The sequence below is a fragment of the Microbulbifer maximicatervae (SeqCode) genome (assembly GCF_052467825.1).
This window is the reverse complement of sequence record NZ_CP174327.1, coordinates 1,865,221-1,922,891: the sequence shown is the minus strand read 5'-3', so window position 1 is coordinate 1,922,891 and position 57,671 is coordinate 1,865,221. Positions and strand designations below refer to the sequence as shown.

At 49.4% G+C, this 57,671-nt stretch carries 49 protein-coding genes and 1 tRNA gene (2 of these 50 only partly in view); 20 read left to right on the top strand and 30 right to left on the bottom strand.

All coding sequences use genetic code 11. The annotated features are described in order from the left end of the window. A protein-coding gene (galE, locus tag ACJJII_RS08490; protein ID WP_444914865.1) for a UDP-glucose 4-epimerase GalE crosses the window boundary here: on the bottom strand, nucleotides 1–880 show its 5' portion. It extends 149 nt beyond the left edge of the window; the window shows 880 of its 1,029 coding nt (coding positions 1–880); its start codon is at nucleotides 878–880; its stop codon lies off the left edge, out of view. Nucleotides 881–1,219: 339 nt separating this feature from the next. Here galE and ACJJII_RS08485 point away from each other — a divergent pair, with 339 nt between their 5' ends. The 3 genes from ACJJII_RS08485 to ACJJII_RS08475 all read left to right on the top strand — a co-directional run bounded on the left by ACJJII_RS08485 (nucleotide 1,220) and on the right by ACJJII_RS08475 (nucleotide 6,247). After that, the gene (locus tag ACJJII_RS08485) at nucleotides 1,220–3,142 is read left to right on the top strand and encodes a PrkA family serine protein kinase (protein WP_413664238.1); all 1,923 of its coding nucleotides are present in this window, start codon (nucleotides 1,220–1,222) and stop codon (nucleotides 3,140–3,142) included. Between the two features lie 238 nt (nucleotides 3,143–3,380). Beyond that, nucleotides 3,381–4,658 (top strand): YeaH/YhbH family protein, encoded by a 1,278-nt coding sequence (locus tag ACJJII_RS08480; protein ID WP_444918896.1) that lies wholly within the window; start codon nucleotides 3,381–3,383, stop codon nucleotides 4,656–4,658. Next, entirely contained in the window at nucleotides 4,658–6,247 is a 1,590-nt protein-coding gene (locus tag ACJJII_RS08475) for a SpoVR family protein (RefSeq protein ID WP_444912041.1), read from the top strand. The genes ACJJII_RS08480 and ACJJII_RS08475 overlap by 1 nt, the downstream gene beginning before the upstream one ends. A 76-nt stretch (nucleotides 6,248–6,323) precedes the next feature. On the opposite strand, the gene ACJJII_RS08470 is transcribed toward ACJJII_RS08475, so the two are convergent. Continuing rightward, nucleotides 6,324–6,896 carry a helix-turn-helix domain-containing protein gene (locus ACJJII_RS08470; protein WP_413664235.1) on the bottom strand — a complete coding sequence of 191 codons (573 nt, stop codon included), beginning with the start codon at nucleotides 6,894–6,896 and terminating at the stop codon, nucleotides 6,324–6,326. Between the two features lie 531 nt (nucleotides 6,897–7,427). Between ACJJII_RS08470 and ACJJII_RS08465 the strand changes: the two genes are divergently transcribed. The 5 genes from ACJJII_RS08465 (at nucleotide 7,428) to ACJJII_RS08445 (ending at nucleotide 12,665) form a co-directional block, all read left to right on the top strand. Continuing rightward, nucleotides 7,428–8,648 (top strand): multifunctional CCA addition/repair protein, encoded by a 1,221-nt coding sequence (locus ACJJII_RS08465; RefSeq protein WP_444912040.1) that lies wholly within the window; start codon nucleotides 7,428–7,430, stop codon nucleotides 8,646–8,648. Next, nucleotides 8,632–9,369, top strand: a complete 738-nt coding sequence (locus tag ACJJII_RS08460) for a pteridine reductase (protein WP_444912039.1) — start codon at nucleotides 8,632–8,634, stop codon at nucleotides 9,367–9,369. The genes ACJJII_RS08465 and ACJJII_RS08460 overlap by 17 nt, the downstream gene beginning before the upstream one ends. Before the next feature lie 108 nt (nucleotides 9,370–9,477). Continuing rightward, complete coding sequence (locus ACJJII_RS08455) at nucleotides 9,478–10,173, top strand: response regulator transcription factor (protein WP_444906520.1); 696 nt, start codon at nucleotides 9,478–9,480, stop codon at nucleotides 10,171–10,173. Beyond that, nucleotides 10,157–11,404 (top strand): sensor histidine kinase, encoded by a 1,248-nt coding sequence (locus tag ACJJII_RS08450; RefSeq protein WP_444912038.1) that lies wholly within the window; start codon nucleotides 10,157–10,159, stop codon nucleotides 11,402–11,404. The genes ACJJII_RS08455 and ACJJII_RS08450 overlap by 17 nt, the downstream gene beginning before the upstream one ends. 202 nt (nucleotides 11,405–11,606) lie before the next feature. After that, nucleotides 11,607–12,665 (top strand): type 1 glutamine amidotransferase domain-containing protein, encoded by a 1,059-nt coding sequence (locus ACJJII_RS08445; RefSeq protein ID WP_444912037.1) that lies wholly within the window; start codon nucleotides 11,607–11,609, stop codon nucleotides 12,663–12,665. 20 nt (nucleotides 12,666–12,685) lie between these two features. Here ACJJII_RS08445 and ACJJII_RS08440 read toward each other — a convergent pair whose 3' ends face one another. Beyond that, complete coding sequence (locus ACJJII_RS08440; protein WP_444912036.1) at nucleotides 12,686–13,147, bottom strand: winged helix-turn-helix transcriptional regulator; 462 nt, start codon at nucleotides 13,145–13,147, stop codon at nucleotides 12,686–12,688. Between the two features lie 148 nt (nucleotides 13,148–13,295). Here ACJJII_RS08440 and ACJJII_RS08435 point away from each other — a divergent pair, with 148 nt between their 5' ends. Next, on the top strand, nucleotides 13,296–14,408 hold the full coding sequence (locus ACJJII_RS08435; protein WP_444912035.1) for an NADH:flavin oxidoreductase: 1,113 nt from the start codon (nucleotides 13,296–13,298) through the stop codon (nucleotides 14,406–14,408). 68 nt (nucleotides 14,409–14,476) lie between these two features. Here the strand turns inward: ACJJII_RS08435 and folK are convergent, their stop codons facing one another. From folK to tsaD, 3 genes are read right to left on the bottom strand one after another with little or no spacing between them, the layout of a single operon-like run. Beyond that, a complete protein-coding gene (gene folK, locus ACJJII_RS08430; protein WP_444912034.1) occupies nucleotides 14,477–14,968 on the bottom strand; it encodes a 2-amino-4-hydroxy-6-hydroxymethyldihydropteridine diphosphokinase in 492 nt (163 codons plus the stop codon). A gap of 2 nt (nucleotides 14,969–14,970) precedes the next feature. Next, a complete protein-coding gene (gene folB / locus ACJJII_RS08425; protein WP_444912033.1) occupies nucleotides 14,971–15,360 on the bottom strand; it encodes a dihydroneopterin aldolase in 390 nt (129 codons plus the stop codon). Nucleotides 15,361–15,404: 44 nt separating this feature from the next. After that, nucleotides 15,405–16,439, bottom strand: a complete 1,035-nt coding sequence (gene tsaD, locus ACJJII_RS08420) for a tRNA (adenosine(37)-N6)-threonylcarbamoyltransferase complex transferase subunit TsaD (protein ID WP_444912032.1) — start codon at nucleotides 16,437–16,439, stop codon at nucleotides 15,405–15,407. Nucleotides 16,440–16,612: 173 nt separating this feature from the next. Between tsaD and rpsU the strand changes: the two genes are divergently transcribed. The 6 genes from rpsU (at nucleotide 16,613) to ACJJII_RS08390 (ending at nucleotide 22,385) form a co-directional block, all read left to right on the top strand. Further along, a complete protein-coding gene (rpsU, locus tag ACJJII_RS08415) occupies nucleotides 16,613–16,828 on the top strand; it encodes a 30S ribosomal protein S21 (RefSeq protein WP_020411530.1) in 216 nt (71 codons plus the stop codon). 197 nt (nucleotides 16,829–17,025) lie between these two features. After that, nucleotides 17,026–17,472: a GatB/YqeY domain-containing protein gene (locus tag ACJJII_RS08410; RefSeq protein WP_108731584.1), complete on the top strand. Its 447-nt coding sequence runs from the start codon at nucleotides 17,026–17,028 to the stop codon at nucleotides 17,470–17,472. 15 nt (nucleotides 17,473–17,487) lie between these two features. Next, on the top strand, nucleotides 17,488–19,452 hold the full coding sequence (dnaG, locus tag ACJJII_RS08405) for a DNA primase (protein ID WP_444918895.1): 1,965 nt from the start codon (nucleotides 17,488–17,490) through the stop codon (nucleotides 19,450–19,452). Between the two features lie 196 nt (nucleotides 19,453–19,648). Next, nucleotides 19,649–21,514 carry an RNA polymerase sigma factor RpoD gene (gene rpoD / locus ACJJII_RS08400; RefSeq protein WP_444918894.1) on the top strand — a complete coding sequence of 622 codons (1,866 nt, stop codon included), beginning with the start codon at nucleotides 19,649–19,651 and terminating at the stop codon, nucleotides 21,512–21,514. A 90-nt stretch (nucleotides 21,515–21,604) separates the two neighbouring features. Then, entirely contained in the window at nucleotides 21,605–22,024 is a 420-nt protein-coding gene (locus ACJJII_RS08395; RefSeq protein WP_282934471.1) for a diacylglycerol kinase, read from the top strand. A 284-nt stretch (nucleotides 22,025–22,308) separates the two neighbouring features. Continuing rightward, a tRNA-Ile gene (locus ACJJII_RS08390) sits at nucleotides 22,309–22,385 on the top strand. 374 nt (nucleotides 22,386–22,759) lie between these two features. Here ACJJII_RS08390 and ACJJII_RS08385 read toward each other — a convergent pair. Next, on the bottom strand, nucleotides 22,760–23,938 hold the full coding sequence (locus ACJJII_RS08385; protein ID WP_444918893.1) for a DUF4268 domain-containing protein: 1,179 nt from the start codon (nucleotides 23,936–23,938) through the stop codon (nucleotides 22,760–22,762). Between the two features lie 259 nt (nucleotides 23,939–24,197). Between ACJJII_RS08385 and ACJJII_RS08380 the strand changes: the two genes are divergently transcribed. After that, nucleotides 24,198–25,211, top strand: coding sequence for a zinc-dependent alcohol dehydrogenase family protein (locus tag ACJJII_RS08380; RefSeq protein WP_444918892.1), 1,014 nt, complete (start codon nucleotides 24,198–24,200; stop codon nucleotides 25,209–25,211). 58 nt (nucleotides 25,212–25,269) lie between these two features. On the opposite strand, the gene ACJJII_RS08375 is transcribed toward ACJJII_RS08380, so the two are convergent. Continuing rightward, nucleotides 25,270–26,214, bottom strand: coding sequence for a GlxA family transcriptional regulator (locus ACJJII_RS08375; RefSeq protein ID WP_444918891.1), 945 nt, complete (start codon nucleotides 26,212–26,214; stop codon nucleotides 25,270–25,272). Nucleotides 26,215–26,723: 509 nt separating this feature from the next. Between ACJJII_RS08375 and ACJJII_RS08370 the strand changes: the two genes are divergently transcribed. Both ACJJII_RS08370 and ACJJII_RS08365 read left to right on the top strand, forming a co-directional pair. Beyond that, nucleotides 26,724–27,812 carry a hypothetical protein gene (locus ACJJII_RS08370; protein ID WP_444918890.1) on the top strand — a complete coding sequence of 363 codons (1,089 nt, stop codon included), beginning with the start codon at nucleotides 26,724–26,726 and terminating at the stop codon, nucleotides 27,810–27,812. Nucleotides 27,813–27,940: 128 nt separating this feature from the next. Then, complete coding sequence (locus ACJJII_RS08365) at nucleotides 27,941–28,216, top strand: hypothetical protein (protein ID WP_444892674.1); 276 nt, start codon at nucleotides 27,941–27,943, stop codon at nucleotides 28,214–28,216. A 62-nt stretch (nucleotides 28,217–28,278) separates the two neighbouring features. On the opposite strand, the gene ACJJII_RS08360 is transcribed toward ACJJII_RS08365, so the two are convergent. The 5 genes from ACJJII_RS08360 to pepB all read right to left on the bottom strand — a co-directional run bounded on the left by ACJJII_RS08360 (nucleotide 28,279) and on the right by pepB (nucleotide 34,463). After that, on the bottom strand, nucleotides 28,279–28,995 hold the full coding sequence (locus ACJJII_RS08360) for a CARDB domain-containing protein (protein WP_444918889.1): 717 nt from the start codon (nucleotides 28,993–28,995) through the stop codon (nucleotides 28,279–28,281). Between the two features lie 290 nt (nucleotides 28,996–29,285). Further along, a complete protein-coding gene (locus ACJJII_RS08355) occupies nucleotides 29,286–30,332 on the bottom strand; it encodes a DUF3667 domain-containing protein (protein ID WP_444918888.1) in 1,047 nt (348 codons plus the stop codon). Between the two features lie 67 nt (nucleotides 30,333–30,399). After that, nucleotides 30,400–31,554 (bottom strand): DUF3667 domain-containing protein, encoded by a 1,155-nt coding sequence (locus ACJJII_RS08350; protein WP_444918887.1) that lies wholly within the window; start codon nucleotides 31,552–31,554, stop codon nucleotides 30,400–30,402. Between the two features lie 233 nt (nucleotides 31,555–31,787). Continuing rightward, complete coding sequence (locus ACJJII_RS08345; protein WP_444918886.1) at nucleotides 31,788–32,942, bottom strand: DUF3667 domain-containing protein; 1,155 nt, start codon at nucleotides 32,940–32,942, stop codon at nucleotides 31,788–31,790. Between the two features lie 231 nt (nucleotides 32,943–33,173). Next, nucleotides 33,174–34,463: an aminopeptidase PepB gene (pepB, locus tag ACJJII_RS08340; protein ID WP_444892670.1), complete on the bottom strand. Its 1,290-nt coding sequence runs from the start codon at nucleotides 34,461–34,463 to the stop codon at nucleotides 33,174–33,176. Nucleotides 34,464–34,628: 165 nt separating this feature from the next. On the opposite strand from pepB, the gene ACJJII_RS08335 reads away from it, so the two are divergent. Beyond that, nucleotides 34,629–36,047, top strand: a complete 1,419-nt coding sequence (locus tag ACJJII_RS08335) for a hypothetical protein (RefSeq protein WP_444918885.1) — start codon at nucleotides 34,629–34,631, stop codon at nucleotides 36,045–36,047. Nucleotides 36,048–36,104: 57 nt separating this feature from the next. Here ACJJII_RS08335 and ACJJII_RS08330 read toward each other — a convergent pair whose 3' ends face one another. From ACJJII_RS08330 to ACJJII_RS08280, 11 genes are all read right to left on the bottom strand, one after another. Beyond that, the gene (locus ACJJII_RS08330) at nucleotides 36,105–36,470 is read right to left on the bottom strand and encodes a thiol-disulfide oxidoreductase DCC family protein (protein WP_444918884.1); all 366 of its coding nucleotides are present in this window, start codon (nucleotides 36,468–36,470) and stop codon (nucleotides 36,105–36,107) included. 35 nt (nucleotides 36,471–36,505) lie between these two features. Continuing rightward, a complete protein-coding gene (locus ACJJII_RS08325; RefSeq protein ID WP_444906539.1) occupies nucleotides 36,506–36,973 on the bottom strand; it encodes a cupin domain-containing protein in 468 nt (155 codons plus the stop codon). Nucleotides 36,974–37,026: 53 nt separating this feature from the next. Beyond that, nucleotides 37,027–38,430 (bottom strand): rhomboid family intramembrane serine protease, encoded by a 1,404-nt coding sequence (locus tag ACJJII_RS08320; protein WP_444918883.1) that lies wholly within the window; start codon nucleotides 38,428–38,430, stop codon nucleotides 37,027–37,029. A gap of 138 nt (nucleotides 38,431–38,568) precedes the next feature. Then, complete coding sequence (locus ACJJII_RS08315) at nucleotides 38,569–40,731, bottom strand: mechanosensitive ion channel family protein (protein WP_444912014.1); 2,163 nt, start codon at nucleotides 40,729–40,731, stop codon at nucleotides 38,569–38,571. Nucleotides 40,732–40,830: 99 nt separating this feature from the next. Further along, nucleotides 40,831–41,415: a DUF6515 family protein gene (locus ACJJII_RS08310; protein ID WP_444919267.1), complete on the bottom strand. Its 585-nt coding sequence runs from the start codon at nucleotides 41,413–41,415 to the stop codon at nucleotides 40,831–40,833. Between the two features lie 116 nt (nucleotides 41,416–41,531). Beyond that, the gene (locus tag ACJJII_RS08305) at nucleotides 41,532–42,788 is read right to left on the bottom strand and encodes a PepSY-associated TM helix domain-containing protein (RefSeq protein ID WP_444918882.1); all 1,257 of its coding nucleotides are present in this window, start codon (nucleotides 42,786–42,788) and stop codon (nucleotides 41,532–41,534) included. A gap of 77 nt (nucleotides 42,789–42,865) precedes the next feature. Next, nucleotides 42,866–44,965 carry a TonB-dependent siderophore receptor gene (locus ACJJII_RS08300; RefSeq protein ID WP_444918881.1) on the bottom strand — a complete coding sequence of 700 codons (2,100 nt, stop codon included), beginning with the start codon at nucleotides 44,963–44,965 and terminating at the stop codon, nucleotides 42,866–42,868. A gap of 238 nt (nucleotides 44,966–45,203) precedes the next feature. Further along, entirely contained in the window at nucleotides 45,204–46,322 is a 1,119-nt protein-coding gene (locus ACJJII_RS08295) for an efflux RND transporter periplasmic adaptor subunit (protein ID WP_444918880.1), read from the bottom strand. Then, the gene (locus ACJJII_RS08290; RefSeq protein ID WP_444918879.1) at nucleotides 46,319–49,414 is read right to left on the bottom strand and encodes an efflux RND transporter permease subunit; all 3,096 of its coding nucleotides are present in this window, start codon (nucleotides 49,412–49,414) and stop codon (nucleotides 46,319–46,321) included. The genes ACJJII_RS08295 and ACJJII_RS08290 overlap by 4 nt, the downstream gene beginning before the upstream one ends. A gap of 231 nt (nucleotides 49,415–49,645) precedes the next feature. Beyond that, nucleotides 49,646–50,461 (bottom strand): LytR/AlgR family response regulator transcription factor, encoded by an 816-nt coding sequence (locus ACJJII_RS08285; RefSeq protein ID WP_444912010.1) that lies wholly within the window; start codon nucleotides 50,459–50,461, stop codon nucleotides 49,646–49,648. A gap of 4 nt (nucleotides 50,462–50,465) precedes the next feature. Further along, nucleotides 50,466–51,554 carry a sensor histidine kinase gene (locus ACJJII_RS08280; RefSeq protein ID WP_444912009.1) on the bottom strand — a complete coding sequence of 363 codons (1,089 nt, stop codon included), beginning with the start codon at nucleotides 51,552–51,554 and terminating at the stop codon, nucleotides 50,466–50,468. A 121-nt stretch (nucleotides 51,555–51,675) separates the two neighbouring features. Here ACJJII_RS08280 and ACJJII_RS08275 point away from each other — a divergent pair, with 121 nt between their 5' ends. After that, entirely contained in the window at nucleotides 51,676–52,146 is a 471-nt protein-coding gene (locus ACJJII_RS08275) for an EVE domain-containing protein (protein WP_444912008.1), read from the top strand. Here the strand turns inward: ACJJII_RS08275 and ACJJII_RS08270 are convergent. The 6 genes from ACJJII_RS08270 to ACJJII_RS08245 form a co-directional block, all read right to left on the bottom strand. Then, a complete protein-coding gene (locus ACJJII_RS08270; RefSeq protein ID WP_413664201.1) occupies nucleotides 52,143–52,334 on the bottom strand; it encodes a DUF3094 family protein in 192 nt (63 codons plus the stop codon). The genes ACJJII_RS08275 and ACJJII_RS08270 overlap by 4 nt on opposite strands. A 109-nt stretch (nucleotides 52,335–52,443) precedes the next feature. Then, nucleotides 52,444–54,225: an acyl-CoA dehydrogenase C-terminal domain-containing protein gene (locus ACJJII_RS08265; RefSeq protein WP_444912007.1), complete on the bottom strand. Its 1,782-nt coding sequence runs from the start codon at nucleotides 54,223–54,225 to the stop codon at nucleotides 52,444–52,446. A 175-nt stretch (nucleotides 54,226–54,400) separates the two neighbouring features. Continuing rightward, nucleotides 54,401–54,766, bottom strand: coding sequence for an HIT family protein (locus ACJJII_RS08260; protein WP_444912006.1), 366 nt, complete (start codon nucleotides 54,764–54,766; stop codon nucleotides 54,401–54,403). A 575-nt stretch (nucleotides 54,767–55,341) separates the two neighbouring features. Continuing rightward, nucleotides 55,342–56,349 carry a S66 family peptidase gene (locus tag ACJJII_RS08255; RefSeq protein WP_444918878.1) on the bottom strand — a complete coding sequence of 336 codons (1,008 nt, stop codon included), beginning with the start codon at nucleotides 56,347–56,349 and terminating at the stop codon, nucleotides 55,342–55,344. A gap of 83 nt (nucleotides 56,350–56,432) precedes the next feature. Beyond that, nucleotides 56,433–57,323 (bottom strand): hypothetical protein, encoded by an 891-nt coding sequence (locus ACJJII_RS08250; protein WP_444912005.1) that lies wholly within the window; start codon nucleotides 57,321–57,323, stop codon nucleotides 56,433–56,435. Then, nucleotides 57,320–57,671, bottom strand: the final stretch of a protein-coding gene (locus ACJJII_RS08245) for an amino acid--tRNA ligase-related protein (protein ID WP_413664195.1). The gene runs 680 nt beyond the window's last position; 352 of the gene's 1,032 nt are visible here — the last part of the coding sequence; its start codon lies off the right edge, out of view — the gene reads right to left on this strand; its stop codon occupies nucleotides 57,320–57,322. Before ACJJII_RS08245 ends, ACJJII_RS08250 begins: the two co-directional genes overlap by 4 nt.

Here is a 57,671-nt window from a genome sequence, read left to right as displayed (position 1 = left end):
GCGGAGCAATGTTATAGGGAATTTCCTTCCCGCTGACACTCTCGAAAGCACGAACGACTTGTAAAACAGAACTGCCCTGTCCCGTCCCCAGATTATGGGTATAACAACCCTCAGAAATTTCTTCTTTACATATTAAGTTTAGCGCCGCCAAGTGTCCGCGAGCCAGATCAACTACATGTATATAATCTCGAACCCCAGTACCATCGACGGTATCATAATCACCACCAAAAACCTGTAGCTGCTCCAATCTACCTACTGCCACTTGGGAAACATAGGGTAGTAAGTTATTGGGGATACCACTGGGATCTTCACCAATAGTCCCACTTTCATGGGCCCCAATCGGATTGAAATAACGCAACAAGCTCACTTTCCACTGGCTGTTCGGCGCAGCACAAAGATCTCGCAACATGTTTTCCACAATCAACTTACTTGAGCCATACGGGTTGGTTGCGCCAGTAGGAAAATCTTCTTTAATTGGTACTGTTTCAGGATCACCATAGACCGTTGCCGACGAACTGAAGATCAGGCGGTGAACTCCAAACTCCTCCATCACCTCACATAAAGTTAAGGTCCCAGCTACATTATTCTGGTAATAGCGCAGAGGCTGCGCAACAGATTCACCAACTGCTTTCAACCCCGCGAAGTGAATTACGGCGTCAATCTTATGATCAGAGAATACTTTGCGTAAACCTTCCTTATCACTAATATCCAGATGGTGAAAAGGGATATTTTTGCCAGCAATTAACTCGACCCTCCGTAGGGCTTCCTCACTGCTATTCGATAGGTTATCCACAACTACAGGCTCAAAGCCGGCAGCAAGCAACTCGATACAGGTATGACTGCCAATATATCCGGCACCTCCAGTCACCAAAATCGCCATTTATGTTCCTCAATATTTCTCTAATACCCAATATGGGCTGTAGTAAAGCGTAAAACAGCCGCCCAATTCAACCTATATAAGTGACATTCCACTGTCTCATTCAAAGGGAAAGCTATGCTGGAAAAGCTGGAGAGCATTCAACACTTACTCCAGCAAAGAACAAGGTTCACAACGGCAATAACGATAGTGCTTCACGCCAAGCGTATCCCAAACACGATCTGGACTTTACAGCTCATACATCGCTCGTCCCATTTGGGCAAGAGAAGCCAAGGGCGTACGACATCCTAACCAAAGCAGGGAACTGAGCTAATTCCAGTAGGCTACAGGGAGGTAGACACCATGACAATTTTCAATCACTACTTGGAAAGATACGAATCTATCCAGGACGAGGAACTCAGTATTCAGGAATACCTGGAGCTGTGTAAGACAGACCGCAGTGCCTATGCGTCACCAGCTGAGAGGATGCTGATGGCCATTGGCGAGGCCGAACTGGTAGACACCTCACGGGACCCGCGCCTGTCACGTATTTTCTGTAATAAGGTTATTAAGCGATACAAGGCCTTCAGTGAATTCTATGGTATGGAGGAAGCCATAGAGCAAATTGTCTCTTTCTTCCGACATGCCGCACAGGGTCTGGAAGAGAAGAAGCAAATCCTGTACTTGCTAGGTCCTGTTGGTGGCGGAAAGTCATCCCTTGCAGAGCGGTTAAAAGCCTTGATGGAGCAGGTGCCCATCTATGCAATTAAGGGATCGCCAGTATTTGAATCTCCCTTGAGCCTTTTCTCTCCTACTGAGGATGGCCGCATCCTTGAAGAGGACTACGGAATTGCACGTCGATACGTAAACACTATTATGTCTCCCTGGTCTGTTAAGCGATTGCATGAATTTAAAGGGGACATCAGTAAATTCCGTGTCGTAAAAATTCGTCCATCTATTCTCGATCAAGTTGCCATCTCAAAAACAGAGCCCGGTGATGAAAATAACCAGGATATTTCATCACTGGTTGGCAAGATCGACATTCGTAAGCTTGAGGATTTCCCCCAGAATGACCCTGATGCCTATAGTTTTTCTGGTAGTTTATGTAGGGCCAACCAGGGACTGATGGAGTTTGTCGAGATGTTCAAAGCGCCTATCAAGGTGCTTCACCCCCTACTAACTGCAACACAAGAAGGAAATTACAACAGTACAGAGGGATTGGGGTCAATTCCGTTCAACGGTACAATCCTCGCTCATTCCAATGAATCAGAATGGCAATCCTTCCGCAATAATCGCAACAATGAGGCTTTCCTGGATCGTATTTATATCGTCAAGGTACCCTACTGTGTAAGAGTGCAGGAAGAAATACGAATCTATCAAAAACTGCTAGAAAATAGCTCCTTGTCAAAAGCGCCCTGTGCACCAGACACCCTGCGGATGTTGGCGCAATTCTCTGTATTGTCGAGAGTTAAAAACCCTGAGAACTCCAGCCTTTATTCAAAGATGCGTATCTATGACGGTGAAAACCTAAAGGATACCGACCCCAAAGCAAAAACCATTCAGGAATACAGAGATAATGCAGGGGTAGATGAAGGCATGAACGGACTATCCACCCGTTTCTCCTTTAAGATCCTTTCAAAAGTTTTCAATTTCGATGCTACTGAGGTGGCGGCAAATCCAGTCCACCTACTCTATGTTCTGGAACAGCAAATAGAGCAGGAGCAATTTCCACCAGAAGTGCAAGAGACTTACCTCGGGTTTATCAAGGAATATTTAGCTCCAAGATATGTAGAATTTATCGGTAAGGAAATCCAAACGGCTTACCTGGAATCCTACGCTGAATACGGCCAAAACTTGTTTGATCGCTATGTCACTTACGCTGATTTTTGGATACAGGACCAGGAGTATCGCGACCCAGAAACCGGTGAAATACTGGATCGCGGCGCCCTTAATGAAGAGCTTGAAAAGACAGAAAAACCTGCAGGAATTTCCAATCCGAAAGATTTCCGCAATGAAATAGTCAATTTTGTACTCCGCGCCAGGGCTAACAATCAAGGAAAAAATCCCGACTGGAGATCTTACGAAAAATTACGTGCCGTTATCGAGAAAAAAATGTTCTCCAATACGGAAGATCTTCTGCCAGTTATATCCTTTAATACCAAGGCGTCAGCAGATGATAAACGCAAGCATGCAGACTTCGTTGCGCGTATGGTTGAACGCGGCTATACCGAGAAGCAGGTTAGATTGTTATCCGAATGGTATCTACGCGTGAGAAAATCTCAATAGTAAGGTTTTCCTCCATTAAGGTCACTGGAAAAACACGAGGAAGCCAAACCCGGATACTGATTAGATCATTAACTTTTAGTGAGCACTTGAATGATTTCACAGCACCTTATCGGGACCCTCAATGGCTCACTATAGTGAAGATACCAATAATTGTGTTTGGTGGATTCAGCAGGAAATATTCTGAATAGATTTATGGCGACGGATGCCTGTGAGCTTTATTCAGAACAAAGGCAGAAATATGAGCTATATCATCGACCGCCGCTTGAATGGAAAGAAAAAGAGTACCGTTAATCGGCAGCGATTCTTAAGGCGCTACAAGGCTCACATTAAGAAAGCTGTCGGCGACGCCATGAATAGCCGCTCTATTATGGACATGGATAAGGGAGAGCAAATCAGTATCCCTACTCGGGATATCAGCGAACCCTTATTTTCTCACGGTAGCGGTGGGCACGTAGAGCGAGTTTTACCCGGAAACAAGCAATTTACTGCTGGTGATCGTATCCCTCGTCAAGGTCAGCGAGGCGGTGATGGAAATGGTGGTGGTGCCAGTGATAGCGGGGAAGGGGTTGATGAATTTGTCTTCCAGATATCACAAGAAGAGTTTCTGGACTTTATGTTTGAGGGGCTCCAGCTGCCCAATATGATCAAGCAACGCCTGGCCGGCAACGAGTCTTTTCAAATAGTACGTGCCGGAATTAGTAATGAAGGAACTCCAGGTCGTCTCAATGTGATCCGCTCACTCAGGGCTGCCCATGCAAGACGCATAGCCTTGACCAGTAATAAGCGAAGGAACCTGCGCAATTTAGAGGAAGACCTATCCCAAGAAGAAAACAAAGATACTGCTCTGCGAGACCAGCGCAAAATTGAGGCTCTTAAAAACCAAATCGCCGAACTTCGCAGCCGTATCAATCGAGTCCCTTTCCTTGATGATTTCGACCTGAAATATAACCTGCTGATTCGACAACCAAAACCTCGATCTAGGGCGGTGATGTTTTGCCTGATGGATGTATCCGGCTCGATGAACCAAGCCACAAAGGATATGGCCAAACGCTTCTTCTTACTTTTATATTTGTTCCTACAGCGCAGTTATGAATATACAGAAGTCGTTTTTATTCGACACCACACTAGCGCCAAAGAAGTTGATGAAGAGGAGTTTTTCTATTCACGGGAAACTGGCGGCACCATTGTCTCAAGCGCGCTCAAATTAATGCGACGTATTATAAGAGATCGCTACCCCGCCAGCGAATGGAATATCTATGGAGCCCAGGCCTCAGATGGTGATAACTGGAACGACGACTCCAGTACCTGCCACCGAATCCTTATCGACGATATTATGCCCCATGTGCAGCATTACTCTTATGTGGAAATTACTCCCAGAGATCACCAGGCCCTGTGGGAAGAGTATGAAAGTGTCCGCACTTTATTCCCCGATCACTTTGCTATGGAGCAGATTGTCGATGTACAGGATATTTATCCGGTGTTCCGACAACTGTTCCGCCAAAAGGTGACTGCCTGATGCTCGACAAATTTGCCAGTGGCGCTGAAGCATCTGAATCTGAGTCGCGTCAGCCCATATCAACAAGCTCAGAATGGACTTTTGAATTAATTCAGGAATATGATCGCGCCATCGGCGCACTGGCAGAAGAGTTTGGGTTAGATACCTACCCAAATCAGATTGAAGTTATCTGCTCAGAGCAGATGATGGATGCCTACTCCTCGGTAGGAATGCCAGTGGGTTATCACCACTGGTCTTTTGGCAAGCAATTTATCAGCGTGGAAAATAATTACCAGCGCGGATTGATGGGGCTGGCTTATGAAATAGTCATTAATTCTAATCCCTGCATCGCTTACCTCATGGAAGAAAATACCATGACAATGCAGGCTTTGGTGATTGCTCACGCCTCCTATGGGCACAATTCTTTCTTTAAAGGGAATTACCTGTTTCGCTCCTGGACAGATGCCAGCAGTATTATTGACTATCTGATCTTTGCCAAAAATTATATTTCCCGCTGTGAAGAGCGCTACGGGCTTGATGAAGTCGAGGCCATTCTCGACTCCTGTCATGCCCTAATGAACTACGGTGTAGACCGCTATAAACGCCCTTACCCAATCTCGGCTATTGAAGAAGAACGCCAACAGCAAGAGCGAGAAGAGTACCGCCAGAGGCAGCTCAATGATTTATGGAGGACCATCCCAAAACTCGGTGACGGTATAGAGGAGACAAAGGAGAAACGTTTCCCCGAAGAGCCTCAGGAGAATATCCTGTACTTTGTTGAGAAAAATGCCCCTCTCCTGGAAAACTGGCAACGGGAGCTGGTGCGTATTGTACGTAAGCTGGCCCAATATTTTTATCCACAGCGGCAAACCCAAGTAATGAATGAGGGCTGGGCTACCTTCTGGCATTACACTCTCTTAACCGAGCTGTACAAGCGCGGGCGGGTGACTGAAGGCTTTATGATGGAGTTTCTTCAAAGCCACACCAATGTTATCTACCAACCCTCTTTTGACAGCCCTCACTACAGCGGTATCAATCCCTATACCCTGGGCTTTAGTATTTTTACTGACTTACGGCGTATCTGTGAAAGCCCCACTGAAGAGGATCGCCGCTGGTTCCCAGACATTGCTGGAAGTAATTGGCGTGAAACCCTTCAATTCGCCATGCGCGACTTCAAAGATGAAAGTTTTATTTTACAATTCCTGTCTCCCAAGGTTATGCGAGACATGAAACTGTTTTGTATCAGCGACAACGATAAAGAGAACGATATCATTGTCAGCGCAATTCACGATGAGAGCGGTTATCGCCAGTTAAGAGAGAACCTTGCGGGACAGTACAACCTGGGCAATCGGGAACCGAACATCCAGGTATATTCAGTAGATACCCGTGGTGACCGTTCACTGACCCTGCACCACACACAGCACCGCCGTCGCCCTCTTGGTAAAGATACAGCAGAGGTATTAAGGCATCTTCACCGGCTATGGGGCTTCGATGTTCACCTGAACAGTTTGAACGGGGATCAAATAACGGCCAGTTGTCACTGCCCGGAGCAAGGTCGGGACCGACCGGAGGGTGAAGAAGAGTCTATGTTAATACCAAAACCCATTTAGGTTTCAGCGCGGGAACTGTTGAAATACCAGCCCCGCACAGAATGGGGAAATAATACCCACTAGCGAATCGCGCTACTTAGGCATCAGCTTCCAACAAAAGCTTGGCCTTTGCAGAAAGTTCACCGTGCTCAGAACGGTGAGTTAAAAGAGCATCAGCTCCAGCATCCAGCCAACGGGCTTTCTCGCCATCGTCATCAGAAGGCACAACCAGAATGCTCAAATTTGAATACTCACTGCGGGATCTGAGGTAGTCCAGCACCTGAAACCCACTCTCCCCAAGCAATCCAGTGTCAACCACTAACAACGCCGGCTTGGCACTCGCCATCAAGATACCAGCGGAAAAACTATCACTGGCTACTTCTACTTCACACCCCATCTGCTGAAGCGCCTGGCGTCCACCTGAAGTCAGCTCAGGATCAGTCGTTAACAAAAGCACTTTTCGACTGGGAACTGCCAGGTCGTTCGGAACTGGCATTGAGTTGTCCCGCAGGAAGCCCACGAAATCCTCAACACAGATACGGTGGTCACCACGCCCTGGAAGTTTGTATGCCTTGAGCTGGCCACGCTCAATCCAGCGAATCACCGTTCGGAAGTTAACACCGCAGTACCTGGCTGCTTCCCCGGTGGTTAGCACATGTAATTCGCTCATCTTTATTCTCCCCAACAACTGCGATTAAAAAGAAGAACAGTCAACTTCCCGAAAGTATCCTCTGCCCCACAGAGTTACACGTGAAATTATCCTGCCCAGCTGAACCGCCCCTATAAATTATGCTGTTTAATGCTGCAAACCCAGCCCGAAATTCGGTCCATGTAATTTATTAACGAACAGCGGAACAACCCCCTCAAAAAATACTAATAGATATAGTTGACAGGTAAGACAGGTTTCTTAGAATGACACTAGATTCGTGACTTGGGACTTGTCACGCGATCCTTTCCAGTGGTGTGGCCGTTAAGTCAGAGCCCCACAGTTGGCAAAGAAATGTTTGCTAAGCGAATACCCTAAGACCCTGGGCCCCCTTGTTTTTTCGGGGCCTTTTTTTTATCTTGCCGAAGCTTCTTACACTCCTACCGCTCATCCTCCGTCCAGCAGACAAACCTGGAACAACGCCGGAACAAATGGACTTATGGCAGTACAATCACCTATCAGATCAGTGGTCCCTCCAGCTCTGGAGCAAATGCTTTGAAGATCTACCTTGTTGGCGGCGCAGTGCGCGACAGACTTTTGAATCGCCCAGTCACCGAGCGTGACTGGGTGGTGGTTGGGGCAGATGCAGATAGAATGCAGGACCTCGGATACAGCCCAGTCGGCAAAGATTTTCCAGTATTCCTACACCCTGAGACCGGTGAAGAATACGCGCTCGCTCGCACCGAAAGAAAGAGCGGACACGGCTATGGCGGTTTTACCGTTAACGCTGATGCCAATATCACCCTGGAAGAGGATCTTCTGAGGCGAGATCTCACTATTAATGCCATTGCAGAAGATAGCGACGGCAATCTAATTGACCCCTACGGAGGGCAGGAAGATCTTGGAGCTCGGCTTTTGCGCCATGTTTCCCCTGCTTTTGCAGAAGACCCGCTAAGAGTTCTACGAGTCGCCCGCTTTGCCGCCCGCTACCATCACCTTGGCTTTAGCGTTGCCCCTGAAACCATGATACTCATGCGCCAGATGGTAGAAGCGGGTGAAGTGGAATATCTGGTGGCCGAGAGAGTCTGGAAAGAGGTAAGCCGGGCGCTTACCGAGCCAGACCCCGATATTTTTATTCGGGTACTGCGAGACTGCGGTGCCCTCTCGGTACTGTTACCAGAACTAGAGAATTTGTTTGGTGTTCCCCAACCGCCCAAACACCACCCCGAAGTGGACACTGGAGAACACGTACTACTAGCCCTGCGCGCCGCCCCGGTAGAGCTCCCCTTGCGTTTTGCAGTACTGCTACACGACCTGGGCAAAGGACTGACTCCCGAGGAGATTCTCCCCAGCCACCACGGCCACGAGGCCGCAGGCGTGCCCCTGGTAAAGGCCGTCTGTGAGCGCTGGCGTACCCCAAAAGACCTGACTGCACTAGCTGTCGGGGTCTGCGAATATCACCTGCACTGCCACAGAGCCTTCGAATTGCGCCCACAGACCATTATGAAAATGATCCGCAGTCTGGATGCCTTGCGACGTCCCGAGCGATTTGAAAACTTTCTTCGCGCCTGCGAGGCAGATGCCCGAGGTCGTGAGGGGCTGGAGAATCGAGATTATCCACAGGTGGACTTTTTACGCGCCGCTCGAGATGGGGCAGCGGCAGTAACTGCCGAGGAGTTGATTAAACAGGGCTACCAGGGTGCGAAACTGGGGCAAGCACTGGACCGGGAGCGCATCAAGGCAATCGCCAGAGTAAAGGATGACTACATTGCGTAATGTGTTGATTACCGGTGCCGCCGCACGCCTGGGCCGTGCTATTGCTGAAGAGCTGCATAGAGATCACAGAGTTGTTATTCACTATCGCAACTCGGCTGATGCTGCCAAGGCCCTGGCAAACGAGCTGAACCAACGTCGCCCCAACTCTGCCATAGCGTTGCACAGTGAGTTGAATAGCGCCGAAGCCTGTTCCAATCTGGCCCAACGTGCACAAGAGGCCTGGGGCGGTATTGATGTTCTGGTCAACAATGCCTCAGCATTTCACCCCACACCTGTGGGAAGTGCAACCGAGGAGGACTGGGATCGGCTGGTAGGCAGCAACCTCAAAGCCCCCTTCTTTCTCACTCAGGCCCTGAAAGAAACACTCAGCCAACAGCTGGGTTGCGTTGTTAATATGGCGGATATTCACGCCGAGCGCCCGATGCCCAAGCATACTATCTACTGCGCCGCCAAGGCTGGGCTGGTAATGCTGACAAAAAGCCTCGCTCTGGAGCTATCCCCCCAGATTCGGGTCAATGCAGTCGCCCCCGGTGCCATTCTTTGGCCAGAACAAGAGGCAACTAACGAAGCCAAGAAAGCAAAAATCACCCAGCGCATTCCTTTGGCCCGAACCGGTGACCCCAGTGATATCGCCAAGACCGTGCGCTTCCTTGCCTGTGATGCCCCCTATATCAACGGTCAGGTTATTGCCGTTGACGGCGGCCGCAACCTCAATATCTAGAGCACTCCAACCAATACCTAAAACAGTTCAACAACGGGGCTTCACTTCAATTTCACCGGCACTCTGTCAGAATGTTTTGTAACTTCCTCTGCCACAAGAGATTTTCCGGTGCGCTCACTGAAGATATTGTTGATTGAAGATAACCCCACTATCGCCCGCCAGCTTGCCGAATTCCTACATGCTGAGGACTGGCAGATAGATTATGCCCACCGGGGTCGCCAGGGCTTACAGCTGGCCCTGGAACAAATCTTCGACCTGATCATTCTCGACCTGGGCCTGCCGGATATGGACGGCTTGGAGGTCTGCGAAAAGATCAAGGCACAAGCGCCAGTTAACATGCCAATCCTGATGTTAACTGCCCGAGATGCTCTCGCAGATAAAGAACGCGGATTTGGTATCGGTGCCGATGACTACTTATGTAAGCCCTTCGAACCAAGGGAACTGATACTGAGATGCCGCGCCCTGGCACGTAGACACCAGCTGCATACCAGTGAAGAAATTAAGGTCGGTGATTTACAGATAAACCAGCGCCAGCAAACGGCCTACCGGGATAAACAACCTCTGCCCCTGACAACTATCGGTTTTCGCATTCTCACTATGCTCGCCCAGGCGTCGCCAGCACCAGTAAGCCGCTCGGCAATAATCCACCATATTTGGGGTGATGAACCCCCAGAAACAGACGCCTTAAAATCCCACATTTATAGTCTTCGCCAAACACTGGATAAGCCTTTCCAGGCCCCTATGTTGAAAACCATCACCAATCTCGGTTATCAGTTGGAAACTCCCAATGCGCGAAACCAGTAATTTACAGAGGAAGGTCTTCGCTATTTTTGGCAGTTTTACCCTGCTGCTATGCTTGGTGTTTTTTGCCATTTGTATGATGGTCGCCTATGTAGTTGAAGACCATTTACTCGATAACTTATTGGCCGGAGAAGTCCGCTACCTCGAACAGCAGGCAAGACTGACTAATACGACCCCAGAGCCACGCCTACCCTATTTAACGCTATACACTGAAAGCAAAATAATTCCGGCCGAACTGCGCACTGCCCTACCAAGCTATGCAGAAAAGGCTGAGTGGTTTAGTGATACTGAACATCACTTCCATTTACGCAGAGTACATTTTCCGGACAACCATTCCGCCGTTCTCGTAGCTGAAGTCAGTGAATTGCTCACTGTTACGCGACAATCTTCAAAACTTCTTTGGCTCTTTGCCAGCGCCTGTATCTTGACCCTACTCTTAGCCCTCTATTGTGCTTTTCGTATTTCCCGTAAAACCATCGCTCCTGTAGTAACCCTTGCTAAAGCAGTTCAGCAGCAGAGAAACTGCGATTCTCAAATTTCCCTGCCCTATAACAATGAACAAGATGAAATCGGTTATCTCGCAAGTACGTTGCAAGATACACTTAACCAGCTCAAGCTAACATTGCGCAGGGAAACTGAGTTTACCCGGGATACGAGCCATGAGTTGCGCACCGGGCTAACCATTCTGAAAAGCACACTGGCTCTCAGTCAAAATCGGGAAATGACTTTAGCTGAGAAAAGTGAGCTATTAGAAACTGTTACCGGTATGGAAAAAACCGTTAAGACACTATTAGCCCTCGCCCGCTCTGAGTCTCTACAGTCGGAAGATATCCCATTGCGTGCTTTACTAGAGGAGCGTCTTTTAACTCAACACCAGCTAATTGTACAAAAGAATTTTAATGTTGATTTAAAATTAGGGCACAAAGCCAGAGCCCTGGCTAATCGACACCTGGTAAGTCTGCTATTCGACAACTTGATCAGCAATGCATTACAGCACGCTACCAGCCCTGAGTTGGTTATTACCTATAAGGGGGACACACTCTTTTTTGAGAACGCCACAGATAACCAATTAGATTTAGAAACCTCCCTCTTACCCGGCCAAAAAAGGGAAGGCAGTGACGGTATTGGTCAAGGCCTTTTCCTGGCCAAGAGAATCTGTGAAGCCTTAAATTGGACCATCTCTATCCAATGTCGGAACAATATTTATCAGTGCGCTCTGTCTTTTACACAGTAGCGTTCTAAGATTCAAATTTTTACCGTATGCGCTCGAGATGCACAGTGAATCGGCATCCATACCTTATACGATCTCGAGTGCAGCTTTTTCTTTCTTCCTAAATAGCAATTACAATCTCACCTGAATTTCACCTTCCATCCCTTATTCTCCTACGAACTCACTAGAAGATTTTCCGTCTACTACTGCAATTTTGGAGATTAATATGTTGAAGAAAATTGTTATTTCCCTGGCACTGACTTTGTCTGTATTTTTTGGTTTTATTATTTGGATTAAGGGCCTAATTCCACCCCAAGATCAGGACTTTTCCACTACGACAGTAAGTGACCTGCCGTATTTACAACAATTACCCAGGGAAAGCCGAGGAAAAATCTTAGCTGTTGTCACCAGTACTGAAACGATGGGAGATAGTGGCAAGGCGACTGGTTATGAATTAACTGAACTGGCACGCCCCTATTACATCTTTTCAGCCAACGGATTTATTGTCGATATTGCCAGTCCCAAAGGCGGCAAACCGCCTGCGGTGATCGATAAAGATGATCTGGGGCCTTTCGACTATGCCTTTCTCAATGACCCGGAGGCACAACAAAAGGTCAACAACAGTATTCCTATCGATCAGGTATCAGCAGAGGATTACCAGGCCGTATTTTTTGTCGGCGGTAAAGGCACCATGTTCGATTTCCCCGACAATCCCCATATCCAGTCCCTGGTGCGGGAAATCTATAACAGCGGCAAAATTATCGGAGCGGTATGCCACGGGCCAGCAGCCCTTGCCAATGTCACCCTGGATAATGGCAAGCCCTTAATCGCCGATCGGCAGATCAGTGCTTTTACTAACGCAGAGGAGCTTTTTCTTATCCCTGACGCCGAGCAACGATTTCCATTCCTGCTTGAGGATCGCTTACGTGAGCAAGGCGCGTTTTTTCAGGCTGGGCCCACTTACCTGGAACAAGTCAGCGTGGATGGCCAGCTTATTACCGGGCAAAACCCCTGGTCCACCTGGCTGGCGGCTGAGAGTATGGTAAGCGCGATGGGCTATACCCCTGTTCCACGCCAAGTCACTCCAGCGGAGCAGACCGTCAAATTACTACTCACTTATGAGCAACACGGCTTTACCGAGGCCACGGAGAAATTGCATAAGCTTCAGGAGGAAGGGGAAATAGACAAGCGCCTACTGGCCATGCATGGCGTTGTCTCTGCAATGCGTTGGGAGCCGGGTAGGGCATTGGACATAATCAGACTGCTGTCCAAGAGCCAGGATTGATAGAGCCCCTCAAAAGCCAGCTAGCCAGCCTGATCCAGGGGCTGGCCATTTTCATCCACAAATAATACATCGCGGATACTGAGTTTCTGTCCCTGGACATTCTGCACAGCCACTTCGGAGATTGGTTCGCCACTGATTTTATCGACCAGATGCATCCCATCTTTATTGCCATTCCAACGCAGGTTCCACTGACGCAGGGCGATTACCACCGTAAACAGGTCACGGCCTTTTTCTGTTAAGCGATACTCGTAGCGAGTGCCGTGTTCGCCCGCATCAAAGCGCACTAACACCTCGTTTTCCACCAAACGGGATAACCGATCCACAAGGATATTCTTGGCGATTCCAAGGTTTCTCTGGAAATCCACAAAACGGCGGGTACCCAGCATCGCCTGCTTAATTATCAGCAGGGACCACCAGTCCCCCACCTCATTCAGAGCGCAAGCCAGGGAGCAATTGAGATCATCAAAACGTTTACGTGACATACCCCCAGTATACCGGTAAAAAGGTTGCAATACGAAACCAAATGTTGAACTCAACTTCAAAATAAGGTCTTATAACGCAACCATTTTAGTTGTGACCTAGTGGGACCAGTGAGTCCCAGTGTTGAATCGAGACATTCAGGAGAGAAATATGAGTGGTTCCCTGGACAACCTACTGCGTCCCTTCGAGCATAAATCCCTAAAGCTGCGCAACCGGGTTGCGATGGCTCCCATGACCCGCACTATGTCACCGGGCTATGCAGCCAATGATCAAGTGGCCGGCTATTACCGCCGCCGCGCCGAGGGCGAAGTGGGACTGATTATTACCGAAGGCACCTTCGTTAATCATAAAGCTGCAAACGGCTACGAGAATGTTCCGGCAATCTACGGTGAGGCCGCTCTCGCCGGCTGGAAAAAAGTGGTAGACGAAGTACACGCTGCCGGTGGCCAGATTATCCCGCAGTTATGGCACGTAGGCTCCGTGCGCAAAGAGGGCATAGGCCCGGATAAATCAGTGCCCGGCTACTCCCCCTCAGGCCTGTTCAAACCCGGCAAGCCCAATGGCCAGGCGATGAGCAAAGAGGACATCCAGGAAGTTGTACAAGCTTTTGCGGACGCGGCGAAAGCAGCCAAGGAAATCGGATTCGACGGCGTAGAGATCCACGGCGCCCACGGCTATCTGATCGACCAGTTTTTCTGGGAAGGTACCAACCAACGCGATGACGAGTACGGTGGCTCCATCGAAAATCGCACCCGCTTTGCAGTGGAAATTATCAAAGCGGTACGTGAAGCCGTGGGCGAAGATTTTGCCATAGTGCTGCGCTACTCCCAATGGAAGCAGCAGGATTACGAAGCCAAGTTGGCGCAAAACCCGGAAGAACTGAAACGCTTCCTGACACCGCTGGTTGAAGCCGGCGTTGATATTTTCCACGCCTCTACAAGACGCTTCTGGGTGCCAGAATTTGAGGGTTCTGATCTCAACCTGGCAGGCTGGACCAAGGAATTGACGGGAAAACCGGTAATTTCTGTCGGCAGTGTCGGCCTCGACGATGATTTTATCGGCGGCAATAACCAGGGCATGGGCGGCACTGCCAATCCTACCGATTTAGCCGAACTGACCCGCCGTATGGACAACCAGGAGTTCGACCTGATTGCCGTTGGCCGCGCGCTATTACAAGACCCACATTGGTTCGCCAAGGTGCGTGAAGATCGCGCGGAGGAAATCACTCCGTTCACCAAAGAAGCGCTAATGAGCCTAAGTTAATTATTCCTAACAAAAAAGCAGCCTCAAAGGGCTGCTTTTTTATCTGCATTTTTAAAAATTTATTGGAATCACGGCCAAATAAATTCTACCGGCCACAATTTTTGTGAAGCCTGGTCGTACTCATCCCACAACTGGCGGTATGTTTTCTGCTCGACCGGATGCAATACTTCTGGAGCAATTTCTGCCAAGGGCTGTAAAACAAAGGCATTTTTTACAATCTCACCTCTAGGCAATTTTACCCCATCGACAGTTCCCGTCAGGTGATCATAGGTGAGAATATCAATATCCAGGGTGCGCGCGCTGAACTTGGGACCGGAGCGCAGGCGGCCGTTGGCATCTTCAATACCGCGCAGACACAGGGCCAGCTGCCCTACCGGCAGGTCAGTCTGCAGCCCAACCACCAGGTTGTAAAAGTTATCACCCTGGAAACCTACCGCTTCACTTTCGAAGACCCGGGACACCTGTAATTCGCCAAACCGCCCGGTCAGGGCATCCAGCGCTGCGCGGATATATTGCGCGCGATTGATATTACTGCCGAGGCTGAGATACACCTGAGCCACGTTTACACTCCCGCAGACATCGCTGCTGCACCTTTTGCCGGCCTCTCGCCGCGCTCAATAATGACACCCACATCCCTGGACCCTCTGACCGCACCCGGCTTGGACAACCGCAGTCGCAGCCAGTTTACAGAAAACTCTTCCCTGACAATTGCCGCAGCCTGCTCTGCCATGGTCTCCACCAACAGAAACTCACTGCTTTCAATAAAAGCGATCAAGCGCTTGGCCACCGCTTTATAGTTAAGTGTGTACTCGATATTGTCTGTACGCGCCGCCTCACTAATATCGAAGGCCATCTCCAAATCGAGACTGACCGTCTGGCGCACTTCCCGCTCCCAATCGTAAATACCAATAATGGTATTCACCTTTAAATCCCGTATATAAACAATATCCATTTATCGGCTCTTTTCTTTTTAATGCCAGGCTATCCCTGGGATTTTTAAAGTTCGGTCTTGGGCAATTCTGTCATGGGCCAGCGCGGACGCACATCTACCGCAAGGCTCGTCTGCTCCCCTGCTTTTAAGCGCAAACTACCGGCGTAGGCGATCATGGCCCCGTTATCAGTGCAGAATTCATGGCGGGGATAGTAGACGCTGGCGTTATCCTTTCGCAGGCTCGTTTCCAAACGCTCACGCAATAATTTATTTGCGGAAACTCCACCGGCAATCACCAGGGTTTTATAGCCGGAAGCCTTAATAGCGCGACGGCATTTAATCACCAGGGTGTCCACTACCGCCTCCTGGAAAGCCGCAGCAATATCTGCGCAAGTCTGCTCGTCTGGTAAACCATCCTCGAGGGCGTGCTTGCGCACCGTCGTCAGGGTGAAGGTTTTAAGGCCTGAAAAACTGAAATCCAACCCCGGTCGATCAGTCATAGGACGCGGGAAGGTAAAGCGCCTGGCGTCTCCTTTCTCCGCCAGGGCAGCCAAACGCGGGCCACCGGGATAATCCAAATCGAGCATTTTGGCGGCCTTATCAAAGGCTTCGCCGGCGGCGTCATCCAGGGATTCACCCATCAGTTTGTAATCACCGAGCCCCCGCACCTCCACCAGCTGGGTGTGTCCGCCGGAAACCAGCAGGGCCACAAAAGGAAAGGCGGGCGGATTATCCTCCAGCATTGGGGCCAGTAGGTGGCCTTCCATATGGTGCACCGCCACCGCCGGGATATCCCAGCCATAGGCCAGAGCACGAGCCGCGCAGGCCCCGACCATCAGCGCTCCCACCAGACCGGGGCCTGCGGTATAGGCGATGCCATTGAGGTCTGAAGGGCTGGTCTCGGCCTTCTTCATTACCTGGCGAATCAGCGGCAAGAGCTTGCGCACATGATCACGGCTCGCCAGCTCGGGGACTACACCGCCATAATCGGCATGCAGGTCCACTTGACTGAACAGGGCATGGCTGAGCAAACCGGACTCAGAATCGTAAATAGCGACGCCAGTTTCATCGCAGGAAGTTTCTATACCAAGGACGCGCACTTGATCTCATTCTCGTGACTACTTCGAGGGGTGGTTATCATACTGGAAAATGGGGTTGCGATCCCGTATAGGAGTGTTTAGAATTTGCGCCCTCGCTGTGAACCGGCCACCGGATGCAACTGCGAGAGCATTGCCGGAATGGCCGAGAGAAACGAATTTTAACAGGTATCCTAATGCCCTCTGTACGAATCAAAGACAACGAACCTTTCGATATCGCCCTGCGCCGTTTCAAGCGCTCCTGTGAAAAAGCAGGCGTACTGTCTGAAGTACGTCGTCGCGAGTTCTACGAGAAGCCCACCGCTGTTCGTAAGCGCAAAGCTGCTGCCGCTGTAAAGCGTCACGCTAAAAAGCTTCAGCGCGAAAACCGCAAGTTCCAGCGTCTCTACTAAGAGCCGCAGGCTGCATAAGCCTGTCGCAGCGAGGCGGCCGGACGGGCTTAGCCCGTAGCGGAGCTATAAAGAACGGCGTGCGAGCCATACTCGCGCGCCGTTTTTCGTTTGGGCTAACGCATTTCCCCCGCCCAGCAGACAAGCTATCCTAAGCCCCTGATCCAAAATTCATTGCCAACAATCCCGGAACACTCATTATGAGCACTCTCAAGGAAACCCTGACCCAAGCCACTAAAGACGCAATGAAAGCGCGAGACAAAGAGCGCCTGGCCACCCTGCGCCTGATCAACGCCGAGATCAAACGCGTTGAAGTCGACGAGCGCATCGACCTGGATGACGCCCGTATCCTCGCCCTGCTGGACAAAATGACCAAGCAGCGCCGCGACTCCATTACCCAGTACGAGAAAGCTGGCCGGGCTGAACTGGCAGCAGTAGAGCAGGCTGAAATTGAAGTTATCCAGGAATTCCTGCCGAAGCAGCTGAGCGAAGCTGAGATTACCGATATCGTTGCCTCCGCCGTCAAAGACACCGGTGCCAACAGCATGGCGGATATGGGCAAAGTCATCGCCCAGGTTAAACCCCAGGTGCAGGGCCGTGCAGATATGGGCGCGGTGAGCAAACTGGTGAAGGCCCAACTGGCCTAAGCTGAGCGAATCCCCATGGCCGGCAAGATACCCCAGCACTTTATTGACGATCTGCTCGCAAGGGCAGATATCGTCGAGCTGGTGGACAGCCGGGTCAAGCTGCGTAAAACAGGCAAAAACTACTCTGCCTGCTGCCCCTTCCACGACGAGAAAACCCCATCATTTACCGTGAGTGCGGACAAGCAGTTTTATTACTGCTTCGGCTGCGGCGCCAATGGCAATGCCATCGGCTTCCTCATGGAGTACGACCGCCTGCCCTTCCCAGAAGCGGTGGAAAAACTCGCGGCCACCCGTGGACTGGAAGTTCCCAGGGAACAACTGGCACCGGGGCAAGAAAAGCGCCAGCGGGAGAGTCAATCTCTCTACCAGCTCACAGAGAAAGCCGCCGACTACTACCGTGAACAACTGCGCAACCACCCCGCCGCAGGCAATGCGGTGGCCTACTTGCGCAATCGCGGCCTCTCCGGTGAGATTGCCCGGGACTTTGGTATCGGCCTTGCGCCCCCAGGCTGGGACAACCTGCTCAATGCATTAGCCGATACCCCCGAGAAAGCGGATCAACTGGAACTGGCAGGCCTGGCCATTCGCCGCCAGGACAGTGATGGCAACACCAAGCCCAACGCGCGCCACCACTACGACCGCTTCCGCAGCCGTATTATTTTCCCGATCCGCGACCAGCGCGGGCGCGCCATCGCCTTTGGCGGGCGGGTACTGGGCGACGACAAACCCAAGTACCTGAACTCTCCGGAAACCCCAATTTTCCACAAGAGCCGCGAACTCTACGGCCTGTGGGAAGCGCGCCAGGCCAACCGCAATTTAGAGCGCCTGATTGTGGTTGAAGGCTATATGGATGTGGTGGCCCTGGCCCAGTTCGATATCCGCTGCGCGGTCGCCACCCTGGGCACCGCTTGTGGCGAAGACCACATTCAACTCGCCTTCCGCCACACCTCGGAACTGCTGTTTTGCTTTGACGGCGACCGCGCCGGCCGCGCTGCCGCCCGCCGCGCTCTGGAGTCGGCCCTGCCGCAGATGCAGGACGGGCGCAGCCTGCGCTTCCTGCTGCTGCCGGAAGGCGAGGACCCGGACACCCTGGTACGCCAACTGGGCGGTGAACGTTTCCAGCAGTTAATTAAGGAGCAGTCCCTACCGCTGGAAGATTTTCTCTTCGATCTACTGAGCGAAGATATCAACCTGCAGACCATGGACGGCCGCGCGCGCCTGTCCAAGCTCGCCGCTCCCCTGCTGGACCTGCTGCCCGATGGCGTCTACCGCCAGCTGATGTTCCAACAACTGGCCTCGCGCACCGGGCTCGATAAGGAAACCCTGCAAGAGGTTATCCGTACAGAAAAAGCTCGCACGCCGCAGCAGCCCCACCCGCAACCTATAGCTGCACCGGGAGAGCCACACCAAGCACCCTCCCCTCACGAAGAGCTGGAGCACCGCACACCGCCGGAACCCTGGCAGCGCGACAACAACTTCAGTGAAAGTGCAGCACCGAGTTACGACAGTCCGCGCCGCCAGAGCCAATATCTCCTGCCGCCAGAGCGCATGCTGATCGCCCTGCTATTGCACCATCCGGAGCTGGCAGCACAAATCGAAAATCCACAGCAGTTCCCCATCAAGGGCAATGCAGACCTGGCATTGTTTATCCAGCTGGTAGAGCTGTACAAAAGCCGCCCCCAATTAAATTTCTATCAATTGATCGGCCACTGGCGTGCACACCACAGCGCAGAATCTTGCGATACCCTGGCCAAGCTCGCTATTTCTCCACTGGTATCGGTCGCGCGGCAACTCGCCCAGGATGACAGCAACCTGGAATACGATCCGCACACCGAATTTAACGACTGTCTGCTGCGCCTGAAACAAGCTGCAGACAAACAGCGCAACCGCGATTTACTCGATCAACTTAAGAACAGCGCCCAGTTGAGCCCCGAAGAACAACTGGCTCTATTAGCCAATTGGCGAAAAAAGCAGAATTAATAAGCGCCAACCCCTTGAAAACTGCGGGCTCAGCACTATATTCACTCACCCCCGCCGGGCGGGATCGGGAACCCCAGCACCCTAAACATCGCACCTACGCCGTTACTTGACAGCTAGAGTGGTTATTGCTAGTGCAAATACGCTATAATCCCGCGTCTTTGTCCCGTATTTTCATTCCCAGAATTCAGGGTTGTGCATGACCGACAAAACCCAGCAACAGTCCCGCATTAAGGAACTGATCGCCCGCGGTAAAGAGCAGGGCTATCTGACCTATGCCGAGGTAAATGACCACCTACCGGAAGATATTTCCGATCCCGATCAGGTGGAAGACATTATTGGCATGATCAACGACATGGGCATCAAGGTGTTTGAAACCGCACCGGATGCCGAAGAGTTGTTGATGGCTGAAGGCGACAGCTCCGCTGATGAAATCGCCGCAGCCGAAGCTGCCGCTGCCCTGGCAGCCGTAGAGTCCGACGTAGGCCGAACCACCGATCCAGTACGCATGTATATGCGCGAAATGGGCACCGTAGAGCTGCTCACGCGCGAAGGCGAGATCGCCATTGCCAAGCGTATCGAAGAGGGCCTGCGCGAACTGATGGCCGCCCTGGCCTACTGGCCGGGTGCAGTGCAGCAGATCATCGATGAGTACGCTCTGATCGAGAAAGAAGAGCGCCGCATCCCCGATATTATCTCTGGTTGGCTCGACCCCGCCGACGAGGTTCCGCCCGGAGCCCAGGCTGGCCAAGCCGCCGCTGCCAGCGCGCCGGAGTCATCAGATTCCGATGACGACGCCGAAGACGACGACAGCGATGACGACAGCAGCGAAGATGAAGAGGAAGCTACCGGCGGTATCGACCCCGAAGAGCTCGCCGAGCGCATGAACGCGCTGATCGCCGCACAAAAAGCTGCCGACGAGGCCATCGCCGCCCACGGCCGCGATTCCAAAGAAGCTGGCCAGGCCCTCGAAGCCGTTGGCGATGTATTCCGCTTCTTTAAACTGGCTCCCCGCCAGTTTGACCCGCTGTACGGCGAAGTTCGCTACGTACTCGACAGCGTGCGCGAGCAAGAGCGCGTGGTTATGGCCATGTGTATCAAACGCGCCCGCATGCCGCGCAAGACCTTTATCAAGGAATTCCCCGGCAACGAGACCAATGATGATTGGATTCCCGCAATCATCAAGAAAAAGCGCGATTACTCCGATGCCCTGCGCCACGTCGTAGACGAAGTTGTTCGCGCCCAGCGCAAACTGGCTCAGTTCCAGGAGCGCGCCAAGCTGGACGTAGGCCAGATCAAAGAGATCAACCGCCGCATGTCCATTGGTGAGGCCCGTTCACGCCGCGCCAAGAAAGAGATGGTCGAAGCCAACCTGCGTCTGGTTATCTCTATCGCCAAGAAGTACACCAACCGCGGCCTGCAGTTCCTGGACCTGATCCAGGAGGGCAACATCGGCTTGATGAAGGCTGTGGATAAGTTCGAATACCGCCGCGGTTACAAGTTCTCCACTTATGCCACCTGGTGGATTCGCCAGGCCATTACCCGCTCTATTGCGGACCAGGCCCGCACCATCCGTATCCCGGTACATATGATTGAGACTATTAATAAGCTCAACCGTATCAGCCGCCAGATGCTGCAGGAAATGGGTCGCGAACCCACTCCGGAAGAACTGGGCGAGCGCATGGAAATGCCGGAAGACAAGGTGCGCAAAGTCCTCAAGATCGCTAAAGAGCCAATCTCCATGGAGACGCCTATCGGCGACGACGAAGACTCCCACCTGGGTGACTTTATCGAGGATCAAAATCAATCCTCGCCGGTGGATACCGCCACTCAAACTGGCCTGCACGACGCCACCCGCTCCGTGCTTTCCGGCCTCACCGCCCGTGAAGCCAAGGTACTGCGTATGCGTTTCGGTATTGATATGAATACCGACCACACTCTGGAAGAGGTGGGCAAACAGTTTGACGTAACCCGCGAGCGTATCCGTCAGATCGAAGCGAAAGCATTGCGCAAACTGCGACACCCCTCCAGGTCGGAGCATTTACGCAGCTTCCTCGACGAGTAAGCGCTAGACTAAAGCCCGGTTCAACCGGGCTTTTTTTTGTGACATAAAGATGACCTCCCCGCGCAGGCTTAGTGAAAGCAGGAGATAAGCATGCAAAAAGAAATGGCGAATAAGCAGGAAAAATCTGAAGAGCTTGCCAACAAGCCCGGCAAGAAGGGGTTTGCTCGCCTCCTGGCTGCCACTAGCTACTCCAGCCAGGGGCTCGTCGCTGCGTGGCGCAATGAGGAAGCTTTTCGCCAGGAAGTAATTGCCGCCTGCCTAATGGTGCCTCTCGCACTCTGGGCCGGGGAGACACCTACTGAGCGCGCCATATTGATTGCAGCCGTGATGTTTGTCCTCCCAATAGAACTTATCAACAGCGCTATTGAAGCGACCGTGGACCGCATCGGCCCCGAGAAACACCCGCTGGCCAAGATTGCCAAAGACACAGGCTCCGCCGCCGTGGCCGTCGCCCTCTTCGCTGCATTCCTGGTTTGGTGCTGTATCCTTATCCCCAAACTGCCGATTTAAATACTTTAGTATGGGGTTTTAGCCTCCATTTCGCATAAACAAGACAGTCGTACCAATTGAAGTTTCTAGTTAAGACACTCGAACCAATTAAGCTGTTTGGAAGCTCTCTCAAGGTGGGCATCTATTCCATAAAGATCAGTTGTTGGCGAAAGCTTGAGCAACAGGGAAAGAAGATTTCTAGAATTTGCCCATATCGGCTTTGAGTGCTAACAAAGGCATTGATTTGCAAGGGAAAATCTTGTACTTTTGCCAACCGCTTGCAACGATCCTCGCAAGCAATGTGTGGGCCCTTAGCTCAGTTGGTTAGAGCATCCGACTCATAATCGGCAGGTCCTGGGTTCGAGTCCCGGAGGGCCCACCACCTTCTTATGTTCACAATACGTTGTGATTTTTGCTTAAGACCTAGTGAAAAAAACAAACCACTGGGTTCCAATCCCATTTCGCATCAAAAATACGTGATTTATCGTTGCTCGAGCAACTTTACTCGTTAAAAGATTTATATATTTAAAGTTTTGTCGATAAGCTGCGAAAGATCAGCTTCTTTTCTGGTGTAGTAACACCCACTCCTAATCTTGGAAATGAGTCTTCACTTTTTGTATCCCAAAGTTACATACAGTGAGGTCTTAATACATTTATCTCAGATGAAATTGACTTTTGAATTCATAAACCAAGTTTAAAGGAGGCAATATGCTTAAAAATTTATGCACGTCTTAAGGAGTATAAAGCCTCCATATTTCACTCTAAAACCTCATTTAAAATTGTGACAGGTTCCTTTGCTTTGTAGTCAGGCGTTCTCAGAAGTTCCCTGCAATGCCCAATCTCCGGAGAAAAAGCTTTTTCCAAACTTGTAATTTTCTGGCATAACCAGGTGTTCAGCGTCGGCCATTCTTCTTTATTGTGGCCACTTGCTGAAATTTCTGTAAATACCCTGGAGCCGATATAACTATCCAGACGGTCCCACACCAAAGTATCACCAAAGCGCGACTCAATTTTATTTTTTTTAGAAAACAAAGAATCAAACAAATATTTATTTTCATCACGCTCCGAACGCCCTATGATAAACTCAGCCCGGATGGTGTCTTGATTCAATACAACTTGGTAAGCCACCTTAGCCAAACCAGATCCCCCTCGGAGACTGTTCTGAGTCACGGCATTTGCATTATCAAACAACCTACAGTCACTTTCACGCATAATTTCAATAAACTGCTTCCAGAACTCTCGCCGTGTATGGTGACGCTGAGCTAGCTCACGAGCATTGGACTGCTCTTCCTGCTTCTTTTCTGCCAGGCCGATCACATAATCCTCGACCTCTCTCATTGGTAATATCTGCTCTAGACTTAGGAATAATTGATCTCCTTTCGCGTAGGGCACAGCCTTAATACACTGAAGACGCAGGTTATGACGCATCAACCAGTGTGCAGTAGAAGTTACTTCTCGACGAAAATGCGCAGCAACAAGAATGATGCGTTGCTCAGCATCAGGGTTCAAAATCAGCTCATCGAAATCCCTATCAGCAAAGAATTCCACTAAACGTTCCCGCGCACTTTGATTCTGCTCGCAACCTCTTTTATCAAGAAAACGCTGATAGATATCTATGATCTGACTTTTTGTTAAGCTGGCGCAGTAGGACGCGTACTTTAGTGCTTGCCACACTACATCACGTCCAGAATCATCGAGTTTATTTTCAATAATTACTAAATGACCATGTTTATCCAGGGCAAGCAGGTCTAGGCGTTCACGAGTCTCATTAAAACCATCAAATTCTTTTTGAATAATAAGCAATTCCTCACCCAGCACTTCGGGGTTGGCTGCTAACCACTCTTGCAGATGTTCGCGTTCACGGAAGCCTAAATCAGAAAACTTTTTCAAATTTAGTGGCTCGAGTCGATTAGTATTCCTGTCAATTTGATACATTGATAGACCTCGGTTTTGGGTATTTAAGAGCTATAAATTTGCTTATTACGCCTGGTAGCTGGTTACCTACGTATATGCCACTACAATTAACCTCAGTCTATCTAAGACTTATGAATCGCGGAAGTGATTGACATAGATAATTGCCATCGCAGCTTAATGACCTCATTCATAGACATCAATTTAGGTCTGTTAAACTCGATGATTAACTTCCATACACTTGGGTATAGGGAACTATCACTCAACACATAGGGAAGAAATAATGAAAGTAATAGCGCTAAAAACACCAGGCGGACTAGAAAATATTTCGGTTAGCGACATCGCTGACCCGGGAGCACCCGGCCCAGGCCAAATCCGTGTTGCAATTAAAGCCTCCTCCCTCAACTTCCACGATCTTTTGGTTGCCAACGGCGGTATTCCCACAGAAGACGGCCGCATTCTGATGTCTGATGGCGGCGGTATCGTGGATGCATTTGGTGAGGGAGTTACCGATTTTAAGGTCGGCGATTCTGTTGTGTCGTGCTTTTTCCCACAGTGGCCAGCAGGTACGCCTATGGCTTCCGTGGGTAACTTTGCCAATACGCCTGGTGACGGTATCGATGGGATGGCCGCTGAGTTTGTTGTGCGCGATCAGAGCGCTTTTACCCTTGCCCCAAAAGGCTGGAGCCACGCTCAGGCGGCAACCATTACTACCGCGGGCCTTACTGCTTGGCGGGCATTGGTAGTAGATGGCAAGGTAAAACCTGGCGACACAATATTGACTCTAGGAACTGGCGGAGTATCTATTACGGTAATTCAGATTGCCAAAATACTGGGGGCCAAAGTTATTGTTACTTCTTCTTCCGATGAAAAACTGGAGCGCGCCAAAAAATTAGGCGCCGATCATGGCGTCAACTATCGCACCCATGCACAGTGGTCAAAAAAGGTTATGGAGCTGACGGAAGGCAAGGGTGCTGACCATATTATTGAGCTCGGTGGCCCCGGTACACTAGAGCAATCAATCCATTCAGTCAGAGTTGGCGGCCATATTTCATTGATTGGTGTTTTAACGGGCCGCTCGGGAGAAGTGCCCACAGCACTGTTAATGGCCAAGCAGGCCCGGTTACAGGGCTTGATCGTTGGAAGCCGTAGGGATCAACGGGAATATGTCACCGCATTGGAAGCCAACCAGATACAGCCAGTGATTGATAAGACTTACCCTATGGAGGAACTGGCTGCGGCATTTGAGTACCAGGCCAGCGGGTCGCACTTTGGCAAGATCTGCGTCGAGTGGTAATGGAATAGCTCTCAATCTCGCCGCACTCTTAAAGCTAAGACACTTGTGAGAGCGCGGCTTAACGATTCCTACTGAAATATGAGGGGGACACACCAAATTGGCCATAAAAAGCTCGGCGAAAGCTATCATAGCTTGCAAACCCCACCTGCCGAGCTACCTGAACAAGGCTTGCTGATTCACAGGTGATTAAATCCCGCGCCCGGTTTAAACGGAGTTGGTTTAGATAATGTCCGGGGGTGCTATTAAGATGTTGTTTGAACAAGCGAGTTAACTGGCGATCGCTAACAGAAATACGCTCCGCCATATCGGAAACGCTGATTGATTTCTGGTAATTCTCCGACAGCCACTCCAATAGAGGATTGAGCCTCATACTGTCACTGGATTGCACTTTAAGCAGATCAGAGTACTGGGACTGCCCTCCCCTGCGCTGTAGATAAACCACCAGGTCTTTAGCCACACTGGCCGCAATAGTATTACCATAATCCTGGCGAATCACTTCCAGGGCCAAGTCGACTCCAGATAGAATTCCCGCTGAAGACCACAGTTTTCCGCTTTCAATAAATAAGGGGTCCTGCTCAACCTGATAATTGACTGCTTGCTCGGCAAGCTGCCGGCAATGCCGCCAGTGAGTGGTAATACGGTGCTTTTGTTCCGGAAATATATCTGTTAGCAAGAATGCACCTGTACAGATACTCAAGACACGCTCTGCTTTGTCTGCGATTGCACGTAGCGCATTTACCTGCTTAGGGCTTAAGCGCAGCTGCCGCATCCCAGTACCGCCAGTAATGACCAGGTAATCAATTTCCCTATCCTGGTAAATATCAAAATCCACAGATAGGGCTTGGCCGTACGCGGTTTTAACTGATGCATTGGTTAAACCTATCAAACAACTTTTATAGGCCTCACTAACGAAACTATTAGCCTCCATAAAGGCATCCAAGGGCCCAAAGAGGTCTAAAGCCTGGAATCCATCAGCAACAAAAAAACCTATCTTCTTGGTCATAGCATCTCCTCCACACAGGGAATTGTACTCCAGTGGGCGCGTCTGCTATGACACATTTACGACACAAAACGACATTGGTACTTCACCTGAACTCGTTCAACATAGAACTACCTCCATGAAACTGAACCACCCAATCTCATAAGGCTGACAGAAAATTAGCTAGTCAGTCCAAATCCCACAGCAATTAAAACTCTACCATTCAGCTACTCAATGTTTGTAAGGTTTGTATTACCTAAACCGTTTGTACCAAATTGGTCAGCTCTTATCCTAATTAGGAAGTTTTACTTAATAAAAAATAATCTTTAAGAAAATACTCAATATGCAAATGAACCAACCATGATGCCGGTCAAGTAATAAAAATTAATTTAGAGTTAACCTTCAGTTTTATTTACCAAACAAACTGCAGTTGCATTTTGCACCCACACCAATTTCCCAATCTAAAAAAAACAACTTATTACTCCAAAAGTACCAATACCTAAAGCACAAGAAATACAGTAAGGATGTATTAAATGGCGTTACAGAAGTCCCCCGGACAAAAAAGAAAATCGATGGTGCGTACAGTATGTATTTTAGTTTTCCTTATTCTGACTTACTTTCTGTCAAACTATTACTCTCGTGCCAACAATGAATCATTAAGTTGGGTCGAAAATCATCAAGCTCTAGATGCTGAAGTAGTAGCGTTAAGAGAGGAGGAAGAAGAGTACCGGGGCCGCAAAGGTAAAAAGCGCTATCGTACAAATTACTATATTGACTATCAGTTTAACTATGAAGATGAGGACTTTGAATCCTCCGCAGAGATTTCAAAAGGAATTTATAGTCAATATGAACAAGGTCAACCTATCGAAGTATGGTTTCCAGAGGGCGACATCTACGGTCATGTATTGGCGCAGAATGCTCAAAGAGATATCGAAAGTAACACACCTGTAGGAAACCTGATTCAAGCAGCACCTATCACTATAGGTATCTGCCTCGTCTTATATTGGATTTTAAGCTTCTTGTTTGTAAGGGAATCAAAAAAAGCACTACCCGAGGGCTTTTATACTGAGACGTCCTGGCTTGATATTGATGATAACTACCTCGTCGCCTTAGAAGGAGATGAACTCGTCTATTTTGATATCCCGAAAAAACAGGCTTTAACTGCTCAATCCGCCTATCAAGCGGGGAAATCCCCTGAAGAAATATATCATTTATGTAAACCTGATACCGCAGCACGAATCCCTCTCAATGAAATAAATTCACTTAGCAGTGACCACAATTCAGATGTAATAACTATCAAGCACGGGGATAAGACCCATTCTGTTGAGTTCTTAAATCAAACAGTAAAAGCGCACGCATTAGAGCGTATCGAGAAACAACTACCTGAGACAATGGATTATCAGCATATTCAGCGGTCTCGTTTGCAAGCCACTCTACCGTCACTTGTGATAGCAATACTGTTAATTGGCCTTATCTACTGGCTTGACTCATTTATTCTCCGTGCGATAGTTGGTTTTATTGGGCTAACCTCTGTGGCCCCGAATCTTTTGTCCAAATTAATTAGTCCGACAGAGACACGCCTCTGGGTGAAAGTCGAAGAAACCTCTGTAAAGCACGCATAGTAAAGAAGATGGCCAGCTTCGGCTGGCCGCTTTAATAGAACTGCCTGTTGCTCATAATCGAGCTCAGCTATACTGTCCCCAGAATAAACATAACGTCAGTCTGAAGACCCATTGGGATAGCAGAGATTATGAACTTCTCTTCATTAGCTTTTGCCATGCTCACCACAGCTACTACTCCAAATAGTTGCACAGATGGTATCGCTTTACTCCGTGGAGTAACAGCCATTGCCGCTGAATACCCTTGGCTGAGTGCAGATAAAAAAGATTATATAGTCCGAGACTATCCACGAATGTATCTCGTGCTACCTAAAATACCCGGGGAGCAAACAGTCGGTAATGAACAGCCTAATGCCGCGGTGGATAAAGAAAGCTGCCAGGTTATTAATGTGTTTCTTTCTAGCTAATTTTATTTAGTATCTCAAAGCTCCCTACGGCTTAGTTCCGGGAGCTCTCCCCCTATCTACTACTACCCTTGCTCGGCATAAGTCAGTGTATTGTTATTTTCGTTACACTCATCGACGAGATTGGTAAAGTCAGCAGTTACCTCTAAAACCGCATCCGGATCAAAAACCCAGTAACCCAAAGTAAATACAATACTTACAGTGCCACCTGCTGGAATTGCAGGCGTCGCCTGTACATCGTTGGCTAGTGTATCAATATCTAAAAGGCGAGCCTGGCTGATTGGCGCTGCCAGAGCACCTATATTAGTGATATCGACTACGATGATGGATTGCCCGGTTCCAGGATTCCAGATCGGATCATAGATTTGGCTCACTATCAGGTCAGGTTTATTACATACACACAGACACATAAAGTGATCATCTTCTTTGACACCATAAGGGGTTCCGACATAGCAAACCGACTTATCGTCAAACTGATTACCATAGAGCCAGTGAGATGATGGGTCATTGACAGGTTTCTCGATTATTTCAGGGTCGCGAGTTACCTTACAAACACTGGTAGATTCAAAATCATCTATCAGGTCAGTAGCAACCTCTGACTCAGGCACCCCTCCAACCCAAATTGCACAAGTCCGACGACATGTCAGTGGACCCTGCCCCTGCCAATAATTTGGAAACCAACCCGCTTCATAGTTTTGCATACTTAAATCTTGAATTGGATCTGCATAACTGCTAGAAGCTAAAATCCCTAAGATAACTACACGCAATATAGATTTAAACATAACGCTCTCCATTTAAGTGAATACACCTATAAATTTACCCATCCAGATTCATGTAACTTAGACTGAATTTATGGGCAGAGCGATTGTAAACTGTGCTTAATGAATATCTATGGAGACAGTAAAATTCTGGCGGGCATTAATTTTGCTTTCTATTGAATGAAACAAAAAACAAACACCTTAAAACCGCGTATTTCTAATAACAATTAGAATAGAAATCCATCTATCATACAATTATAAATAACAAAATTACGCAGCTGGATCAAGAATCACAAATTGGAATAACCAGAAATTTATAATTCAGCCAAACTATAAAATGCGGCCATTACCGTACATAGTATAATTAGTGGCAGATAAACAAAATTTAAAGCCGAGTATTTAATACAGGTCGAGACCCACCCCTCTTTATAGATATTCTTTTGCATCACTAGTAAATTTATTGGCATCCAAAGGAAAAGCAGCAGCAAAACCCCATAACATAAAATTTCCATCCAGAACAAAGGCTCAACAAATTCTTGCAAGAGAAAAATAGCAGTTCCTAGCAACAACGTTAGGCTCACATAGGCATGGCTATGGAGCGATACAATAACATGTTCCATATACAATTTTTCTCTACACGCATAAAGTAGCCACAATATACCTGAGTATATTGGCAGCATAAGTAACAGCATTGTAGGAAGAGATCCGAAGAAAGCCTTGGCAAAGATTGTAGGGTTTTCCGACACTCGCTCAATATTACTTCTCGCCTTTTTGAATTCGATATCAAACCAATGACGCCATGACTGAGGCATAATTTCTACGGCATAGACTTTTTCTTCAATAATTGAGAGTACTCGATTAAAAGATATCGACCATACTTCTTGCTTATTTTCTACTCCACGAACTTTCAATTTCCTGCCACCGGGCAGATCCCAGTCAAATTGTTTTTCTGTATCACCTATGGATGACGGAACCATTTTTGCGGCAACATTCTCACTAGTACGGATAGACTGCTCTTGAGCAATACTCCAATCACTACTAATACGAATCAGAAAAAAGGCACTTACGCAAAGAAAGATAAACAGCTTTACCGGGCTTACATATCGTGCTCGCCTTCCAGATAAATATTCTATCGTTAAAAATCCTGGGGATAACAGTAAAGCCGGCAGTGTTCTCCACAAGCGTGAATCAAATGCCACAAGGGTATTTAGAAAGTCTCTAATCACACTTGATAAACGTCTCACAATACCTTCTGCTGACTGTCCACAGCCATAACAGAAATGCCCCAATAAAATTGTATTACAGTTAGAGCAATAATCTTGCCTCTCTACCGAGGCTTCCTTTCGACTTTTAATACCCACTATATCTTCCGATTATATATAACTGTAAACTTTAAATGTCCATCAATTTATATCGCTAAAACCGTTATTACAATCCAGCCAAGCTCCAAACGATGGCAAAAACCGCTCCAATTGATAATAGACACAAGTAAGCCATCCCCAGTACTGAATATTTACAAAAGGTTACAAACCAGCCTTGCCTATATATACGCTTTTGCATCCAAAGGAGATAAACCAGAACCCAAAAAACCAATAAGGTTATCAGGGCCTCTAAAGCTAATGTTATAGGAGTATACCCAGCCATGTTAACACTTAGCAGGTATAAGATATTTCCAATCAGGATACTTAGAAATATAAAAGCATGACTATGCAAAGCTACAATTAAGTGTTCCATATATAGTCGACGCTTAAAGATATAGAGCACCCATAACATCATGGCAAACATTGGCAACATGATTAACAGTGCATAAGGAAGCGTCTTAAGAAATGCTTTCTTGAATCGATTTGGATTTTCAGTAACTTGTTTAATATTCTGGTTGGCATTTTCAATCTTGGCATCCATCCAGTCTTGCATGGGCTTTGGCAGGCCTTTGATATCCATTCTTATTAATTTATTATCTGGATCATTGGCTGATGACTGCCAAACCGGCTCCGAATCCTCTTGAGAAATTATTCGCCCCTCATTACTGCCTTTAACAATCTCATTTTTAATACCTCTTTTAATACCTTCTTCAACCTCCTCTTTAGCTTCGATAAGGCTTGTTTCAGCCTTCTTAATTTCTCCTAGCAGGCCTTTTCGTTCAGGAATTTCCGTATGTACTGGCCGATCCGCCTGTAAAAGGAGGTCGACACCCGACGCTTCTAACTGAGGTCCTTCGTTTGAAGTATCAACATCCGTAAAATTAATTGTCCAGTCTCCACTCAAACGAGTTACAAAAAGACTGGTGATACAGAGAAAAATAAATAGCCGTACAGGGCTTACATATCGAACACGACGACCAGAAAAATACTCTGTTGTTAAAAATCCTGGTAGAAAGAATAGCGCAGGTATGGTTTTCCATGTTCTGGAGTCAAACGCCAATAAGGTATCTAAGAAATCACCGATTACAGATGAAAAATGCCGCACCATACCTTTAACAGGTTGACCACAAGCATAACAATGGGGACCTAACAAATATGTACAGCAGTTTGCGCACTTATTATCTTCATTACAAACACTTGCTATTGATGTCGTACTACTCAAGACCTACTTCCTTCGACATTCCCTTTAACTACTTACCACCAGTAATCCGAAAGTCCAATTTTCTGAACTGAATTACGGATATAAAAATTTACAATACAATATTCTGAATATAGATGGTGCTGCGAGCGAACTCTTTAACTTGAACAACTTAACATCTAAACAGCACAGTTTCACCTACACCAGCCATTAAACGCTTATGCGTTTAATGGCTGGAATCCTATTAGAATATATCCTTATAACTCTGCTAAACTCCAAAATACAGTAAGAGCCGCACCAACAGATAATAAAACTAGATAGGCTAAACCCAAAAAAGAATACTTAAACAGGGTCATGATCCAACCCTGCTGATATACACGCTTTTGCATCCAAAAAAGATATATAGGAACCCAAAGAACTAATAGTGCCATCAAGATGTTAAGAGATGAGGATATAAATGCGTATCCTTCCAGTTGACTACTAATACTATAAAACAGGTTGCCAATCAGAATACTCAGGCAGATAAAAGCCTGGCTGTGTAACGCTACAATCAGGTGCTCCATATAAAGTCTGCGTTTAAAGACGTAAAGCACCCACAGCATCATGGCAAATATTGGCAGTATGACTATAAGAGTTGACGGAAGAGCTCCCAAGAATGCTTTTTTGAAACGATTTGGATCGTCAGTCACCCTTTCTACATTTTTATGGGCGCTCTCTACCTTACGGTTCACCCAATCTTCTAATGGTTTGGGAAGCCAATCAACTTGAAGAAACTCTCTATCTAACTCACTAATAGTCTCATTCAATCCTGAGGCCAGTTCCTCTTTAGAAAGGTTTTCCGATCCATTCTGGCCTCCATCAATCTCACTTAAATCTTCATTGAGTTTATGCAAACCATCGGTAAGCTTCTCTTGTTCGCTAATCAGATTTTTCTCAACATCTTCCAAAACAGCGACAGCATAACTATTGTTAACGTGCTTTTCTTTGCCTTTTCGAATATCTTCGATGGCGTCGTTATAACCTTGGCTCGCTTTTTCAACATCGACTGACTCAACGTCTACATTTCCAAAATTAATAGCCCAATCACTATTTATCTGGGTTACAAAGAAGCTGGTGATACATAGAAAGATAAACAAGCGTACAGGGCTGACATAACGGACCCGTCGACCAGAGAAATACTCAGCGGTTAAAAATCCAGGTCTAAAAAACAGAGAGGGTATTGTTTTCCATGTGCGGGAATCAAAAGCAAGCAGGGTATCAAAAAAGTCTCCAATTACTGAGGAGAAATGACGAACCATGCCTTTAACCGGCTGACCACAGGCATAGCAATGGGGCCCCAATAGCTCTGCATGACAATTGGCACAATGGTTTGGATTATAATCCGAATTATTTGTAGAGGTTGCAGTGCTCATTACCGCTCACCGAATCACTGATTATCTTATTCACCTGGAAAAAGCTTCCAGGCCCAAGTATCTGCTAACGAACCAGAACCGAAATACCTCAATTAGCAGAACTCTACTAATATCCCGAATATCAGCTGGAGTACAATTTTTTTATGACTTATAGGTATTAAGAGAGAGGTAAAAGAAACGCGCCGACTATTAGGCGCGTTTCGAAGGGAATTTGGCATAAATTGCCGGTTGCTAATTATCCAAAAGGAAGCGTGCAATTGTACGCAGGCCGTGCCCTTTAGCACCTGGCGCCCACTGATCATTGCCACTGGGCTGGTAAGAGCCTGAAAGGTCCATATGCACCCAATTGCGACCTTCATCCCGTACAAAGCGAGCCAGGAAGGAGGCTGCCGTAGATGCACCAGGACTTCCCTCAATACCAACATTGGCGATATCGGCAAAGTTGGACGGGGTTTGCTCAAGGTGGAAAGGCTCTAAAGGCAGTCTCCACGCCTTTTCATTTTCCTCAGAAGCTGCAGACAATACCTTTTGGGCTGCTTCATCTTCAAAACTAAAGACAGAGTTGAAATCCCGACCTACAGCCATCTTTGCTGCACCGGTCAGAGTAGCGGCATCCAATAACCAGCGAGGATCTTCTTCCGAAGCTGCAATTAAACCATCGGCCAGCACCAGGCGCCCTTCAGCATCGGTATTCAGTATTTCTACACTCACTCCGTTTTTATATTTAATAATATCGCCCAATTTAAAGGCATGACCGGAGATCAGATTTTCTGCGCAGCAGAGATAGAGTTTGACCCGCTTGTTGAGACCTCTGGCTATTGCAAGAGCCAAGCCTCCAGTTACCATGGCCGCGCCACCCATATCGGATTTCATTGTGGCCATGTTGTTGGACGGCTTAATGCTGTAGCCGCCGGAGTCAAAAGTAATTCCTTTACCCACCAAACACATATCAACCGGCGCCTGGTCATCACCCGTCGGGTTGAAGTCCACTTGTAACATCACCGGCTCACGTACACTACCACGCCCAACGTTGTGGATACCGACAAACCCTTCACGCAGCAGGTCATCCCCGGCAACTATACGGTAAGTTACCGCACTGGGAGCCAGCTTTTGCAGCATTTCTGCAGCACTCTCCGCCAATACACGCGGAGACACATCATCAGGAGTACCATTAGTAATTTCACGAACCCAGCGACTGGCATTTTCACGGGCGGCGAGTTCTTTTAACTCGGCGCTGTCATCAGTCCCCCAGTCAATTTTGTTGGATTTACGCGGGTTAAAAAAACCTGCCCAAAATGCCCAGCGGCTTTCAATGCTCCAGCTTTCCCCTTTGAGGACAACATCGTTGACCCCCATACCATCGAGCTTTCGGGCAGCTCGCTGCGCTGCAACCAACACAGCGCCTTTCGCAGCGCTAATATGAATATTGGCAGCGCTACCATCAAAGCTCAGCAGTGCTGATTCTCCCCAGGGTTCCGGCGCAAAGCCCTCAACCAAATGAATATGCATAGCCTTTGTCATACAACACCTATTTTGAAACTTGTGTACCAATTTTATCGGTATTTCTCCTGCATTCTAACAGGACATTAAAAATACTTGATGATTGCACCGCCACCGAGTCGACAGATAAACTGTGAACCAAGACAAAATAACTATTAAGTAGAGAAATTCGTTAGGGAAGAATAAATGGCTGATTCCTGCCACTATCACACTAGCAAGACTGCATCCTGGCAGTGCCAGCCCTGCAACCGTCAGTTCTGTGGCGAGTGTATTCCGGGTTCGAGTACCAATTACCATGGGCAGGGTCCCGAATGCCCACTCTGCCGCGATAGCCTGGAATATATCGGAGCCAGTAACAACGCCAAGCCTTTTTGGCAAATGGGGCTATTTTACTTTCTCTATGCTTTTAAGCCTGGCCCTCTAACAATCATGGCTGTTGCAGCAGCGGGCAGTATGGTAATAACGTCAATGGGTCTTCTGACCCTTGTCGCTTTGGTGGCCATTGTAGCTGTTGTATCCCGCTACAATCTCTTGGTCATCGAAAGACTCGCAGGAGGCCAACTGGAAGCCCCTCCACTGGCAGATGCACTTGATGGCAATGGTGCAATGTTATTTCTGAAAGTCATTGGAATGACATTGATCGCCGGTTTTGTTGGCTACAAACTTGTACAATTTACTGGAAGCCTCAATGTCATAATGATTTATGCAGCCGCCCTGTCATTTTTAGCGCCGGCTGCAATGATTGCCTTAGCGCTTACCCATAGTTTGAGGTCCGCAATCAACCCACTCAAATTATTGGAATTTACCTTAATCATTGGCTGGCCCTATTGGTTGCTGTTAATTATTACCAATATCATTTCTTTCGCACCCAATATACTAATGGCCGTGGTCAGCGATAAACTGCCGGCCTGGGCAATTTTCCCGACCACGGCAGCCATTGTCTCTTACTTTTCCATCGTCTCAAGTGCTGTGATGGGATATATCTGCTTAACTCGACAGCAAAAACTGGGAATAGCCTCAATACAAGAAGATGATGAAAATTACTTAGAGGAAAATGAATTCCTGTGTAAGCGCGCTCGGGCTGAAGCGCAAATATTTTTACGCGAAGGGGACTTCAAGGGCGCTCGCCAGGCTTTGGTTGAAGGGTTGCGCCGCTTCCCTAACGACGAAACTCTTAATGAGCGCTACTACCGCCTTTTACTTGCTACCGACGATAAAAAAGCCCTTCAGGAGCTGGGGCCACATCTATTAGAAAAATTTGTACAGATAAATCGCCCACATAAGGCAGCTGAACTGTATATGGCCACAGAGCCCAGCCCGCCTGTGGCTAAGCCCGAGATACGCCATGCACTAGCCAAGGTGCTATACCAACAGCATAAGTACCAATTGGCAGCACAGCTACTCAATAATTTACATAAAGAGGCCTATCCACAACTCGATGCTGCCTATCTGTTATTGGCACAAGTGTATATGGATGGATTGGGTAGAGAGGACTTGGCAAAAAAACTACTGCACTTTGTCCGACAGAAATTTCCAGAGAGTGCTTTGCGTTCTGAAATCGATACCCTGTGGAAAGTACTTAACAGCACTGCCGAAATTCACTAAATAGCAAAATATGGGTAGCCATCTATGGTGGCTTCCCTAAACCTAGCCCGACATTCGCTACCAATGCTTTAGCGCCCGATTCCATAGATACAAACCTCGCGCAAAAACGTTGTAACCTTTATTCAAAAACCACCTAAGGCCGGCTAGCTTCGACACCCTAGCCTTCCATTGCTCCTTGGGAGAGTTCTCCCAAATTGTAATAAAAGCTTCGTAGCCTACTTTCAGATTTCCATCCGCATCCAATACATGCAACCGCTCACGGACAAACTCTAAATCTGTATTCAGTTCCTTCGCTTTATCTTCATCAAGATGAACATCCTCCCAATCCACTTGGCAGGAGACGGACTTTTTCTTTTGTGCTGAAATTCCTGCGTTACAGACTGGACAAGCGGAATTATAAAAAACCCGAATCTTTTCAGGCATAAGCTAAAAATCCATTCTTTTTCTACCGGCGAAAACTACTTCGGGTGGTCAATGTCATCGCGGTTCACCAACTCCCAGGGTAAACCATTATTTCGGTATATCCGCTGATTTTTTTCTGGGTAGTCGGCAACATCATGTTGCAATCGCTGGCCTACAACTATGCAGCGCAAGGTCACTTCTCCCACATTGCGCATCACATGAGCTGGGCCACCAGCGGGGTAGCCAATAAAATCCCCTGCAGAAACCTGGTGGTGATCGTCACCAATCCGCACCTCGGCCCTACCCTCCAGGATATAAACACATTCGTCTTCAAAATAGTGACAATGGAATTCTGTGGATTCATAACCTGGCTCGATTTCGATCATATGAAAACCAAAGCCGGATATGCCGGTAAGATCACCCAGGGACTTGTTTTTACGCACCGCATTGGCATTGAGGAAATGTACCTTGCGCTCCCCCTCCATCCCTGCAATTTCGGTCCCGGTCAAAATATAGCGACTCACTCTGCCCCCAATACATTACTTAATTATTTATAAGACATACCAAATTATGTTCTTCAACCTGAGGCAGCCATATCTTGGGTCATCTCTTTCACCTCGCGCGCGCGGCCTTCCTCACCCAGGCGACGATAGTAATTGACCAGGACCATTCCCAGCTTGGGAATCAAGGGGTGATTCACTCGCTGCTGTTTCAAGTGGCGCAGTAATTCCTCTAGCCACGGCCAGTCCTTTTCCTCCGCTGCACGCCGTGCCATCAATAAATTTGCCTTTCCGGTGAGCGCCTTTGGACTTTCTGTTGCCGCCAAGTAGCGGCGATAGCCACTTGCCAAGGTATGGCCATCGATCTCCAGATTTCCTGCCTGGGCAAATAAAGCGAGATTGGCCCGGTGGTAACCTTCACTCTCTGGCGCCGCTGAGGTCAGTTCTATATAGCGCTCAATCAGTGTTAACGCCTGTGGATATTGCCGCACCGCTGAGGCTGCCGCTTCAGTGGCTTCCAGGATTTTTCCCTCTTCCAAAAAACGATCAATCCGCGCCAAGGCTACCCTTTGGGGGGACGGGGCCTCCTCTTCCTCCGGCATAGGTTCCACCATCGGGCGCCAGTACAACACCGCCAAAGTCAGGGCAAAACCCGCAAGTAAACCGCCAGTATGGGCCCAGTAGGCAATGCTGGCATCTCCATACAAATAACCGAAAATCTCTTTACCCAACCACAGCGGTAACACCAGCAGCGCTGGTGCACTGAATTCGCCAAACATAAAACCAATGGTGTAAAAGAAGCGCAGCCGGCGCACACCGTAAACTGCAACGAACATGCCCATAATTGCCGAGACCGCACCGGAGGCACCCACCATCGGTACATGGCTGCCGGATTCCACCAGCACATGCAGACCTGCCGCCGCCAATCCTCCCACCAGGTAGAGCCCTATAAACCACAACCCTCCCAGGGCTAGTTCAACAGACAAACCAAACAACAGCAAAAACACCATATTGCCAATAAGGTGATCCCAGCTTCCGTGTAAAAACATATGGCCAAAGGCCCCAGCAATACTCGGATCTGCCGGTATCAGTCCCAGTGCATTGCTACTAACCTTATCCCGCAGTTGGGCAAACTCCTGCCTCTGTCGTAACCACTCGGTTTCACCCTCTGCTTCGAGCTTCGGCAACAGCCAGTGGTGGAATTCAGGGTTACCGAGGGATTCCCGGTAAAAAAACTCTTCCCCTTCCACACCCATCTGCGCTCTCCACTCTGGGTGCATTTCATTGACATACACAAGAAAGCGTTGCTCTTCGAGGTCCGGTAAGTCACTCTCAAAATAGTAATCTTCAGCTTCCTGCCAGCGTGCTTCATCCCCCCCTTGATAGAAAACAAACATCAGCAAGTTAAGGGCAATCAACGCAAAACACATTAATGGCGGCCGGCGCCAGTCGGGTTTGTTTTGGATGGGGATGATCAGCACGGGCTTCCCTTATTGTGATTTCATCAGCGCCCTGTGAGAAAACGCAGTAACACCGGTAAATGAACTTGCACCGACACAAAGGCCAGTGGGCTGAAAATACTATGAAATCCCGGAGGTGTCATGCCAGCCGGACCCCAGTTACTTCCTGGCAGTACGGCCAATGATCGCCGGAACATCCCAACTGCGCAGATGCAGATCTCTCTGAGGGAAAGGTACCTCAATACCCTTATCGCGAAATTCCCGCAACAACTCCAAGTTGTACAGGGCATAGGAGTCTCCCAGGGAAGTCACCATATTGCTGTTGACCCACACCACCAACTTGAAGTCAAGGGCATTATCTCCGAACCCCATCAGCCACACCTCGGTTTTTCGCTTCCAGTCGGTATGGGTGATATTGACTCGAGCAGCAGCTTCCAGGGCAGCTTCCCGCACCAAATCTGGGTCCGAGGCATAAGACACCCCAAAGGGTACATGAATACGGCGCACAGGATCATCCAGTGTGTGGTTAATAACCCGGCCCGCAACAAACTCAGTGTTGGGCACCAAGATATCCACATTGTCCCGCGTGGTAATACGGGTTGAGCGCACGCTGATATCGCGGATGCGGCCAAAAACGCCCGACTCCAGCTCCACCAGATCACCCACTTTGAGAGGGCGCTCAAACAGCAAAATCAAACCGGAGATAAAATTCGAGAAGATCGCCTGAAGCCCAAAGCCAATACCTACCGACAGGGCTCCAGCGACCAGGGCCAACTTGGAGGTATCCAGGCCCAACATGCTGAGCACCACAATCAGGGCCGCGGAAATAAAGATGTAATGCAACACCCGCCCAAGATTGTACATGGAGGATTCACTGGCATGCTCCCTGCGCACAAGCCGGCGCAGGAAGGCCTGGGTGAGTCCAGACAATAGCCAGGCCCCCACCAAGACCACAATCATCTTGGCGATCAACCGCAGGGTTATCGGGTTCTGGGCAACAGTAAATAGCTGATAATCCGCCAACTTACGCCAGCGGTTATAAGCTTGTCTTGCGCCCAGTGCGACTCGTTCGCGCACTGTTGCCCACCAACCCTGGCGCTCCTTGTAAACTTCCAGCTGAGCCTTTTCATAGCGCTGAATATCCTGTTCGAGGTCATTGGCGCGGGCTAAACCACTGCCAATACGCTCAAAGTAAGACCACCAGCGACTCAGGTCTTCATTCTCTTCATCTTCACGCCAGGCCACCACCTGGCGCTGGCGCACCGCCAGCTCCCGTGACGCACTTTCAATCACAGAGTTGGCGTTTTCCAATAAATCCCGACTGATAATCAGGGGGCGCTCTTCGCCCTCTTCATTCAGGACTTCATTGATGGATTGCAGCAACTCACTTTTGCGTTTTTCCAGCTGCTCCTCCAACAAGTCCACTTCAAGCTGCATCAGGGTGAGGTCTTTCTGCATATTGATGGTGGGGTCAGTGGAGGGTTCTGTAGTGCTTTGAATACTGGTGCGGGTCGCAGAAATACGTTCGATTTTCTTTTCGTTCGCGGCAATATCCTTATCTATTTCCTCTGCATCTTTACTGGAGTAGACGAGGGTATCGAGAAGTCTCCGCAATTTAATTTCTGCGCTGTTAATCTTTTCCCGCCAGGTTCCCAGGAAAGTATTAACGGTACTCAGCTGCTCAATAATATTTAGGTGATTTATTTGAGCTAAAAGTAGAGCCTGCGCCGCCTCATCCTCCTCTCGTCCACTGGAATCGCGCAGCACAATCACTTGTTTACGCAGTAAAGATAGAGACTGGGACTGGGTTGATTTAAGTTGGCGAGCCTCCAGTTCTACGCCTTTCAACCTACGTCGGCCACGGCTAATGGCAGAATCAGCCTTGGCCCAGTTCAATACCGTTGGGTTTTCTGGAAAATCCACATCCGGCATTAAAGGAACTTTCAGGTACTCCTCTCGTTTTTTCCAGGTAATTGCGATCCCTTGTAAACTTTGGCTAATCTTTTCTGCGCCTTCCTGTAAGGCCTCATCCTCCGGCAAATCCTTTTCCCACTCCTCCCAGCTCTTTGTGACCAAGCTAAGCCATTCTCGTCGCTCTTCGGGAGAGGCACTGGTCCACCCAGTCCACCAATCGGCAGAGGGGTCAGCAAAATCCGGAACTTCTGGCTTAAACTCCTTGGGTTTACTACCGGGAAGCTGCGCGACACTGGAAACAGATAGACAGGCGACGCTAAAGAAAAGGAGAAATGAAAGGGCGAGGTGAAGAAAAGAAAATTCTTTGCCGGCACTACAACGAGGGATAAAAAGGCTGGCACCCGGCATAAAATACTTCTATCCGTGAAAAAATACGGCACTAATAAAATAGGCGCCTACTGGGCCATATTGTTCAGTGTAGCCCAGGGACTTCCCTGCCCCATGCATTTACCTGAAGCGCCGACTTTGACGCAAACATTTTCTGTATATCTTGCGATATTCACGCATAGCCCGCCTGGTTGTTTTACCAGGCTCACCCGTACGGCGCAGCAAATTTGCCGCCCGGGCTTCACAGTAAATATCCCAATCCTTACGATCGACTCGTTTACCCTCTGAGCGGTGCCGCAAATGGCGGGGCGGATACGCTCGGGGATATATTTTCTTTTTCGGAGCTAGGGGATTGCGATTAACATGCTGCCAATTGGGAGGGGGCGTGACCACCACATATTGATTGTCCCTGGGGTCTAATAAGAAAAAGGTACCATTACCCGCAAGCATATAATGCTTGTTACCCAAGTTAATGGGGGTTCCAAAAGGTACTCGGGAGACCCGAGCTCCCAGAGGCGGCTCAATCCGGGTATAGACGTCTGGGCCTTTGCGGTAGAAATAACCATTTTTATAAAAAACTGTCTGGTTATTCACTTCGATAGGCTCAGCTCCGGGAGGCAGGTGGTCCGATCGAACCTGAGACTCCGAAACAGAACAGAAGAATACAAGAAATAGGGTAAGCAGGGATCGCATGGCTAATATCATCAGCAAATTGCAATCCGCTAAGGGTATGGTGCGAACAAGTCATCTCCAAGGCTATCCCAAGCGGTAACTAGAGCGCCATTAAATTGCTCCAATTACCACTAGTCTAACCAATAGAATTATACAGCTGTACTCTGCAAGGGAGACCTGCTATCCACCCGACTACTGACTGCCACACGACGTTTACGTAACCAGATTAAAACTCCAGTCACACTCAACATCGCAATCACCACCCCCATAATTGAAATCAGTATGCGACCAGGGAGACCGAGGATCCTACCGGAATGCACTGGGAATTGCGCCTGTACAAATAAGTCTGCTGCCGTCCCTTCCCAGGGGATAAAGTCTCCGAGATATTCGCCGCTGTGGCCATCAAAAAATAGAGCCTTGTGACCAACCCCCCCGGCACCATGCCCTGCGCTGGCATCAAAAAATTCAGCTCGATATATCCCCCACTCCCGGGCATACCACAGGGAATTCAACGGTTGCTGCCAGCCAATCTGCGCAGCTTGGTTTTCTCCAATCGCGGCTATACCCCGAAAAGACAACGCCGGGGTAATTGGATTGCTGTGATCGTTAGGTGTGCGCTCTTCCAAGGGCGACGGAGTCACATCTGATACCAGCGACATCAGGGGAAAAAACACTTCTCGATAGAGATTCAGTGAGAAGGCCGTAAATGCAATTGTCAGCAGCAGCGCCCAGGTCCACAGACTGAACGCACGATGTAAATCAAATGTGAGCCTGGCACGCCCAGCGCCGGCCTTAATCATCCATGCGGGCTTCCAGCGCTGCCACCAAGTCCGAGATGGCTTTCGAGTGGATTTCTTGCGGCGAGGTAAAGTCACCGCTAGCCCCACAAAGCAATCGACTGTCCATACCAGTGCAATAACGCCCAGCAGCCAAATTCCCCAGTGGTCAGTGCCCCAAAATTCAGGAATATGAAAACTGTAATGCAGCTTGTACAAAAACGACATCAGTGTTTCAGTTGTTATCGGCCAGACACGTCCCCATTCGCGCTTACCAACAATTTCCCCACTGGTCGGATCGACAAATACCTGGTTGTAATCCACCGCAAAGAATTGACCGGTAGCGGGGTCAATTCGAGGCTCTACCCAGAAATACTGGGTATGCCCAGGCTCCTGTACTAATTCAAAATAGGATATTTGGACTTGCGGCAAGGACTCTTCAAGCCGTTCTGCCAACTCGATAGAGGCTAAGGGTTCGCCGCTGGAAGTAGTTTTATATAAGTGGGGATTGAGCCACTCATCCAGTTCGTGATCCCAGGAGATAATAGCGCCGGTTAGCCCGGTGACTATCAGGAAGACCGCAGTAGCAAGCCCCAGGTAACGATGTAAAAGAACCAGGGTTTGACGCATAACATTTACCTAAAACTAAAAAACAGAAAACCCGGCACAAGTACCGGGTTAAACTGCAACGGAGTTAACTAGGCGCCTTAGTAGCGCCAGCTCACACTCAACTGTGCCTGACGCGGAGCGCCGTAATAGCCCTGGGTCCAATAGAGGCTGTTGATATATTTCTCGTTGGTCAGGTTATCAATATTGAGGCCAACCGTTAAAGCATCAGAAATATCGTACTTGGCAAAGGCGCTGAGCAACGCATAGCTATCCTGCTCTACACGAACACCCTCGGCAGGCTCAGTGTAAATATCATCCTGCCAATTGATACCGCCGCCGAACTTCAAGCCTTGAACTTGAGGTAAATCGTAAGCCACGGCCACCTTCAGGGTGTTGCGCGGAATATAAGTGCGATCTTCCTCACCGTCTTTATTGACTACTTCACTTAAGTGGGTAAAGCCAAAGCTGATATTGAAATTCTCGGTAATTGAACCGATTAGCTCCAGCTCAACGCCCTTTGTAGTGAAATCACCACTCTCGTAAACATTCTTTCCATCAACCTTATCTAGGTATTCACCGAGATTATTCAGGTTGGATTCAAATAGCCCAACACTAGCCGTTGCTTGTCCACCCGCAAGGGAGTACTTAAACCCCACCTCGGAACTGTCTCCCTCTGCGGCCCCCAGTGGTTTAAATTCAGGGTTAACCCAAGACTGCGGGGTAAAGACTTCAGTATAGCTACCGTAGAATGAGAAACTATCGTTCAAATCAAAGGTGGCCCCTACATAGGGAACAGTTTCATCCGCCGAAGTGTCAGCATCAACACCATAATTGTAGCCGGATTGTTCCACTTCCATTTTACGCGCGCCGGCCAATAAAGACAGACTGTCGGTAATATTCAAACGAGTGGCAAAGTACAGGGACTTGTGTTCTTGATCGTCTTCGTGGCCATCTTTATAAGAATCAAAATCAACAAAGTCAGGCCGCGCCGTTGTGCCATTTGCCCAGTCACTGCCAAGAACCGGATAACCGTCGGAGTAGCTGTAGAAAGACTGGCCGGTTAGTTCGATATCCGCATAGTTGGCTCCCACCACCAACTCGTGATCGCGGCCGAACAAATTGTAAGTTCCTGACAGGAACACATCGGCAATCTTTTGCTTTTCATCCAACTTATAGCCAAACGCATAACCATGTAAACCCAGTTCGGTTTCTCTGTCTGGAGTACCGTAGACATACATCTCCTCGACATCCATATCGATTTCATTCTGGGTCAGTAATGCAGTGACGGACCAGTTTGCGGAAAGATCCTGCTTCAGTTCAACAAAAGTCTGGGTTCTGTCTACATTGCGGAAAGCCCAGTCCGGTGCCGTGCTTGTGGAATTATCGTAATCGGTAGCGCTGCCATTGGTATAGAAAAGTGGCAGGGCACCAGACATGCTGCCATCGGCTTCACTGCGATTTTGGCTGTGGCCTAAGGTCAGGGTGGTGGAATCAGTCAAATCCGCTTCCACAATACCGTAGTAGACACTGCCGTCAGTTTCGTAGCGGTCAAGATAAGAGTCGGCCTCATCCTCTGCAACCACCAACCGTCCTCGGACGTTATCGCTGATAGAACCTGAGATATCTCCCTGGGTGCGCAAACGCCCCTCTTCACCGACAACCAGATCTACACCCGCCTTGAACTCTTCTGTTGGACGCTTGCGGATAAAGTTAACCGTCGCGGAGGGGTTAGCCAGACCTGTGGTCAGAGCTGCTGCGCCCTTCACCACTTCAACCTGATCAAATATCGCGGTGTCTTGATGCCCATGGGATAAACCAGAGGAAAAGGGAACACCAATACCATCGTATTGGAAGTTCACAATATCAAAGCCACGAGCGGTGTAATAAGTACGATCCGTCTCTACGTTCTCTACGGTTACCCCAGGAGTATATTTCAGCAGCTCATTAATATCCTGTAGGGCAAAGTCCTGGATTTGAGCCTGGGATACAGTTGTTACCGTTTGCGGAGTATCGTAAACAGATAGACTTAGGCGAGAGGCGGTACTGGTCTCCTCCTGCTCTCCGTAGACACTGACTTCTTCCATGGTTTCAGCAATGTCGCTTTCAGCAGACCAAGCAGAATTTCCAAGCGGGGCGAGCACGGCAGCAGCAATCCAGGCTGACAGCGCTTTTTTCTTCATTAAGCCGTTACTTTTCATCGGCTAAAACCTCATTCCAAATCAGCGAACGGTGCAGGGGCACCATAAACGGAGCGGATGATATTTGAAGAAATACACACCAGTCAATGCGAATGATTATTATTTAGTTGATATACCCACAAATAGTTTGGATGGGGAGAGGACATCATTGCTTGGCAAAATGTTAGGAGGGCCAGGGCGATCACAAGCAGTGAGTCACCCTGTTTTTGATCAGCAAGTCTTCAGGAAAAATCTGTAATCAACCACTACCGGCCTGTAATGGCTCTTTATCTCGCACCACTTCCGACAGCACTTTAACTTCCTGCCCAGGCTGCAAGCGCTCGGCACCACGCACTATCACACGATCGCCCTTGGCGAGATCACCGCTTACCGACACCCATTCACCATCGCCACTGCCGATACGCACAGATAATCGCTCTGCCTTATCCCCCTCGCCCACTCGATATACGAAGGTATCGCCATTTCTTAAAACCAAGGCATCCCTTGGCACAGACATGGTGGCCTGGGCCTGCGCAATGGGCACAGAGACCTGTACCGGCATTCCGACAATCCAGTCCCACTGCTCCGGCGCACTCTGTGGCAAAGTTACCATCAGCTTAACTCGCCGGGAGCGATCGCTGGCTACAGGCACAAATTGACGTACCCGGCCGCTAAATAATTGATCATCCACCCGAGCCTCTCCCGGCCGAGAGACAGAATCACTGCGCAGCGCCACTGTGTCACCAATGCGAATCAGCGGCAGAGCCGTCAGGGGAATATCCGCCTCCACTTCCATCTGTGACATATCCAGGGCTCGCAGTAATTCCGAACCGGTGCGCACATATTCTCCCGCCTGTAATTCGCGGCTCACCACTAAAGTATCAAAGGGTGCATCAATGGCTGTTTTAGATAATTCATAGGCCCGTCGGTCGCGCTCAATTTGAGCCGCAATCAGGTCCTGAGCCATTGCCTCGCGCTCAGCCTGCTGCTCTTCCAATGCGGCTCGGGAGGTACTATTGGTTTCCGCCAACTTACTCAGTCGATTTAACTGAGCATCCATATAGGTCAACCGCGCACGCAATTGTGCAATACGGCTGTCACTGTTGCGCAGCTGTAATCGCCAATGAGTACTGTCCAGCTCGGCCAGGCGCTCACCCTTTTTAATAAAGCTGCCGGGTTCAGCGACAAATTCCAACACACCATCCAGTTCAGAAGAAACCAGGATATCCCGTCGGCTCACCACCTCACCTGCAGACCACTGGCTCGGAGCAATTTCCCGAACTTGGGCCCGATCCACCAATACCGCAATAGGATCGCCCTGCGCCCAAACGCCATTAGCGCCCAGAGATAAAACGATACCTGCGAGCAATTTCTTCATTGTGAACTCCTCAGGGCAAACCTTTCGCGCATAGCCGTAAATTTGGGTAGTGGCAGGCTGCCGGTTTGCAGTAATGCCGGCAATAAAACCAGGGTAAAGAGCGTGCTCACTGCCATGCCGCCCACAATCACTGCGGCCAGGCCGCGGTAAATAACACTGCCCTCACCGGGAGCAACCAACAGTGGCAACATGCCAAATACACTGGTCAGGGTACTCATAAAAATAGGGCGCAAACGCAGGCGCAAGGCCTGCTCTACAGCGTCCACCCGAGTGCTACCCGCCATTTCTGCCGCTCGCGTCTGGTGTACCAGCAAAATAGCATTATTCACCACCAGGCCTAGCAGTATCACAAAGCCAATCATGGTGAGCAGATCCAGTGGTTGGAAATCGATCAAGTTTAAAATTTGTAGCGCCAACACGCCGCCCACTGTCGCCAGGGGCACGGTGAGCAGTACCAGAGAGGCATCCCGCAAGGAGCGGAACAGTGCGCTCATCAGCAGGAATAAAATTAGCAGCGCTAACAGGAAATTCTTGGAAAGCGAGGCCAACGCCTTATCCAGGTCACTGGCATTTCCTCCCACCAAAATACTCCCGTCAGCGGGCAGAGCTTCACGAATCTTCGGCAATACATCCGCCTCCAGCTGTGCGCGCACCTCTTCGAGGGACACATCTTCCGGCGGTACTATATTCAGTGTAATAGTGCGCCGACCATCGACCCGGCGCAAACTGCCCGGCCCCACAGTCCGCTCCACACTGGCCAGTTGACTGAGCGGCACCACTTCCCCACGGGGCGTTACCAGCGGCGTATTTTGCAATTGCTCCGGGGTGCTCCAGGGCTGCGCTTTAAAAATAATATCCAGGCGCTTTTCACCGTCAAAATACTCGCCGACATAGAGACCATTGCCCAGCGTTCGAACCAGTCCGCCCATATCCTGGCGATTCCAGCCCTGCTCCAGCATTGCGCGATCATTGGGGCGCACTGTCAATTCAGGTTCTGATAAAGATAAGCCCGGGTTGGTCTGCACCGGCGTTCCCGGCATCACCTCTTCAACAACCGCCACCCCAAGGGCAGCCGCACGCATCAATGCTTCGGCATCACGGGATTGCAGATGTAAAGCAATGTTGCGGTCACCACCGAACTGGCCAAACAGATTACCCCGCGCAGCAAATCCCTGGAAATCAGGAATATCCACCAGGATTTCTTCCCGCAGGATTCTCTCCATCTCCTTGGCTTGATCCATATCCTTAACCCGCACTCCCATAGTGCCGCCATTGGGCCAGGTAATCACGTAGTAGTTCTTCAGGGCTGGTTCGCGCTCACCACTCATGTAGGGTGCCATGCGCTTATCCAACTCGTTGACGATTTCTGTTTCTAAAGTTTTGGTATTAGTGGATGCGGGGAAGTTCATCCACACATCAACTGCATCTCTTTTTACCGGCGGTAAATAATCCAGGTTTGGTAAGAATAAATAAGTCGCAACCATGGGCATTAATAAAAGCCCCCCGATCACCTGCCAACGGCGGGTCCTGGTACTCGTCAAAGCCATTACCCGCGCAGTTATTTTTTCCCACACTCGGGAGAGACGGTCTTCAGTAGAGATAGAGGGTAGCCACAGACGCGCAGCCAGGGGAACCACAGCCACCGCAACCAACAGGGAAAACACCACAGCCACAGCAATAGTCAGGGCCAGGTCACCGAAGACCTGCCCTTCGACACTGTTAAGGAAAAATACAGGAAGGAATATCGCAACGGTTGTCGCAGTACTGGCCAACAGTGCACCCCACACCTGGCCTGCACCCTGCTCCGCAGCCTCCTCTGCCCCCCGACCTTTTTCTCTCAGGCGCACAATATTTTCCAACACTACTATCGCAGCATCGAGCACCATACCGGTAGCAAAGGCCAGTCCCGCCAGAGAAATTACATTCACGCTGCGGCCTGCGGCCGACAGCACCACAAAGGTCGAAAGTAATGAAATTGGAATCGCTGCGGCAACGATCAAGGTCGCACGCATGCGTCGCATAAACCACCAGAGCACTCCGACAGCTAATACGATACCCAAAATCATATTACCGCCGAGCAAGTTTAAAGCCCGATAAACAAATACTGATGCATCAAATGATTGCACCAGCACAAGCTGCTCAGCTTTCAATTTAGTTTCATTCAGCTCAGCGACTTTTTGCTTAACCCGCTCCAAAGTAGCCAGCATATTGGCATTGTTGGTACGGTTAATACGGAGAGAAACTGCCGGGTTGCCATTCTGCGTGGTGACACCGCGCGATTCGGAAGGCCCCACCTTGACCTCGGCAATATCGCCCAGGCGCACCGGCTGTCCATTGCGCCACTCCAACACCAGTTCGGATAAGTCTTTGGGTTCATACTCGCCGACAAAGCGCAGGGTATAGCGACGCCGCCCCACGTCAGTAAATCCGCCGGAGACATCCCTGGCCGACGCCAGCTGCCGACTCACTGTAGGCAGCTCTACTCCCAGTTCAGCTGCTTTCCAGGGATCAAAAATAATCTGTAACTCTTCCTGTGCCGCACTCCCAGACTGGGCCTGGACACTGGCAACCCCGGGCACCGACTCCAACTCCGGGCGCAGTACATCTTCAATCAGGCCGGCGTAGTCATCCAGGTTATTTTGGTTATCAGGTAATTTTTGCAGAAAGAAATAGGTCAGTGCTGTGGCATCACCACCCCAGCCACCCAGCATTACTCGCGGTGGCTCCGCATCCCGGGGCAGTGGCGGCAGGCTGCTCATACGACTGATAACATCAATCAGCACCTTGTTCATATCGGTGCCCATGGCAAATTCCAGATTTGCCCAGGCGCCACCGCGACCGGCGTTGACTTGCATCATTTCCAGACCAGTGAGGCCCTGTAATACGGATTCGATCGGCTCGACAATTTCCGCCTCCACCTCTTTCGGTGCGGCCGCTCTCCAGCCCGCCTGAATAGCGATACGAGGATTGTCGATATCGGGGAAAAGTTGAACCGGCAGCTGGCTGGCGAGGAAAGCTCCAAGCAGAACAGCCATAACCACTGCGACCCCCGCAGCAGCGGGATTTTTTAAAGCGGCGCGCGTTAATGCCATTACTTCAGCCCCAGTTTTTTATTGGGACTGAAGGCTAGCGGAATATGAATTCCTTACAAGGCAGTTGCGACTAGTTGCCAGGAAAATTCGATCAGGCCATGAAGAGCCCGTTTATTCGCCGGAAAGAAAATAAAAATTCACAAAATGAAATCCATGCCTTAAGAGGCAGCGTTACAGTGGAAAACCCACCTGCTTTGCTGCCTCACCTGAGAGCCATAAAAAATTTATGGATCAGAGGAAGTGCTGGACTTTATTTTTATAGCTGCGGCTCATTTTTAAACACTCGCCGCTATCTAATACCAGATGGTATTCGCCATTAATATGGGCACGTATTTCCCTTACCCGACTTAAATTGACGATTGTTGACCGATGTATGCGCTGGAAAAGTTTCGGGTCCAACTGCTGCTCCAGCTCTTTCATGGTGATACGCATCACATGGGTCTCACCCCGAGCGTGCACACACATATAATCACCAGCAGCATCGATCCAGTCGATCTCACTGGAGGGCACCAAAGTGATTTTGCCCGCATCTTTCACTGCAATTTTGTCCGGATAGGCACTGCCGGCAAATTGCCCGCTAACCAGCTTCTGCTCCAGCACCTCAGGGGATTCCTTGGTCAAATCGGCAACAGCTTCGAGTAATTGCTCTCGTTGGTTAGCGATATCAGCGTTGGCTCTCTGTTCCCTGACTCGGGTAAGAGCCAACTCCAAGCGCTCTTCTTCGATGGGTTTTAATACGTAGTCCACCGCATTGATTTCAAAAGCCTCTACCGCATACTGGTCGTAGGCCGTGACAAATACCACATGAGGCAGAGAGTCCAACGGAATCAACTGAACCAGTTGCAAACCGTTTACGCCGGGCATCTGGATATCCACAAATGCTACATCGGGCCTCAGCTCCAGTATTTTCTCCAATGCATCGCGACCATTGCCGCTCTCTGCAACCACCTCGATATCAGCCATCTGCTCCAGGCGCAGCCGCAAGCCGCGACGAGCCAGGGGTTCATCATCGACAACGATCGCCCTCAGGATCTCTACTCCACTCATTTCTTTATTCCTGTTCAAAGGGAATACGAATATTTACCGACAAGCCCCCTTCCGGACGATTGCGGAAACGCACTCTCTGGTCATCGCCATAAAGGGCCTTAAGGCGCTCACAGGTATTGCGAATGCCCACTCCGTAGCCTTTGCCAATCAGGCGCAGCTCCTCTTCCGACATACCGGGGCCGTTATCGATAACCTCCAGTAACAGTTCGCCGGCGAAAACCCGTGACTTGATGCCAATCTCACCGCCCCACTCCAGTTGTGCAATCCCGTATTTGATCGCGTTTTCAACCAACGGTTGCAACAACAGGCTCGGCACCAGGGCCTGGGGGGACTCCCCCTGTAAATCCAGATTCACCCCCAAGCGATCGGCGAAGCGCACCTTTTCAATGTCCAGGTACAACATCAGCGCCTCAACTTCCTTCGCCAGGGTGACCTTCTGCATGGGGTCATTATCCAGGGAATGGCGCAGGAATTGAGACAGGCGCGTCACCATATTGTTGGCCGTGCGCCCGTCCTTATCGAGGATCAAGGTGGAGATTGCGTTGAGTGTGTTAAACAGGAAGTGAGGATTCAACTGGTAACGCAGCATTTTTAATTGAGCCTGATGCGCCATTGATTCCGCCCGCAACGCCTTCTCCTGCTGCGCCTGAGAGGAGCGGTAATACTTGATGCCGTAATAGAGCGCCGCCCAGGTCATCAGAATCAGAAATGAATAGGTGAACCAATAGATGGCCAGGAGTGCCGGGTGCTCATCACCATCGTGACCATACAGCCACAGAGAGCCGCTGAATTTTATTGCCGCCCAAATCACCGCCGCCATCACTACTAGCAATAAAGAACCTATTAATCGCAGCGCTGGAGGCTTACTCCACAGGCGGTGAAAACCCAAACGCATACTCTCGCTGAGAACAACTCCCGCAGTAGTGGCAACTATGATGTAGCCAGAGTGAATCCAGTGATCATTCACCCAAAAAAAACTACCTACAAAGGTCAACAGCGTATAGCCCCCCCAACCAGAGAACTGCAGGGCCCAGTATTGTGAACGACGACTGGCCAGCTTCTGTGAAAGCCACTGAAGTGTTTTGCTTCCCATAATCTCCCGCTTATTGGGTAAAAATCTATGCGCCGATTTGACACTAATCGGCAGCTTCATACTAAATGGCGCCGAAAGCCGGCGAAACACCACCCGGCGCAGCAAAGAGACAAACTGCCGCATGACCTACTGGTTATTTAAATCTGAGCCCGATGAATACAGCCTTCAGGACCTCGCTGCCGAATCCAGCGGTTGCGGTCGCTGGGATGGTATCCGCAATTACCAGGCACGCAATTTTTTGCGCGATAAGGTGAAGGAAGGAGATGGCGTGCTGTTTTATCACAGTGCCTGTAAGGTGCCGGCTGTTGTGGGCTCCGCCGAAGTGGTTCGCTCTGCCTACCCCGATCCGGCCCAGTTCGACCCGGAAAGCAAGTACTTTGACCCCAAGGCCAGCGAGGATAAACCGCGCTGGTACTGCGTCGATATTCGCTGGCGAAGTGAGTTCCAGCGGCCGGTGCCCCTCGCAGAAATCAAGGGCATCCCCCAGTTAGCAGAGATGGTGCTGGTAAAACAGGGGCGCCTGTCTATCCAGCCAGTTTCCGGTGACGAATGGCAGCTACTCCAGCACTTGGGAAGCTCCACACCGCGCTAGACGATACCTTTTGTCTGGGCGATGTACAGGCTCAGCAACGATAGCAGCGTCAATAACGCTAACAAGCCTAGTAACAATACCCAGGGACGGAAAGGCTTGCGTTCGACACTGTTGATGCCGGACTGCAGGTATTTATCGACCTTGGCTTGGTCTTCATCGGAGAGTTTCTTTTCGGAGGGATCTAACATGGGCACTTTCGCTCGTTATTTTTGTGCCCTGAGTTTAGGAGAAAGCTTTCTACAGCTCCACAAAAAAGCCCCGCGATGCGGGGCTTTTTAACACTTTCTTTGGGGGCTGTTAGAACAGCTCTTCCTCCAAGTCCATCAAGCTAGCGCTGCCTGCATTGACACTGCCGGCCAATGCCTGGGTACGTGGCAACAGGCGAGCAAAGTAGAAGCGCGCTGTCTTTATCTGGCCGTTGTAGAAGCTATCCGCTTCTGCTTTCGGCAGCGCCGCAGACACAATTTGCGCCCACATAAAGGCGTAAGCGACGTAGCCGAACAGGTGTAGGTACTCTACAGAAGCCGCACCCGGTGCGTGGGGGTCTTGCTGAGTGGCGGCAACCATATTCTCAGTTGCTTCACGCAGGCGTTGCATCTCAGCGATGAGCGGCTGGATAAACTCGGCCATTTCCTCACGATCAATCTGGGCATCGATAAAGCCCTGTACATCTGCAGCAAACAATTCGAATAGAGCACCGCCAGTGGCTACAGTCTTGCGGCCCACCAGATCCAGAGCCTGGATACCATTGGTTCCTTCATAGATCTGGGTAATACGCACATCGCGCACCAACTGTTCCTGGCCCCATTCGCGGATATAACCGTGGCCACCGAAGACCTGCTGACCGAGGATGGTGCAATCCAATCCCATATCGGTAGTAAAGGCCTTGGCCACCGGGGTCAGCAAGGCAACCATATTCTCCGCGTTCTTTTTCTCTTCACCCTCGCCGAACTTGGAAATATCCAACCACTTGGCCACGTAAGTGGACAGAGCGCGGCCGCCGTTGACCAAGGCTTTTTGGGTGAGCAGCATACGGCGCACATCCGGGTGCACAATGATGGGGTCTGCGGCTTTCTCTGGCTGCTTGGCGCCCGCTGGAGAGCGGCTTTGGATACGGTCGCGAGCGTATTCAACAGCATTTTGATAGGAGCGATCTGAAGCGCCGAGGCCCTGGATACCGACACCCAGACGCTCGTAGTTCATCATGGTAAACATGGCCGCGAGTCCTTTGTTCTCCTCGCCGACCAGCCAGCCTTGGGCGCCGTCGAAGTTCATCGCACAGGTAGCGGAGGCCTTGATACCCATTTTGTGCTCGATTGAGCCACAGTTCACATCGTTGTGTTCGCCGATGCTGTTGTCTTCGTTCACCTTGTATTTGGGCACCAGGAACAGCGAAATGCCTCTCGGCCCCTTGGGTGCGTCCGGCAATTTTGCCAATACCAGGTGGATAATATTTTCGGACAGATCCTGGTCACCGCCGGTGATAAAGATCTTGCTGCCGCTAATGCTAAAGCTGCCATCGCCACGGGGCTCGGCCTTGGTGCGGATAATACCCAGGTCCGTACCGGCGTGAGGCTCGGTAAGGCCCATGGCACCAGCCCAGGTGCCTTCATACATCTTGGGCAGGTATTTTTCTTTCAGCTCATCACTGGCGTGGGCATCAATTGCCAGGCAGGCGCCGTTAGTCAGAACCGGGTAGAGAGCAAAAGAGATATTTGAAGCATTGATCATCTCTTCAACCTGAGCGCCCAGCATTTTCGGCATACCCATGCCGCCGTACTCCGGGTTGCCCAGCAGTCCACCCCAGCCGCCTTCACAGAAGGTGGCATAGGCCTCTTTAAAGCCTTTCGGCGTGGTCACCACACCGTCATTCCACTGGCAGCCCTCTTCGTCGCCAGTGCGATTGATCGGATCCAGGGTGTTGGCAGCCAGCTTGGCCATCTCTTCGAGAATCGCATCTGCGGTCTCACGATCTACCGCCCCAGCCAACCCGGGCAATTCCGCCCAGAGTTTTTCCGCAGCAAATACCTCGTGAAGTAGGAAGTTCATCTCCCTTAGTGGCGCCTTATAGTCGGCCATGCTCCCGGTCCTCATTCAAGTGTTTCAAACGCTCGTTTGAATCTAGGGCCGAAGCGCCCTAATGTCAACAGTCTCGGGCCTTGAGGAACCTGACAAGCACTCAGTTCTAAAGAGTGGGAACAATCTGTTGAATGAGTGCTGTACCGCTCACTAGAGCCGGCTGAAAAAACTGCTGCTAGTCTACATTGGCGCTCCTTCGCAGTAGAACGCTGACGAGTTCGGCTAACTTATCCTCAGCTAATAGTGGAATCTCATCACTGGGTACAAATGAATAGGGCTCAGCTGCATATCGCGGGATGATTTGCACATGCATGTGATCTTCAGACTGGCCTGCGGACACTCCGGAATTGCAGAATGTATGAATACCATCTGGCTGAAATGCCTCTCGCAGAATATCAACACCCGTTAGGATCAAATTGCTGACATCTGATAAAACTACCGAGTCACAAGCGGTAAAATGATTCGTGTGCAAAGAAGGGATTACTAACAATGCGCCTTTACTGCGCTGCCTCGGATTTACCGCCAGGCAAGCGTGCTTCATCTCCTTTACCAGCGGAACATTCGAATGCATCAGTGTACATAGCGGGCACGGCCTTCGAACTCGAAACGTATAAGGCACAGCAAACTCAATACAAGTTATGATCGTTTTATAATAGGGGCTATTTCGAGCAATTGAGAGCATCGCGTAGACGTGCAGCTTCCTTCGCCCTCTCCGGCGAACTCCATTGCGGACACGAAAAAATATCCGTATAGCGATATTTTCTACCCGCTCTCCTGTCACTCCTGGGGACAATCTCCCAAACTAAGTGAAGATAGGATCGCCCCGTAATTTCCCCCCAATCACACCAGACATTGGTGCCATCAGGATCATAGAGGTTTTCTACTGCAAAAGTAGACTCCCTGACACACTTAAATAGATCGCGGAACTCACTCTGATTGAATGTGGAAAAATCCGTATGATAGACGTGAGGCACCACCACCACATTCCCCCTAATTCTCGGCCGTATCGGTATTAGTGCGGTCGCAACATCATTTTGGCAGACAATAAATTGCGACCTCTCCCCCGGGGTACTCAAGCAATAACCGCATGGGCATCCCTGTTTTGATAAAAGTAAGTTAGACAATTGTGATACGGGCCTCACTACCTTTCATTACACAAACATTAGCCAAAACACCGATTGGCAAAGTCAACATGGGATCTGTGTGCCCAAAGCTTAGATTCGCCACTATTGGAAAGTCGAAATCCGCACAAGCCTCAAGAACCGTATCTTTTAGCGTGACGCCGGCTATATCAGTGCAATATGGCGAGCGTCCAATAAGCATACCTCTAACGTGAGAGAGTATCCCTGATTGACGCAAATGGGTAAGGGCACGACGAACCCTCTCTAGTCGCGCTTCTTCAGCATGGGCCTCCCAGAAAAAAATAATATCTGAGGGGATATTAAGATATGGCGTACCCACAAGCATATTTAGCGTCTCTATATTCCCTCCAAACAATATCCCCTCACCCAGCCCTTCTCGATAAACTATTCGGTGACTGTCTTTTTCCATCAAACGACGACGTTGCGAACTTTCACCCCAGTCCGTAAATTCACGAGTCCATGCAGCAGGATCTCTTAGCTCTGTCAAGGTCTCATTATTACCGATGGCAGAAAAAAGGTTCTCGTCCGTAAAAGCAAAAGGCTGTGGGTATTCGCCAAACTGAGGTAACAGTGTGGGGCCAAAATAAGTAGTCCATCCACTCAAACTATAAATACCTAAAATCAAGGCTGTAGCATCGCTGTTGCCAATTAACACTTTGGGGTGTCGGCAAACAATATCTCGATTCAAGTGTTCTAATATTTCAGCTGAGTTAAATCCTCCAATTGAGCACATGATTCCCGCAATCGAGTGATCGAGTAATAAACTCTCAAGCGCCTGAGCCCGCTCCAATGCAGTCCCTGCCGTAAACCCTCTTGAAAAGCACACCTGCTCCGGCAGTACAACCTTTGTATTCAAGGTTCGCTCCAAGGCTTTAACGCTCCGAATTAATCGGTCAGGATATTTACTTGCTACATTTGAGGAGGGTGAATATATTGCTATCGCCTTTCCCGGTATTAGCTTAGGATAAAACCTGTTATTCATGTTGATAGCGTGAACTTTTCATTTCAAACATTGTTTCTCTGGGCTTATGCCCAGAGCGTCCAAAGTTTACCGACACTGCATCATTATTTAGGCCAGTCAATGGTTAGCCCCTGCCGTCGTAACACATCAACAAGCTGATTATATTTTTGCCCCTCTAGTAACAAATCAGACTTTCCTATTTCATTAACCGCTCGCAGGAAAATTTGATGAAGACTAGCTTGACTCAAATAAAGATCCTCAGACTTCAAAGTACGAGGGTGAGTGTTATGAAGTTGTTCTACCCAGTCGGTCGGCAATCGCTGCTCTAATCGCCGATCCCCTTGTAATTTAACACCTGTAGCCTGTTGAATAAGTGGAATAATGGCATGTTTACGTGTAAAGGCGAGAGAGTCACAAGCCGCCAAATTTTCACCTCTTTTAATTTTTGCAAATGTATACCAAAGCCAGCCACAGTAGCGCGGGATAATCTCCTGCACTGACATTGATTTCGCACCAGACATGGTGTTTTGGCTGATAGGAATATCTTTACGCAAGACGATGAATGGTTCTGGGATACAGCAAGGTGGATCTGCACAATACAAAAAGCTTATATCTAACTTTACAATCCAGTCATCTTTTCGAGTGTAGAAAACAAGTAAACTTGGAATTCCCGCATGCACAGCAGAGAATGTCACGCAAATATTAAAATGCTGTGTGAACATCTGCTCAAATTCAGCTCTGGCCCTATTGAGTGGATTAGTCGACATATAGACTGCCGTGACATCCAAATCACTAAAAGCATCGGCTTCGCCAGATGCGATGCTTCCACCAATAGTTATAGTCACTGGTGCATCTTGTCCATTTGCCCATGAGTTGATAAATGAAAATATGGGGCGTAAGTGCTGAGGCAATTTATCTTCAGGTAATCCCAATGAGCTTATTCTTACCTGCTTAGAAATATTGTAACTTGAAGGGTCCCTATCGGAAGAACTCATGGTGACAATTCAAATCCGTTTCTGCGAGGCAATATCTGGAGATCCCGAATATCATCGTGTTGGAGCACCCACATTAAAAATCGTTCAACACCCATGCCAAACCCAGCAGTTCTCAATGGATAAACCCGCTTCATATTCGTATACCACTTATAGGATTCTGGATTTACCCCATGCACCTTCATAGCTGTGAGAACAGCCAAATCGTCAACATGTCTTTCGCCACAACCGACCACTTCGCCACACCCAAATAAGAGATCACTATTTAATGCGCTATAGCCATTTTTATCCATGGCTTGATAAAAGGGAACAACCCCATGATCCCACTTGGTAACCCAAACAAAGGGGCCA

Bases quoted from the DNA above. Each gene is read 5' to 3' on its own strand.
- ACJJII_RS08475 (WP_444912041.1), top strand. From the start codon at position 4,658: ATGCTCGACAAATTTGCCAGTGGCGCTGAAGCATCTGAATCTGAGTCG.
- ACJJII_RS08305 (WP_444918882.1), bottom strand. From the start codon at position 42,788: ATGCGTCAAACCCTGGTTCTTTTACATCGTTACCTGGGGCTTGCTACT.
- ACJJII_RS08290 (WP_444918879.1), bottom strand. From the start codon at position 49,414: ATGGCATTAACGCGCGCCGCTTTAAAAAATCCCGCTGCTGCGGGGGTC.
- ACJJII_RS08460 (WP_444912039.1), top strand. From the start codon at position 8,632: ATGACTACATTGCGTAATGTGTTGATTACCGGTGCCGCCGCACGCCTG.
- rpsU (WP_020411530.1), top strand. From the start codon at position 16,613: ATGCCCTCTGTACGAATCAAAGACAACGAACCTTTCGATATCGCCCTG.
- ACJJII_RS08360 (WP_444918889.1), bottom strand. From the start codon at position 28,995: ATGTTTAAATCTATATTGCGTGTAGTTATCTTAGGGATTTTAGCTTCT.
- ACJJII_RS08270 (WP_413664201.1), bottom strand. From the start codon at position 52,334: ATGTTAGATCCCTCCGAAAAGAAACTCTCCGATGAAGACCAAGCCAAG.
- ACJJII_RS08300 (WP_444918881.1), bottom strand. From the start codon at position 44,965: ATGAAAAGTAACGGCTTAATGAAGAAAAAAGCGCTGTCAGCCTGGATT.
- ACJJII_RS08450 (WP_444912038.1), top strand. From the start codon at position 10,157: ATGCGCGAAACCAGTAATTTACAGAGGAAGGTCTTCGCTATTTTTGGC.
- ACJJII_RS08435 (WP_444912035.1), top strand. From the start codon at position 13,296: ATGAGTGGTTCCCTGGACAACCTACTGCGTCCCTTCGAGCATAAATCC.
- folB (WP_444912033.1), bottom strand. From the start codon at position 15,360: ATGGATATTGTTTATATACGGGATTTAAAGGTGAATACCATTATTGGT.
- pepB (WP_444892670.1), bottom strand. From the start codon at position 34,463: ATGACAAAGGCTATGCATATTCATTTGGTTGAGGGCTTTGCGCCGGAA.
- ACJJII_RS08380 (WP_444918892.1), top strand. From the start codon at position 24,198: ATGAAAGTAATAGCGCTAAAAACACCAGGCGGACTAGAAAATATTTCG.
- ACJJII_RS08370 (WP_444918890.1), top strand. From the start codon at position 26,724: ATGGCGTTACAGAAGTCCCCCGGACAAAAAAGAAAATCGATGGTGCGT.
- ACJJII_RS08385 (WP_444918893.1), bottom strand. From the start codon at position 23,938: ATGTATCAAATTGACAGGAATACTAATCGACTCGAGCCACTAAATTTG.
- ACJJII_RS08295 (WP_444918880.1), bottom strand. From the start codon at position 46,322: ATGAAGAAATTGCTCGCAGGTATCGTTTTATCTCTGGGCGCTAATGGC.
- ACJJII_RS08260 (WP_444912006.1), bottom strand. From the start codon at position 54,766: ATGAAGCACGCTTGCCTGGCGGTAAATCCGAGGCAGCGCAGTAAAGGC.
- ACJJII_RS08330 (WP_444918884.1), bottom strand. From the start codon at position 36,470: ATGCCTGAAAAGATTCGGGTTTTTTATAATTCCGCTTGTCCAGTCTGT.
- ACJJII_RS08445 (WP_444912037.1), top strand. From the start codon at position 11,607: ATGTTGAAGAAAATTGTTATTTCCCTGGCACTGACTTTGTCTGTATTT.
- ACJJII_RS08250 (WP_444912005.1), bottom strand. From the start codon at position 57,323: ATGAGTTCTTCCGATAGGGACCCTTCAAGTTACAATATTTCTAAGCAG.
- ACJJII_RS08310 (WP_444919267.1), bottom strand. From the start codon at position 41,415: ATGATATTAGCCATGCGATCCCTGCTTACCCTATTTCTTGTATTCTTC.
- rpoD (WP_444918894.1), top strand. From the start codon at position 19,649: ATGACCGACAAAACCCAGCAACAGTCCCGCATTAAGGAACTGATCGCC.
- ACJJII_RS08480 (WP_444918896.1), top strand. From the start codon at position 3,381: ATGAGCTATATCATCGACCGCCGCTTGAATGGAAAGAAAAAGAGTACC.
- ACJJII_RS08335 (WP_444918885.1), top strand. From the start codon at position 34,629: ATGGCTGATTCCTGCCACTATCACACTAGCAAGACTGCATCCTGGCAG.
- ACJJII_RS08275 (WP_444912008.1), top strand. From the start codon at position 51,676: ATGACCTACTGGTTATTTAAATCTGAGCCCGATGAATACAGCCTTCAG.
- ACJJII_RS08365 (WP_444892674.1), top strand. From the start codon at position 27,941: ATGAACTTCTCTTCATTAGCTTTTGCCATGCTCACCACAGCTACTACT.
- ACJJII_RS08440 (WP_444912036.1), bottom strand. From the start codon at position 13,147: ATGTCACGTAAACGTTTTGATGATCTCAATTGCTCCCTGGCTTGCGCT.
- ACJJII_RS08255 (WP_444918878.1), bottom strand. From the start codon at position 56,349: ATGAATAACAGGTTTTATCCTAAGCTAATACCGGGAAAGGCGATAGCA.
- ACJJII_RS08280 (WP_444912009.1), bottom strand. From the start codon at position 51,554: ATGGGAAGCAAAACACTTCAGTGGCTTTCACAGAAGCTGGCCAGTCGT.
- ACJJII_RS08395 (WP_282934471.1), top strand. From the start codon at position 21,605: ATGCAAAAAGAAATGGCGAATAAGCAGGAAAAATCTGAAGAGCTTGCC.
- ACJJII_RS08265 (WP_444912007.1), bottom strand. From the start codon at position 54,225: ATGGCCGACTATAAGGCGCCACTAAGGGAGATGAACTTCCTACTTCAC.
- ACJJII_RS08285 (WP_444912010.1), bottom strand. From the start codon at position 50,461: ATGAGTGGAGTAGAGATCCTGAGGGCGATCGTTGTCGATGATGAACCC.
- ACJJII_RS08315 (WP_444912014.1), bottom strand. From the start codon at position 40,731: ATGCCGGGTGCCAGCCTTTTTATCCCTCGTTGTAGTGCCGGCAAAGAA.
- ACJJII_RS08410 (WP_108731584.1), top strand. From the start codon at position 17,026: ATGAGCACTCTCAAGGAAACCCTGACCCAAGCCACTAAAGACGCAATG.
- ACJJII_RS08375 (WP_444918891.1), bottom strand. From the start codon at position 26,214: ATGACCAAGAAGATAGGTTTTTTTGTTGCTGATGGATTCCAGGCTTTA.
- ACJJII_RS08345 (WP_444918886.1), bottom strand. From the start codon at position 32,942: ATGAGCACTGCAACCTCTACAAATAATTCGGATTATAATCCAAACCAT.
- ACJJII_RS08485 (WP_413664238.1), top strand. From the start codon at position 1,220: ATGACAATTTTCAATCACTACTTGGAAAGATACGAATCTATCCAGGAC.
- dnaG (WP_444918895.1), top strand. From the start codon at position 17,488: ATGGCCGGCAAGATACCCCAGCACTTTATTGACGATCTGCTCGCAAGG.
- ACJJII_RS08470 (WP_413664235.1), bottom strand. From the start codon at position 6,896: ATGAGCGAATTACATGTGCTAACCACCGGGGAAGCAGCCAGGTACTGC.